The organism is Octadecabacter temperatus, from assembly GCF_001187845.1.
In the GTDB taxonomy this organism is placed as follows: domain Bacteria; phylum Pseudomonadota; class Alphaproteobacteria; order Rhodobacterales; family Rhodobacteraceae; genus Octadecabacter; species Octadecabacter temperatus.
This window is the reverse complement of record NZ_CP012160.1, coordinates 276,611-334,281: the sequence shown is the minus strand read 5'-3', so window position 1 is coordinate 334,281 and position 57,671 is coordinate 276,611. Positions and strand designations below refer to the sequence as shown.

The 57,671-nt window shown below is 54.0% G+C and carries 51 protein-coding genes, 2 tRNA genes and 3 pseudogenes (2 of these 56 running past the window's edge); 23 read left to right on the top strand and 33 right to left on the bottom strand.

Translation table 11 applies throughout. The annotated features are described in order from the left end of the window. From urtA to OSB_RS01755, 10 genes are all read right to left on the bottom strand, one after another. On the bottom strand, window positions 1-84 hold the 5' end (the start) of the coding sequence (urtA, locus tag OSB_RS01800; RefSeq protein WP_234967388.1) for an urea ABC transporter substrate-binding protein. 1,137 nt of this gene lie to the left of the window's left edge; 84 of the gene's 1,221 nt are visible here — the first part of the coding sequence; the start codon lies at window positions 82-84; the stop codon falls past the left edge of the window. 512 nt (window positions 85-596) lie between these two features. Further along, window positions 597-2,189 (bottom strand): saccharopine dehydrogenase family protein, encoded by a 1,593-nt coding sequence (locus OSB_RS01795; protein WP_049833371.1) that lies wholly within the window; start codon window positions 2,187-2,189, stop codon window positions 597-599. Further along, window positions 2,186-2,596 (bottom strand): thiol-disulfide oxidoreductase DCC family protein, encoded by a 411-nt coding sequence (locus tag OSB_RS01790; protein ID WP_049833370.1) that lies wholly within the window; start codon window positions 2,594-2,596, stop codon window positions 2,186-2,188. The genes OSB_RS01795 and OSB_RS01790 overlap by 4 nt, the downstream gene beginning before the upstream one ends. Before the next feature lie 83 nt (window positions 2,597-2,679). Further along, window positions 2,680-4,584 carry an acyl-CoA synthetase gene (locus tag OSB_RS01785; RefSeq protein WP_049833369.1) on the bottom strand — a complete coding sequence of 635 codons (1,905 nt, stop codon included), beginning with the start codon at window positions 4,582-4,584 and terminating at the stop codon, window positions 2,680-2,682. Between the two features lie 164 nt (window positions 4,585-4,748). Continuing rightward, entirely contained in the window at window positions 4,749-5,159 is a 411-nt protein-coding gene (lysM, locus tag OSB_RS01780) for a peptidoglycan-binding protein LysM (protein ID WP_049833368.1), read from the bottom strand. Between the two features lie 74 nt (window positions 5,160-5,233). Further along, window positions 5,234-7,027 (bottom strand): ABC transporter transmembrane domain-containing protein, encoded by a 1,794-nt coding sequence (locus OSB_RS01775; RefSeq protein ID WP_049833367.1) that lies wholly within the window; start codon window positions 7,025-7,027, stop codon window positions 5,234-5,236. A gap of 183 nt (window positions 7,028-7,210) precedes the next feature. Continuing rightward, a tRNA-Gly gene (locus tag OSB_RS01770) sits at window positions 7,211-7,285 on the bottom strand. A gap of 307 nt (window positions 7,286-7,592) precedes the next feature. Further along, window positions 7,593-8,867, bottom strand: a complete 1,275-nt coding sequence (locus OSB_RS01765; RefSeq protein ID WP_049833366.1) for a glycerate kinase type-2 family protein — start codon at window positions 8,865-8,867, stop codon at window positions 7,593-7,595. Continuing rightward, window positions 8,864-9,310, bottom strand: coding sequence for a GNAT family N-acetyltransferase (locus OSB_RS16420; protein WP_074202172.1), 447 nt, complete (start codon window positions 9,308-9,310; stop codon window positions 8,864-8,866). The genes OSB_RS01765 and OSB_RS16420 overlap by 4 nt, the downstream gene beginning before the upstream one ends. A gap of 3 nt (window positions 9,311-9,313) precedes the next feature. Beyond that, complete coding sequence (locus OSB_RS01755; RefSeq protein WP_049833364.1) at window positions 9,314-10,000, bottom strand: D-lyxose/D-mannose family sugar isomerase; 687 nt, start codon at window positions 9,998-10,000, stop codon at window positions 9,314-9,316. Between the two features lie 160 nt (window positions 10,001-10,160). Between OSB_RS01755 and OSB_RS01750 the strand changes: the two genes are divergently transcribed. The 6 genes from OSB_RS01750 to OSB_RS01725 all read left to right on the top strand — a co-directional run bounded on the left by OSB_RS01750 (window position 10,161) and on the right by OSB_RS01725 (window position 17,488). After that, window positions 10,161-11,231, top strand: coding sequence for a substrate-binding domain-containing protein (locus OSB_RS01750; protein ID WP_049833363.1), 1,071 nt, complete (start codon window positions 10,161-10,163; stop codon window positions 11,229-11,231). Continuing rightward, window positions 11,228-12,574 (top strand): ABC transporter substrate-binding protein, encoded by a 1,347-nt coding sequence (locus OSB_RS01745; protein ID WP_049833362.1) that lies wholly within the window; start codon window positions 11,228-11,230, stop codon window positions 12,572-12,574. The genes OSB_RS01750 and OSB_RS01745 overlap by 4 nt, the downstream gene beginning before the upstream one ends. A 69-nt stretch (window positions 12,575-12,643) precedes the next feature. Then, a complete protein-coding gene (locus tag OSB_RS01740; protein WP_049833361.1) occupies window positions 12,644-13,936 on the top strand; it encodes a carbohydrate ABC transporter permease in 1,293 nt (430 codons plus the stop codon). Beyond that, window positions 13,933-15,165: a carbohydrate ABC transporter permease gene (locus tag OSB_RS01735; protein ID WP_049833360.1), complete on the top strand. Its 1,233-nt coding sequence runs from the start codon at window positions 13,933-13,935 to the stop codon at window positions 15,163-15,165. The genes OSB_RS01740 and OSB_RS01735 overlap by 4 nt, the downstream gene beginning before the upstream one ends. A gap of 3 nt (window positions 15,166-15,168) precedes the next feature. Next, window positions 15,169-16,440, top strand: a complete 1,272-nt coding sequence (locus OSB_RS01730; RefSeq protein ID WP_074202235.1) for an MGH1-like glycoside hydrolase domain-containing protein — start codon at window positions 15,169-15,171, stop codon at window positions 16,438-16,440. Between the two features lie 22 nt (window positions 16,441-16,462). Continuing rightward, a complete protein-coding gene (locus OSB_RS01725; protein WP_049833358.1) occupies window positions 16,463-17,488 on the top strand; it encodes an ABC transporter ATP-binding protein in 1,026 nt (341 codons plus the stop codon). 494 nt (window positions 17,489-17,982) lie between these two features. Here OSB_RS01725 and OSB_RS01720 read toward each other — a convergent pair. After that, a pseudogene (locus tag OSB_RS01720) lies at window positions 17,983-19,224 on the bottom strand (esterase-like activity of phytase family protein); the annotation flags it as partial. 10 nt (window positions 19,225-19,234) lie between these two features. Here OSB_RS01720 and OSB_RS16845 point away from each other — a divergent pair. Further along, a pseudogene (locus OSB_RS16845) lies at window positions 19,235-19,453 on the top strand (helix-turn-helix domain-containing protein); the annotation flags it as partial. A 221-nt stretch (window positions 19,454-19,674) separates the two neighbouring features. On the opposite strand, the gene OSB_RS01715 reads toward OSB_RS16845, so the two are convergent. From OSB_RS01715 to OSB_RS01705, 3 genes are all read right to left on the bottom strand, one after another. Next, window positions 19,675-21,861, bottom strand: coding sequence for a transporter (locus tag OSB_RS01715; RefSeq protein WP_049833356.1), 2,187 nt, complete (start codon window positions 21,859-21,861; stop codon window positions 19,675-19,677). Window positions 21,862-22,221: 360 nt separating this feature from the next. Further along, the gene (locus OSB_RS01710; RefSeq protein ID WP_049833355.1) at window positions 22,222-23,052 is read right to left on the bottom strand and encodes a MipA/OmpV family protein; all 831 of its coding nucleotides are present in this window, start codon (window positions 23,050-23,052) and stop codon (window positions 22,222-22,224) included. 91 nt (window positions 23,053-23,143) lie between these two features. After that, window positions 23,144-23,839: a hypothetical protein gene (locus OSB_RS01705; protein WP_049833354.1), complete on the bottom strand. Its 696-nt coding sequence runs from the start codon at window positions 23,837-23,839 to the stop codon at window positions 23,144-23,146. A gap of 172 nt (window positions 23,840-24,011) precedes the next feature. Here OSB_RS01705 and OSB_RS01700 point away from each other — a divergent pair, with 172 nt between their 5' ends. From OSB_RS01700 to OSB_RS01690, 3 genes are all read left to right on the top strand, one after another. Further along, window positions 24,012-25,166 (top strand): helix-turn-helix domain-containing protein, encoded by a 1,155-nt coding sequence (locus tag OSB_RS01700; protein ID WP_049833353.1) that lies wholly within the window; start codon window positions 24,012-24,014, stop codon window positions 25,164-25,166. A gap of 43 nt (window positions 25,167-25,209) precedes the next feature. Then, a complete protein-coding gene (locus OSB_RS01695; RefSeq protein ID WP_049833352.1) occupies window positions 25,210-25,416 on the top strand; it encodes a hypothetical protein in 207 nt (68 codons plus the stop codon). A gap of 147 nt (window positions 25,417-25,563) precedes the next feature. Then, window positions 25,564-26,082, top strand: a complete 519-nt coding sequence (locus OSB_RS01690) for a hypothetical protein (protein WP_074202270.1) — start codon at window positions 25,564-25,566, stop codon at window positions 26,080-26,082. Window positions 26,083-26,938: 856 nt separating this feature from the next. Here the strand turns inward: OSB_RS01690 and OSB_RS01685 are convergent. From OSB_RS01685 to OSB_RS01640, 10 genes are all read right to left on the bottom strand, one after another. Continuing rightward, window positions 26,939-27,529, bottom strand: a complete 591-nt coding sequence (locus OSB_RS01685) for an exonuclease domain-containing protein (protein WP_234967434.1) — start codon at window positions 27,527-27,529, stop codon at window positions 26,939-26,941. An 11-nt stretch (window positions 27,530-27,540) separates the two neighbouring features. Continuing rightward, complete coding sequence (locus OSB_RS01680; RefSeq protein WP_049833349.1) at window positions 27,541-28,086, bottom strand: YaeQ family protein; 546 nt, start codon at window positions 28,084-28,086, stop codon at window positions 27,541-27,543. Between the two features lie 76 nt (window positions 28,087-28,162). Beyond that, window positions 28,163-29,281, bottom strand: coding sequence for a Gfo/Idh/MocA family protein (locus OSB_RS01675; RefSeq protein ID WP_049833348.1), 1,119 nt, complete (start codon window positions 29,279-29,281; stop codon window positions 28,163-28,165). A gap of 1 nt (window position 29,282) precedes the next feature. Continuing rightward, complete coding sequence (locus OSB_RS01670) at window positions 29,283-30,338, bottom strand: sugar phosphate isomerase/epimerase family protein (protein ID WP_049833347.1); 1,056 nt, start codon at window positions 30,336-30,338, stop codon at window positions 29,283-29,285. 21 nt (window positions 30,339-30,359) lie between these two features. Continuing rightward, window positions 30,360-31,481 (bottom strand): Gfo/Idh/MocA family protein, encoded by a 1,122-nt coding sequence (locus OSB_RS01665; RefSeq protein ID WP_049833346.1) that lies wholly within the window; start codon window positions 31,479-31,481, stop codon window positions 30,360-30,362. After that, complete coding sequence (locus OSB_RS01660) at window positions 31,474-32,238, bottom strand: sugar phosphate isomerase/epimerase family protein (RefSeq protein ID WP_049833345.1); 765 nt, start codon at window positions 32,236-32,238, stop codon at window positions 31,474-31,476. The genes OSB_RS01665 and OSB_RS01660 overlap by 8 nt, the downstream gene beginning before the upstream one ends. Before the next feature lie 16 nt (window positions 32,239-32,254). Further along, complete coding sequence (locus tag OSB_RS01655; protein WP_049833344.1) at window positions 32,255-33,334, bottom strand: ABC transporter ATP-binding protein; 1,080 nt, start codon at window positions 33,332-33,334, stop codon at window positions 32,255-32,257. Between the two features lie 7 nt (window positions 33,335-33,341). Continuing rightward, window positions 33,342-34,238: a carbohydrate ABC transporter permease gene (locus OSB_RS01650; protein ID WP_049833343.1), complete on the bottom strand. Its 897-nt coding sequence runs from the start codon at window positions 34,236-34,238 to the stop codon at window positions 33,342-33,344. A 1-nt stretch (window position 34,239) separates the two neighbouring features. Then, on the bottom strand, window positions 34,240-35,091 hold the full coding sequence (locus OSB_RS01645; protein WP_234967404.1) for a carbohydrate ABC transporter permease: 852 nt from the start codon (window positions 35,089-35,091) through the stop codon (window positions 34,240-34,242). Window positions 35,092-35,238: 147 nt separating this feature from the next. Further along, window positions 35,239-36,468 (bottom strand): ABC transporter substrate-binding protein, encoded by a 1,230-nt coding sequence (locus tag OSB_RS01640; protein WP_049833342.1) that lies wholly within the window; start codon window positions 36,466-36,468, stop codon window positions 35,239-35,241. Between the two features lie 156 nt (window positions 36,469-36,624). Between OSB_RS01640 and OSB_RS01635 the strand changes: the two genes are divergently transcribed. After that, on the top strand, window positions 36,625-37,644 hold the full coding sequence (locus OSB_RS01635; protein ID WP_049833341.1) for a LacI family DNA-binding transcriptional regulator: 1,020 nt from the start codon (window positions 36,625-36,627) through the stop codon (window positions 37,642-37,644). Window positions 37,645-37,679: 35 nt separating this feature from the next. Here OSB_RS01635 and OSB_RS01630 read toward each other — a convergent pair. From OSB_RS01630 to OSB_RS01615, 4 genes are all read right to left on the bottom strand, one after another. Next, window positions 37,680-37,756: transfer RNA gene (locus OSB_RS01630), tRNA-Arg, on the bottom strand. A gap of 46 nt (window positions 37,757-37,802) precedes the next feature. Then, on the bottom strand, window positions 37,803-39,203 hold the full coding sequence (locus tag OSB_RS01625) for an ATP-binding protein (protein ID WP_049833340.1): 1,401 nt from the start codon (window positions 39,201-39,203) through the stop codon (window positions 37,803-37,805). 30 nt (window positions 39,204-39,233) lie between these two features. Beyond that, entirely contained in the window at window positions 39,234-40,652 is a 1,419-nt protein-coding gene (locus OSB_RS01620; protein ID WP_049833339.1) for a dihydrolipoyl dehydrogenase family protein, read from the bottom strand. A gap of 2 nt (window positions 40,653-40,654) precedes the next feature. Then, a complete protein-coding gene (locus OSB_RS01615) occupies window positions 40,655-41,380 on the bottom strand; it encodes a TVP38/TMEM64 family protein (RefSeq protein ID WP_049836002.1) in 726 nt (241 codons plus the stop codon). 300 nt (window positions 41,381-41,680) lie between these two features. Between OSB_RS01615 and rpmH the strand changes: the two genes are divergently transcribed. From rpmH to yidD, 3 genes are read left to right on the top strand one after another with little or no spacing between them, the layout of a single operon-like run. After that, on the top strand, window positions 41,681-41,815 hold the full coding sequence (gene rpmH / locus OSB_RS01610) for a 50S ribosomal protein L34 (protein WP_049833338.1): 135 nt from the start codon (window positions 41,681-41,683) through the stop codon (window positions 41,813-41,815). A 15-nt stretch (window positions 41,816-41,830) separates the two neighbouring features. After that, entirely contained in the window at window positions 41,831-42,220 is a 390-nt protein-coding gene (gene rnpA, locus OSB_RS01605) for a ribonuclease P protein component (protein ID WP_049833337.1), read from the top strand. After that, window positions 42,217-42,438, top strand: a complete 222-nt coding sequence (yidD, locus tag OSB_RS01600; protein WP_049833336.1) for a membrane protein insertion efficiency factor YidD — start codon at window positions 42,217-42,219, stop codon at window positions 42,436-42,438. Before rnpA ends, yidD begins: the two co-directional genes overlap by 4 nt. A 96-nt stretch (window positions 42,439-42,534) precedes the next feature. Here the strand turns inward: yidD and OSB_RS01595 are convergent, their stop codons facing one another. Continuing rightward, window positions 42,535-42,993 carry an Lrp/AsnC family transcriptional regulator gene (locus tag OSB_RS01595; protein WP_049833335.1) on the bottom strand — a complete coding sequence of 153 codons (459 nt, stop codon included), beginning with the start codon at window positions 42,991-42,993 and terminating at the stop codon, window positions 42,535-42,537. Between the two features lie 114 nt (window positions 42,994-43,107). On the opposite strand from OSB_RS01595, the gene OSB_RS01590 reads away from it, so the two are divergent. The 9 genes from OSB_RS01590 (at window position 43,108) to OSB_RS01550 (ending at window position 53,084) form a co-directional block, all read left to right on the top strand. Then, entirely contained in the window at window positions 43,108-44,313 is a 1,206-nt protein-coding gene (locus tag OSB_RS01590; RefSeq protein ID WP_049833334.1) for a methionine gamma-lyase, read from the top strand. 12 nt (window positions 44,314-44,325) lie between these two features. Then, window positions 44,326-46,701, top strand: coding sequence for a 1-deoxy-D-xylulose-5-phosphate synthase N-terminal domain-containing protein (locus OSB_RS01585; RefSeq protein ID WP_049833333.1), 2,376 nt, complete (start codon window positions 44,326-44,328; stop codon window positions 46,699-46,701). 231 nt (window positions 46,702-46,932) lie between these two features. Beyond that, the gene (gene ttcA, locus OSB_RS01580; protein ID WP_049833332.1) at window positions 46,933-47,790 is read left to right on the top strand and encodes a tRNA 2-thiocytidine(32) synthetase TtcA; all 858 of its coding nucleotides are present in this window, start codon (window positions 46,933-46,935) and stop codon (window positions 47,788-47,790) included. A 121-nt stretch (window positions 47,791-47,911) separates the two neighbouring features. Next, window positions 47,912-49,690, top strand: a complete 1,779-nt coding sequence (gene yidC, locus OSB_RS01575) for a membrane protein insertase YidC (protein WP_049833331.1) — start codon at window positions 47,912-47,914, stop codon at window positions 49,688-49,690. After that, window positions 49,690-50,433 carry an MOSC domain-containing protein gene (locus OSB_RS01570; protein WP_049833330.1) on the top strand — a complete coding sequence of 248 codons (744 nt, stop codon included), beginning with the start codon at window positions 49,690-49,692 and terminating at the stop codon, window positions 50,431-50,433. Before yidC ends, OSB_RS01570 begins: the two co-directional genes overlap by 1 nt. Continuing rightward, window positions 50,433-51,083, top strand: coding sequence for a ribosome biogenesis GTP-binding protein YihA/YsxC (gene yihA / locus OSB_RS01565; protein WP_049833329.1), 651 nt, complete (start codon window positions 50,433-50,435; stop codon window positions 51,081-51,083). The genes OSB_RS01570 and yihA overlap by 1 nt, the downstream gene beginning before the upstream one ends. A gap of 26 nt (window positions 51,084-51,109) precedes the next feature. Continuing rightward, a complete protein-coding gene (argB, locus tag OSB_RS01560; RefSeq protein ID WP_049833328.1) occupies window positions 51,110-51,976 on the top strand; it encodes an acetylglutamate kinase in 867 nt (288 codons plus the stop codon). Then, the gene (locus OSB_RS01555) at window positions 51,973-52,587 is read left to right on the top strand and encodes a hypothetical protein (protein WP_049833327.1); all 615 of its coding nucleotides are present in this window, start codon (window positions 51,973-51,975) and stop codon (window positions 52,585-52,587) included. Before argB ends, OSB_RS01555 begins: the two co-directional genes overlap by 4 nt. Beyond that, window positions 52,584-53,084 carry a SixA phosphatase family protein gene (locus OSB_RS01550; RefSeq protein WP_049833326.1) on the top strand — a complete coding sequence of 167 codons (501 nt, stop codon included), beginning with the start codon at window positions 52,584-52,586 and terminating at the stop codon, window positions 53,082-53,084. The genes OSB_RS01555 and OSB_RS01550 overlap by 4 nt, the downstream gene beginning before the upstream one ends. On the opposite strand, the gene OSB_RS01545 is transcribed toward OSB_RS01550, so the two are convergent. From OSB_RS01545 to OSB_RS01530, 4 genes and pseudogenes are all read right to left on the bottom strand, one after another. Continuing rightward, entirely contained in the window at window positions 53,081-53,872 is a 792-nt protein-coding gene (locus OSB_RS01545; protein WP_049833325.1) for an amino acid ABC transporter ATP-binding protein, read from the bottom strand. The genes OSB_RS01550 and OSB_RS01545 overlap by 4 nt on opposite strands. Window positions 53,873-53,883: 11 nt before the next feature. Next, window positions 53,884-54,543, bottom strand: a pseudogene (locus OSB_RS16840) (amino acid ABC transporter permease); the annotation flags it as partial. 1,711 nt (window positions 54,544-56,254) lie between these two features. Next, window positions 56,255-57,487: an amino acid ABC transporter permease gene (locus tag OSB_RS01535; protein ID WP_049833323.1), complete on the bottom strand. Its 1,233-nt coding sequence runs from the start codon at window positions 57,485-57,487 to the stop codon at window positions 56,255-56,257. A gap of 144 nt (window positions 57,488-57,631) precedes the next feature. After that, a protein-coding gene (locus tag OSB_RS01530) for an amino acid ABC transporter substrate-binding protein (RefSeq protein WP_049833322.1) crosses the window boundary here: on the bottom strand, window positions 57,632-57,671 show its final stretch. The gene runs 977 nt beyond the window's last position; only the last 40 of its 1,017 coding nucleotides appear in the window; its start codon lies off the right edge, out of view; its stop codon occupies window positions 57,632-57,634.

The following is a 57,671-nucleotide window of genomic DNA, read 5'->3' as shown; positions in this document are numbered from 1 at the left end:
GTCAGCCAGTGTTGTTTCGGAAATCGCCATTGTGCCGGACAACGAGTGCAGAACACCCACTTTGATGGTGCAATCTTGCGCCATCGCGCTGCTACCCGCAGCAATCAAAGTAATTGTCGACAGAGTAGAGAGAAGTTTTTTGGACGTATTCAAAGGATCGGTCCCCCGTTTTTTGCCGCTACATACCAAATCAACGTTGCGCCTATTCATGAGGCGTTAACTGTTGTATCCGGCTAGCCGCAGCTTTTTGTTGCAGCCATGCGAGGGTTGTTTTCTTCCACGATCACGCCCTTGCATGGCACTCATGCCCCCGTTTGTGGGGACAGCAGGACCCTTTACGCCCAAGAGCCGCACGACAACGTCAAGCGGCGCAATTTGCGTCAGATCAATCTGGAATGCCTATTTTCTAACCTTAGTTAACGGAGGTCGCTTACTTTTCAGGCAGATGAGCGCTGCAATAGGGACGTTTTTTGCACACTCCGGACGCCAACAGCTCAATTCATTGGCGCAAGTCTCTGCCCCGATTCCACAAAGTTTATTTTCAAAAACCCCCAACCACAGGTTGCGAAGTTTGAGAATGGTCGCCTCATCAACGACTACTCTGGCTTTAGCCAACCTTTGTAATGGATCAGTGTCGCGCCTGTCGGGGCTTTCAACAGTACATCGAAATGGAACAGCCCGTCTTTGTCGACTTCCGAAGCGATGCTTTGCGGCAGCATAAAGCGCGGGATCGGGATGAACCCGATGCGGCCACCCGTCACAGGAAAATGCAGCGTGCCGTCTTGAATTTGCAGACCAAGGTTAAAGGTCAACGCGCCGAAGCGCTCTGTCATACCTTTATCGCTTGGGCGCAGGAAAGATTTGAAAGTCTTTGTCCCGAAACGGCGCACCCATGTTTCACCGCGACCATCAGGGGTTTTCACCACTTCGACTTCGACACTTTGCGCTGATGGCGGGAACCCGAACAACAACGCCCCGATGCGGGCAAGCAACCCGGTGCCGCGCGTCACGCTCGCCATGCCTTTGAACGCGCGGGGTGTAACTGCGTTGTGCGTCGCCGATATAACGTCAGGCAACGTATCAAACTGTGCACCAAGAACCTGTTCAAATATCGGAATGGCATCCTGTTGCGTATGTTCGGTCTCGATGTCGAGATCATCAAAGCAGGCTTCGATTTGATCTAGTGCGACCAAAGACAACGCTGGACCTGCGCCGGATTTCAGGGTGGCTAGGTCACGACATGCTGCGCGGATCGCGATCGCGGGCGTATAGGGGCCGTCCCCGTTTTCCGCCCGCATAACCCATGTCTTGCGAATGAAGCCCGCATCGTTTGGAAGTGTCACGTCGACAACCATGGCTCCGCGATCTGTCCCAAACGGTTCCAGCGCTTTTGCGCCAAGCATCATCAAAGACACGAACCAGTTCGGAACGCCAAAGCCGATTTTGCTGCGGACAAGCGACAACACCCCGAGCCCATACCGCATCATGCCAAGCTCAAGCCCCGCCCGAAAGCTAACGCTTCGGCAGTTGAAATGATCGGGGAACAATCGTTGGTCGGGAACTTCAATCCGCCAACCTTGGCGCCTGTATTCCCCAAGATCATAGGTCTTAGATCCCGACCACGAGCGCACCGGCACATCGCGCCCACCCAGACGTTCAACGTAAGTTTGCCCGGTTTGATCGAGGATGCTTTCCACGACCGCTCGCCCACGCGGCGCTTTGTTACCGGGTAAGATCGCTGTTTCGATCATCAAAGGCGTTTGCCCAGCGCAGAGTGCCTCAACCGCCGCTGAAGAAACGGCAGGAACGGATGACATGCCTGAGGCGACGGTAACGCCTGCGGTTTTTGCCGCACCTTCGAGCACATTGATCCCCTGACAAAACGCGGCATTGTCGCAGAGATCAAAGTAGTGCGATCCAGCTTCAATTGCCGCTTTCGCGATACGGTATGGATCATCGCCATAAGCGTGAAACGGACCCGCGGCATCAGCAATCACATCATAGTCGTCAAACGATGAAAGCGGCCCGTTCCTGTCAAATTCGACATGGGCAAAACTGGCAAGCTCAGGTGTTTTCATCGGATCCGGCTTTCGCCGACTGGCAATTGTGACGTCATGCCCATCCCGCGCCAAAAGCTCACATAGGCGCGAACCGAACATTCCGGTACCGCCAATAACCAGCACCTTCATGGCAACAACCTCGCCTGAAGTTCTGCGTTTGGGATTTCGCACATCTCCGCACGACCAAACATCGTATACCTATTGCGCGCAACGCGGGCGTACATCCAGTCACGAACGGGTTTTGGGAAAACTTTGAACCAAACCAAAAGCCACCCGATGCCACCGGTTCGACGGCCCAGTCGAATAACGGCATCAAGGTCGCGTGTGACTGTTCCATCTTCTTCGATGAACAACCATGAATCCGGATCAAGCGGATCAAGCCCGTGCCCCACCATCAATGCCGTCCCGGCTTCACCCTGTATTGGGGCGATCTTGATGGTTCCGGTCTTGTCCAACCGGTGCACCATCTTCGCGCCAAACGCGCAAAGCGCGCATGTGCCGTCCATCACAGCAATCGCATGGGGCTCATTATTCATCAGGGTTCCTTTTCGTTACCTGATGAATAAACGAAAAGCGCCGCCCCGAAAGGGCGGCGCTTCTTTTCATCGCTTTATCTTACTTACGAAACCCAGACCCAAGGGCGGGTAAACGCACCGATAACACCGTTCACTTGCTCATCACTGGCTTCACCTGTCTTGGCAACATGCGCAACAAGGCCAAGCTTCTTGTCCTCAACAACAGACGTCACCTGAGCGGGAACACCGGCCTTATCCAATGCGGCATTATAAATCCGTGTGATAGAAGACTTACGCAGATCAGGCTTAAAGATTTTTCCAACAGCCGTTTTCGGTAGCTCATCCATGATTTCAAGGTGCTTTGGATAAGCTGCACGTTCGTGAATGTGCTTTTTGGCAAATTCCATAAGCTCTTCGACAGTTACCGTCGCACCTTCTGTTAGTTCAACGAAAGCTGCAGGAACTTCACCCGCATGGGCGTCCGGCTGTCCAATTGCACCTGCAAACGCTACCTGTGCATGTCCTGCGAGGGCTTCTTCGATTTCTGCGGGATCGATGTTGTGACCGCCACGAATGATCAAGTCCTTCGCACGCCCTGTGATCCACAGGTAACCATCCTCATCGATACGCCCCAAATCGCCTGTGCGCAGGTACTGCACGGGATCTTCGATTGGCGAATCTTCACCCGGATAGAAGAGGTCCGCGTTTTTGGCGGCTTCGGTATAGGTGTGGTTGTCATAGACACCTGGCGACGCAACGCAAATTTCACCGATCTCACCGGTTGGGACGTCACGGTGCGTTGATGCATCAATCATACGAACATTCGTATACGGGAACGGAACCCCGATTGAGCCAACTTTCTTATCGCCTGTCGGTGGGTTGATCGACACGAGACATGTCGCTTCGGTCAGGCCGTAGCCTTCGCAAATTGTAACGCCAGCTGCAGCTTCAAACTTCTTGTACAGCTCAAGCGGCAATGGAGCAGAGCCACAGAATGCCAAACGCAGAGACGAAATATCCGCGTTCACAGGGCGCTGCATCAAGGCTGACATCGCTGTCGGCACTGTGATCATGAACGTCACCTTATGGCGCTCAACCAGCTTCCAGAAATTATCGAACACCCCGTCTCCGCGATAGCCTTGCGGCGTTGGGAATACGATATGCGCACCAGAGCCAAGCGATGCACCAAGCGACACGATGGTCGCAAACACATGGAACAACGGCAGCGGGCAAATCAGGATGTCTTCGGGTTCAAACAACAGATGATCCCCAAGCCACGAATTGTAGATGATGCCAGAATTACGGTGTTGGGCGACCTTTGGCATGCCCGTCGTCCCACCCGTGTGGAAATAGGCCGCAACTCGGTCTTCTGTCGGGTCCTCAAATGTTAGCGTGGTTGGCTGTTTGGCGATGGATTTATTGAAATCAATAATGGCCGCGCCGTGGTTCACTTTCACCTTTGGGCGGATCAGCGGAACGATCAACTTTTTGAAGCCGCCGATGTATTTCAGCAGATCAACCTCAACAACGGTCTTCACGTTCGGCGCATGGTCCACCGCTTCCGCTGCCTTTTGCGCGACATCGGTTTTCGGGAACGCCTTGAGCGTCACAAGAACCTTAGCGCCGGTTTCTTTCAGGATCGCGCCGATTTGGTCAGCATCCAACAGCGGGTTAATCGGGTTTACGATGCCTGCAACGGTTCCGCCCAAATACGTCAGCACTGTTTCCATCGCATTCGGCAGTAAGAACGCGACAACATCATCCGAACCCACACCTAGTTCGCGAAACAGATTTGCTGTTTGCGCGACTTTGCCCTGAAGTTGGGACCAATTCAGTGTTTCGAACGGATCGTTCTCACCAGAGAACATCTGAAACGTAACCGCGTCACGATCTGGAAACTTTACAGAATTGCGGCCCAACTGAGCCCAAACAGAGTGCGCAACATCGCGCTCTTCCCACGTCATCTCGTTTTCGATCGCATTGCGATCAGCCATAGATGCAAACGTCATCGCTCGCTCCTCCCGAATTAATTTCCCTACCCTTGCGGGCAGTTTTCCCTATTCAGTAAGATGTGGTGGTTTGTCGCGTCGCGCAAGACTAACGCTACGAAAAAGGGCCGCTCCAGATTTCTGGCGCGACCCTAATGCAAACAGAGAACTCGTTAAAACTAGACTTAATCGTCCTGCGGAATCCGCAAAACTTGACCTGGGTAGATTTTGTCAGGGTGGCTAAGCATTGGCTTGTTAGCTTCAAAAATTTTCATGTAGGCGTTCGCACTACCGAGTGTTTTCTTAGCAATGGCCGACAGGTTGTCGCCTTTTTCAACGGTGTGGAATACAGCGCCGTCGTTGCTGTCATCTTCAACTTCAGCAACGCCTTCAACGTTACCAACCGCTAGAATAATCTTTTCACGTGCTTCTTTTGAAACCGCTTTGCCTTTAATCTTAACTTTGTCACCTTCAACAGAGATATCGAGGCCTTCAGCGTCAAGACCGAGGTCAGCAACCTCTTTTGTCAGTGCCTCTGCAGTTGGTTCACCAGCAACGTCTTTGCCGGACTTCTTCCAAAAATTAAACAACCCCATCTCGGTTCTCCTGTTTGAATAGGCGTTCGTGATGGCGATGTTCTGATCTTACGGGTGGACTTGCTCAAGGGGAATTAATCCGCCTGCGCGCCATCCGTGAACTGCAGCCGTGCAAGTCGCGCATAAAGCCCGCCTTGCGCAACCAAGTCATCATGGGTGCCAATCGCTGCAATCTTTCCGGCTTCAAAAACGATGATACGATCAGCCTTTTTAACAGTCGCCAGACGGTGCGCCACGATCAGGGTTGTGCGATCTTTGGACAGCGTATCAACCGCGCTTTGCACGGCCCGTTCGGATTCAGCGTCCAACGCACTCGTCGCCTCATCAAGGAGCAACACAGGCGCGTCACGCAAAATGGCGCGTGCGATCGCGATACGTTGCTTTTGCCCACCAGACAGCATCACGCCGCGTTCACCGACGTAACTGTCGTACCCATCAGGAAGTGCCGTGAGGAAATCATGCGCAGCAGCAGCCTTTGCAGCCGCTTCGACTTCAGCGTCAGTTGCTTCAGGACGGCCAAAGCGGATGTTCTCGCGTGCGGATGCTGCGAATATAACAGGGTCTTGCGGCACAAGCGCCATGTGACGGCGGAAATCCGAACGATCCAGATCACGCAAATCATCACCGTCAAAGGTTACTCGGCCCACACTCGGGTCATAGAACCGCAACAACAATTGAATGATCGTTGTCTTACCTGCACCCGACGGGCCAACCAATGCGACGGTCTCACCTGGTTCAACTGCAAACGAAACGCCGTCCAGTGCTTGCACACCTGGGCGCGCTGGATATGCGAATTCGACGCCTTCAAACGCGATCTCACCACGGCGCGTTGCCGGAGCAGGAAGCGCTTTTGCAGGATCGCTCACGGCGTCTTGGGTTTTGAGCAACTCGACCAGTCGCTCCGTTGCGCCGGCTGCACGCTGCAGTTCAGACCAAATCTCGGTCAATGCACCAACCGCGCCTGCGACCATGATCGTGTAGATCATGAACTGAACCAATTCACCGACTGTGATGTTGCCCGCACGTACGTCAGCCGCGCCCATCCAAAGGAAACCAACAATCGCGCTGAACGCGAGGAAAATAACGATCGCGGTCAGGATAGCCCGCGTCGCGATACGCTTTTGCGCCGCTTGAAAACTGTGTTCCGTGACGCGATGGAAATTCCCGCGGCTTTGGCTTTCATGTGTAAAGGCTTGCACCGTCTGCGCACTCAACAGCTGCTCTGACGCATCGCCAGAACTCTGCGCGATCCAGTCTTGGTTCTCTTTACTCAAACGACGAACCTTGCGTCCCAAAATGATGATCGGAAACACGATCAGCGGGATCGGCCAAAGCACCATCAATGACATCTTAACAGAGGTGAACAGCATCAACCCGATGCCCCCCACCAAGATTAAAACATTGCGCAAAGCGACGGAAACAGAACTGCCGATAACCGAAAGAATAACCGTGGTGTCCGTGGTAATCCGGCTTAGGACTTCACCCGTCATGATCCGTTCAAAAAACGCAGGGCTCATTGAAATCATGCGGTCAAAAACGGACACACGTATGTCCGCCACAACGCGTTCACCCAAACGGGTCACGAAGTAATAGCGCAGCGCAGTGCCAACCGCCAAAAGTGCCGCGAGGCCCAATGCTGCCGCGAAATACCCGTCCAGCAAACCAGGTTCTGCGATATCAAAATTGTCGACAACCCGACGTACCGCGAGCGGCAATATCAGGGACATCATCGCCGTTGTCACCAACGCCAAGCCCGCAAGCGCGATCAACACCCCATAAGGTTTCATGAACGGCCACAACGCAGCTAGCGCGCCGATCTCCTTTGAGCGTTCGCGTTCCATTTCAGCTTTTCTTGGAGCGTCGGTCATAGCTTATCCTTTGTTAGGGACACGACTTAATGGTGACTACGAGAGCACACAACCGCCCAACACCAAGCAACCGTTCGGATGCGTCGTAATATCACAATCTATGAAGAACTTTTCTCAACGCGTGCTGTCGAGTTCCCTAAAGAAGTCGGGGTACGCAATTGGAATGTTCGATTTTTGGAAGGTTGGAGCGGGTGGGGGGAATCGAACCCCCATCTCCAGTTTGGAAAACTGGGGTCTTAACCATTACACAACACCCGCGACCAGAAATACGCATATTTCAAGGGTGTAGGAGCGTCAAGACCGAGAATGAGCAAGCCAGACACGATTGCTCCGAAAATGCCAGTTCACGGCCCAAACCGGACATTGATTGATCCCGACGATGCCGCGGCGCAGCCCTTAATTGCGGACCTTTACCGCTGTCGGAAAAAGTTAAAGGTTGGCGAATTCAAAGAGTGCGGACAAAACCGACCTTAGTTTTCCAATTTCGCTGTAACAGCATCCGTCCGCTGTTGCGGCACACTCCTTACTGCAACACAACTCATGCAACTTAGAATGCAACTACCAATTAGCTTAGTGGCAAGATCAGAATCGCTCTGAAATCGTTGACGTTCGTTAAGGTCGGTCCGGTTACGATCTGCCCCCTCACAGATGCGAAAAAGCTATGGGCGTCGTTTTCGCTAAGCGCAGCCACGGGGTCGCGATCAACTTGCAAGGCGAGCGACAACGTTTCCGGACCCGCATAAGCGCCAGCGATCTCAGCGGCGCCGTCGACACCGTCGGTATCGCAGGCAAGAACGTGGATGCTTTGTTGTCGATTCAGAACGATTGCGGCTGACAGCACGAATTCCGCGTTCGGGCCACCAATGCCGTCACCGCGGCGGGTTACAGTGCATTCACCACCAGACAGCAACAAAATGGGCTTATCGCTCGGCTTGAGTTCGGCCTGAAGCGACAACGCGAGTGCAGCTTGCTGTGCGCCAAGGTCACGGGCCTCACCCTCGATTGCGTCGCCAAGATTACGTACGTCGTATCCGGCAGTCTTCGCCAGCTTTGCGGCGGCAGCGATAGAATGGGAAGGGGCTGCAATGATCCTTGTATCGGCATGCGATAGGCGCGGATCGTTTGGTGGCACAACTGAAGAAGCTTCAGCGATTGAGTTACGGATATGAGAGGGCAGGGAAATGCCTCGTTGATCGAGAATAGCAAGAGCATCTTGCGCGGTGCTTTCTTCACCAACCGTGGGGCCCGACGCGATCTGGCATGGATCATCGCCAGGTACGTCTGAAATCAACAGCGTCAATTGTTGGGCAGGGTGGCATGCCGCAGCCAGTTGGCCGCCTTTGATCAAGCTAAGATGTTTGCGCACGATGTTCATCTCGTCGATCGGCGCGCCGGACGCCAGTAATGCGCGGTTCACCTCCATTTTGTCGTCGAGCGTAAGCCCATCGGAGGGCGCGCACAGCAGGGCGGAGCCGCCACCAGATATGAGAGCGATGACAAAATCGTCGGGTGTGAGCCCTGTCACAAGATCGATCATTTTTCGTGTCGCGGTGACGCCCGCGGTGTCGGGAACCGGATGAGATGCCTGCGCAATCTCGATACCCTGTGTTGGCCGCTCATACCCGTATCGTGTGATAACGAGCCCATCACAGGGGCCATAATGAGCCTCGACCGCTTCGGCCATGCGCGCACTTGCTTTGCCAGCGCCGATGATCACAAGTCGCCCCTCCGGACGTGCGGGCAAATGCGCAGCAACGACGCGCATCGGGTCGGCGACGGCGACAGCCTCGGCGAACAGGCCTTCAAGGAAGGTTCGCGCGGCGGTGATAAGGTCCGTCATGATGTTTCTCCGAACAGCGAGGGTCCCAGTTTGCGGCGCAAGAACCAACGCGTGTGTCCCTGTGGCACGTCGTTTGCTTCATTTGTCAGCGCTGCAAAGACTTCAAATTCCAAACTTTTGTAAAAGTCCCGCGCCTGCGGGTTTGAGGTTTCTAGCCATGTCGCATGGCATCCTTTTTGAAGACTTTGTTCGAATGCGCGTTGCATCAACTGCCGCCCCAAGCCTGTACGCCGATGACCCGAGCAAACCCATAACATATTTACTCGTAGCCAGCCGTAAGACGTGGTTGCAGCCAGTCCTGCCAGAAGTGCTCCGTCATCATCTCGCACCGCTAGGTCAACTCGACCGTTGTGAGTTTGAGCGGACGAGGCCCTTAAATCCTCCAGTAGAGCTGCTTCCAAATCGCTCGAAAACCCGCTTTCAGGAGATGCATCAGTAATCATCGTTTAGACCAGCCAAGTTCGGTAATCGCTAACCAACAAGTGCTTGGGCGCTTCGTCTTCTTCGATTTCGGCAAATCGACCGATCGGATCCCGGAAGATGTTGTCGGTTTCGTCGTCGTTGACCGTGGAAACCTCACCAATCAGAACATCGCCGCCATCGCCCCAAAATGCATGCCAATCGCCTGGCATAAGGGTGACGCTTTCACCAGGCTTAAGGCGCAGTTTCTCGCCGGGACCGTAGTCACGACGCAGCCCATCACAGAACACCGTACCGCCGGCTGTTTCGTCGAATCCCCCATCCGAGTCTGAGCCGAAAAGTTCGACCACCAACGTAGCTCCACCACGGTTGATGATGTCTTCGGCCTTTATGACGTGGGTGTGCATCGGGCTAAGTTGGTCCTGCTTCGAAATAAGTAGTTTCTCCGCGTAGCACATTCCACCTCCCCGTTTCAGATCGGCCAAACGTCCGTTTCGCAAGGTGAAAAGGAACAACCCCATTTTGTCGAAATCACCGTCTCCATAGTCGGTGATGTCCCAGCCATTTCGGGCCGCGATTACAGCCGCAGCCTCCCCAGAACGCGCTTTAAATTCTTCCGGCGTCCAGTAGGCCCAGGGCGGCAGAACAAACCCGAAAGAGCGCATCATGTCGTTAGATTCAGTGATGATTTCGTTTATGCGTGAGCGTTTCATCTGTCCCGTTCCTGTATTTTTGCGCGTGATTTTTATGATGAAAAGCGCGAATTTCTGATTCCAACATCTCTTCATACAATTAAAATTCGCCCACCGAAACCGGTTTCGCTTGATTTCCGAAACCGGTTTCGGTTAGCGTTGATGAAATGGGAGGGAATCGATGTCTGGGAAGCCGGTCAGCTTAAAAGTACTTGCAGCACACCTTGATCTAACGGTCGGGACGGTGAGCCGCGCATTGAACGGTTATGCCGACATCAGTCCAGTAACCCGCGAGCGAGTGAAGCGCGCAGCGGATGAATTGGGCTATCGTGCAAACAAGACTGCGCGCAGCCTTTCCATCGGCACCCCTGAAACCATCGGCTATGTTTTGCCACGTCATAGTAATTCGATTGCGCAGACGTTCGTGGCGCAGCTTTTGCAGGGGCTGGGCGAGGCAATGAGCATGCGGAATTGGGATGTGCTCGTGGTTCACGCAGACTCACCCAAGGATGAACTAGCGCAGATCGACCGTTTGGTTCGCTCTGGTCGAGTGGGGGGACTTGTGATGTCACGCCCGCTGAAAAATGACCCGCGCATCCGCCTATTGCAGGGACTGAAGTGCCCTTTCGTAGTGCACGGTAGAACGGGGTCGAGTGACGATTACGCGTGGTTTGATGTGGACGGTGAAGATGCCTTTGTCACTTCCGTTGACCACTTGGTCGGACTGGGTCACAGCCGCATTGCCTTTGTCGGTGCGCCTTTGCAATACCAGTTCACGCAGGACCGGTTGAACGGCTATAACAAAGCGGTCAAATCCAACGGATTGCCCGTCGATCCCGACCTGATTCAGATCGCGGATCTCAGTGATGATGGCGGCGAGATTGCCACTTCGATGTTGCTTGATCTGCCAGAGCCGCCGACAGCTATTGTGTGCGTGACGGACTCGATGGCGATCGGTGCTTTGGCCGCAATTCGAGCACGCGGAATGCGGCCAGGTAAGGATATTTCTGTGATTGGGTATGATGGGCTCAAGTTTGGCGTTCACACCAATCCACCACTTACGACGATGGCGCAGCCGCTTGCACATGCGGGGCGCAGATTGGGGGACATGTTGCTTGCGATCATCGACGGCGATGATCCGATCAAACACCAAGAATTGCAGCGTGCACAACTACTGCGCCGCGAGACCGACGGACCGTTAGAGAGAGTAGCGGGCCCAATAAACGTTTCAAAACGGGAGGAAATTCAATGAAACGCACTACACATCTAATGGCAGGTTTACTTGCCACAACCGTTCTTACGGGTGCCGCAAATGCGGACACGATCCGGTTCTGGACAATGGAAGTCCAGCCAGAGCGTATCGCCGTTCAGGAAGAAATGGTTGCAGGCTTTGAGGCTGCAACAGGCCACACAGTTGAGATCATCCCAGTCGAAGAATCCGACATCCAGACACGCGCAACTGCTGCGTTTGCTGCTGGCGATCTGCCTGACGTCATCAACCTGACCGTTAGCCACATCCTGCCATACTCCGAAGCCGGTTTGCTGGATGCGGGTGCTGCAAGCGAAGTCATGGACAACTTAGGCGTCGATACCTTCGCTGAAGGCCCAGTCGGTATGGCTATGTCTGACGGTGAAATCGTAGCTGTTCCATCCGACGGCTGGACCCAGCTTGTTGTTTACCGCGCTGACTTGTTCGAAGCGGCCGGTCTTGCAGCACCGTCTTCTTTTGACGACATGCAAGCCGCGATGACAGCCCTGCACAACCCACCTGAAATGTACGGCTTCGTCGCCGCGACTAAGATTGACGAAGGCTATATGATGCAGTTGATCGAGCACCTTTCGCTCGCTACTGGCTACTCACCGGTCAACGCTGACGGTTCCATCAACGAAGACACGACGCATCTGGTTGAGCTTCTTGAGCTTTATCAAGACCTCGTTGCGAACTCGCCCGAAGGTGATTTGTACTGGTCCCAGTCCCGTGAGCTGTACCTTGATGGTAAAGCCGCAATGGTGATCTGGTCCCCATCTATTTTGGACGAACTTGGCGGCCTGCGTGACAGTGCGCCAGTCACCATCGACGATGACCCTATGACGACTGCTTTGGCAGAAATGACCGGTTTCTCGACCGTGATTTCCGGCCCTGGCAATGCAGATGGCGCTGCCTATGCTGACGTGCGCTATCTCGGCATTTCTGCTGACGCCAACACGAGCGTTGCACAGGAATTCGTTGAATACGTTATGTCCGAAGGTTACAGCCAGTGGCTGTCACAGGCTCCGGAAGGCAAGTTCCCGGTACGTCGCGGCGCAGAAGCTGGCGACACATCCTTTGAGATGGCCTGGGCTGGCCTGGACGTTGGCGTAGATCGCAAAGCGCCGCTGGGTGACATCTACCCACAGTCCGTCATCGACGACATCGTTGAAGGCCTCTCTGTAGGTGACCGCTGGGGTGTGGCTGACGGCCAACTCGCCACAGCGTCCAAAATCGTGAACTCCCAAGTTATGTCGCGCGTTATTCGTGAGATGACAGATGGCGATCTTACGGTTCAGGAAGCTGCGGACAAGATCGTCGCAGAGCATATGGCTCTTGATCTGTAAGCAATACTAACAGGCGGCGCGGAAACCTCCGCGTCGCCGACCTTCCCCCCTAATGATCTGGATTAGATGATGTCGGATGATCGCCCGCCACAGCCCCCCAAGGGTTTAGGACCGCTTGCCAAACGTGAAATGCGTTTTGCCTATATGATGCTGTTGCCGACGTTCGCAATCGTGTTGTCCGTTGTCCTGTTCCCCCTATTTGCCAATGTCTGGATCAGCTTCAAGCCGGTCACGCTGGGTGATCTGCGCGCGCCGTCGATCCTCGTGAACGAACGCCTAATGGGCGACGTTGAGGCCGTGGGAGACGAGGCCGATATCCGATACCGGATCCGAAATTCCTCCCGTCAAAGCGACATAGCAGCAGTCTTCATGACCGATGAATTGCCAGCGACACTGGACATTCTGAACGTCGATGACCGCTGTACTTTGGACGGTAGTGTTTTGGCCTGTGATCTCGGCGATTACGAAGCGGGCAAACGCGAAGACGTCATCGTGCGCGTCGCTGCAACGCAGGCCTTCTTGGACGCCCCCATCAACGTCAAAGACACCGAAGCCGCGTTTGAGTTTGACCCCGAAAACGTTCTAATAAACGATGATTTCACGCTCGATAATTTCCGAAAGGTTTTCAACGGGTCTGACTTTTGGCCGGTACTTTGGGCGTCACTCTATTACACTATCGCAGGCACCATTGGTGCCTTGGTAATGGGCCTGTTTGCGGCACAGTTGATGAACATGACATTCCGTGGGCGCAGCTTCTTGCGGGGACTATATCTGTCCCCATACGTCGCCCCTGTGATCGCTGTCGCCCTCGCTTGGGTGCTGCTGCTGGATCCGGGGCCTGGTGGGACGCTGAACGCGCTGCTGATCCAACTTGGTGTCATTGACGGCCCAATCAACTTCCTTGGTCAGCGCGTTGCAGAGATCCGGTTCCTTGGGTTGTCGTTTGATTTTCCCGTCGCCCTTACGGTCGTGATTATCTTTGAAATCTGGCGCTATTTTCCGCTGGCAATGCTGTTCATCCTTGCGCGGATGCAGTCGGTGTCCACGGATATTTACGAGGCCGCAGAAATCGACGGCGCGACACCGCTCCAGCAATTCCGATTCATTTCGCTGCCGCAGCTGGCGGGCATTATGGCGGTCTTGTTCCTGCTGCGCTTCATCTGGACGTTTAACAAGTTCGACGACATCTTCCTACTGACGGGTGGTGCCGCTGGCACGCGGACCCTGACGGTAAACGTCTATGAACAGGCCTTTGCTGTGTCCAACCTTGGTGCTGGTGCCGCCGTGGCGGTGGTCGTGTTCCTGATCTTGCTGGTCTTTTCAGTGATCTTCTTCAAATTCTCACCGGAGGACGACGCATGAGCCGTTTCGGGAATATCTTCTACCTCTGTTTGCTGTTCGGTGCACTGTGGGGGGCAATTGCCACGATACTGGTTACCCTTCTGGCGCTGTTCATCTCTGGTGAATTGTTTCAGCCACAAGTTACCGCTGGGGCCATTGCGGGGCTTGTCACCGCCGGTGTGCTGACAGGGTTCACCCCCGAAAGACGCACATTGGGAATATGTGTGCTCAGCGCATTTATTTTCGTCTTGGTTCTAACCGTGACCTCTGGTGCCGAACCTTTGGGCCTAGCGATGTCGACCTATTCGTTTGGTCAGCTAATTGCCGTTGTTGTGACGGCTTGGCTGGTGACATTCGCGATCAACACGACAGCAAAAGGTTTCGGTCCCAGCCGTGAACGACGCTATAACGTCGAGGTCATCTGCCTGCGGTTTGTAAAGGGGTTCGGCATCGTCGCATTCACCATTGCCGTCGCCCTTCCGTTCTTTGTCATGGTGATGATGAGCCTGAAGAACCAACAAATGTTGCTGTCCAACCCGCTCGATTTTTCGATCAATTTCGAACAAGGATTCACGGCGCTATTCCGCAGCTACATTGAACTGTTCACCCAGTATCATTTCGGCAGCTATCTTATGAACTCAGCACTTGTGTCAGTGGTCACCGTCCTCATCACGCTATTCTTTGCGGTTCCGGGGGCCTACGCTGTGGCGCGTCTGAAATTTCCGGGCCAACATTTTCTGAGCCGCTCTATTTTGTTGATTTATATGGTGCCGATGATCGTTTTAGTGATCCCGCTTTATGCGATTTTTAGCCAACTTGGGATGCGCAACACGCTTTGGGGGCTGATGCTGGTCTATCCGGCCACGACGATCCCTGTCGCGCTTTACATGCTTCAGGGCTACTTTCGCGGTATTCCTGCCGAGCTTGAAGAAGCTGGTTTGATGGATGGGCTTAGCCGCTTAAATGTGATCCGAAAGATCACCCTACCGCTTGCTTTGCCTGCTATGGCATCCGTCGCGCTCTATGTCTTTATGATCGCTTGGAACGAATTCCTCTTCGCTTTCATGTTCCTCGACAATGTCGATCTTTACACTCTGTCACGCGGGATTGCTGAGCTGAACTCCTCGGAGGTTCCACGTCAGCACCTTATGGCGGGTGCCGTAATCGCAACAGTTCCTGTCTTGGCGCTTTTCTTATGGTTTGAACGCTTCCTTGTCGCGGGTCTTACCGCTGGCAGCGTGAAAGGTTAAATGATGTCTCTCAAACAACTCGCTATCGATACACTTGCCAAGAATGACCGTGGCGGTTTCACGATCCCGACGGCAGGGCTCTATCCCTACCAATGGAACTGGGACTCTGCGTTCTGTGCCCTTGGCATCGCGACCTACGATATGGATCGCGCATGGGCTGAAATCACGTCCTTGATCGAAGGCCAATGGCCGAACGGTATGATCCCCAGCATCATCTTTCGCAGCGATGACCCTGACTATTTTCCTGGCCCTTCTCGCTGGGGAAAAACGCACGGCACGATCCCATCAACAGGGGTGTCACAGCCGCCTGTTTTGGCGACTGTTGTGCGCCAGATTACCGAAGGTCCAAGTGGCGCAGTTCGCCGGGCAGAAGTGTTCGATGCGATTTTCGCATGGCACAAGTGGTTCCACGATGCACGGACCGCGAACGGCATCGTCGCTACGGTCCACCCGTGGGAAACGGGACGTGACAATTGCCCCGAATGGAACATCGGTCTTGATCAGATGGAGATCGCTGCCGATTTGCCGCCCTACCAGCGGATGGACAACAAACACATCAATCCAGAATACCGCCCGACGCAGGAACAATACGACAAGTACCTAACGATCGTACATTTTGGCGTTAGCATCGATTGGGATCAGCGTCGCTTGACGGACGAGGGGCCGTTCTTGATGGCCGACCCAAACATTCACTTCGTTTTACTGCGGGCTGACAAAGACTTACTGGCGATGGCCAAAGAGATGGGCAAACCTGCACAGGTCTGTGACCAGATCGTTGCATGGATCGCCAAAGGCGAGGCCGCAACCGACTATCTGTGGAACGAAGATCTCGGTGCGTTCACCGCCCGCGACATTCGTACCGGTACGTTCTCAACCGGGTTCAGCAATTGCAGCGCATTGTGTTTTTATGCGGACAGCGGAACATCCCACCAGCGGGCACGCACCGCGGACAACCTGCGTCGGATTGCGAGCAAGGTAGATTACATGCTGCCCAGCTGGGACCCGGACTCGCCTGATTTTGAGGCGCAGCGTTATTGGTGTGGCCCTGTCTGGCCGCAAATGAATTACATGACGGCCCAAGGGCTGGCTGAGCAAGGTGAAGCAGAGCTGGCGAGAGAGGTCCGAGACGATCTGTGCCGCGCGATTGAAAAGTCGGGGTTTTGGGAATGCTTCAACCCATTGACCGGCGAAGGTTGCGTTGGGTCGAATTTTTCATGGACAGCGGCCGTTTGGCTATCATGGCAACACGAAACAAAGCTTGAAGGCGTGGCCTGAGGCCAATCAAAGGATATAAATTATGGGTTCTATCAGCCTCAAATCTGTCGAAAAATGGTTCGGCGACGTCCAAGTAATCAAAGGCATTGACCTTGATATTCTCGACGGAGAATTGATCATTTTTGTTGGTCCATCGGGATGCGGCAAATCTACACTATTGCGCATGATCTCGGGATTGGAAGAAACCAGTCGCGGCCAGATCATGCTGGATGGAAATGACGTCACTCACAAAGTCCCGTCCGAGCGCGAGCTGTCGATGGTGTTCCAGTCCTACGCGCTTTATCCGCACATGAGCGTCGAAGACAACGTGGGTTTCGCCCTTAAGACCGCAGGCGCGCCAAAGGCCGAAATCGAGGAGAAAGTTAACAACGCTGCAGAAATCTTGAAGCTTGATGCGTACATGGATCGCCGCCCTAAGGACCTGTCCGGCGGTCAGCGCCAGCGCGTCGCCATTGGCCGTGCAATCGTACGCAAGCCAAAGGGTTTCCTGTTCGACGAACCGCTTTCCAACCTTGATGCGTCCTTGCGAGTGGATATGCGGTTTGAAATTGCCCGTCTGCACAAAGCGCTTGAAACGACGATGGTCTATGTGACTCATGATCAGGTCGAAGCGATGACACTGGCGGACCGGATTGTCGTTCTGAAAGACGGTTTGATCATGCAGGTTGGTAGTCCACGTGAACTCTATGAGAAGCCGGATAACGTGTTTGTGGCGCAATTTATCGGTAGTCCGAAAATGAACCTGATCGCCTGCAGCACTACGGACGGATTTACGGGGCGTCCAGACCTCAAACCCGGCGCAGTGCAGCTTGGCATCCGGCCTGAACATATTGGTGTGGTCGATCAGGGCGCGGGTCACTGTGATGGCGTCGTACAGGTCAGCGAATACCTTGGTGCAGACTTTTTCCACTACATTGATTGTGGGCCGCTTGGGCTTTTGACTGTGCGAACCTCGGGAGCGTTTCCAAACATCGAGGGACAGACTGTTGGTCTGAAATTCGAGACTGGGAATCTGCACTTCTTTGGAACAGATGAACAAGCGCTTTGAATTGGAGCGCCAGTCGCGAGAATTCCTGTAAGTTCACCCACTGCTGCGCATTTCAATCCGCGTGAATGACCGGTTTTCAAGTTGTTTGGTATTACCGGTACTTACGCTCATGCGGCGTTTACGGTGCTGTCAGCGCGCTTCGAATGAAAGCCGAATTCGCAGTACAGGCACTTAGAGCTGTTCACGGCCATGAAGACGTAAAGGGCTCTGTTCGGTTTGAAATTAACTCCGAAAACGACGGGACGGGCCAGAGATTGCCTCAGCCGCCATCAAAACCCTTCTGAGTAGTGGAAAAGACGATACCGCGCCAAAACGCCCACAAACAGAGAAAGCGCGCGACGACACCACGATCAACCTCAGGACGAGGCGGACTTATGCAATCGCGTGTAACCAAGACTGCCCTTTCCCTGCTGGGGGGCGGAACTTGCAGGGTGCGGAATTAGCGTGTGTCAAATCCTTCCTTTCAAAGCCTGTGATGGATAGATTAAAATCGTTTCGCGCTGCACGGCGACATAGAGCATGTCATCCACACGCGTGATACCTTCAAACCCAAAGCGGCGTTCAACGGCGAGCAATTCATTTGGCAGCGCGATATAATCCTCAATCGCGCCATCTGCACTGACGTGATAAATCGCGTGGGGCACCAAGCGGTCAGAGCGACCCTCAGAGGCGATCCAGAAGCCGCCGTCGCCGTCCAGCGCAATGCCTTCCATGTCGATCAACTGCGCAGGCTGACCTTCGCGGGTCACGCGGATTGCGCCTACGATCTGAGCCGGAGTTTGCGACACGTCGATATGAAAGATCGTGGGCTGCATGCCATAAAAGCTGTCAGACACAGCGAAGATCGTTCCGTCGTCGGCCATGACCTGACCAGAGATTGCACCCCAGCCTGTCAACTCATCCATACCTACCGAGGTCAGATGCGGATAAGTCGCCGCGGCCTCTTGGTATTCAAACAGCATGACATGAGCGCGCGCGCCCGCATCATCGACCTCGTTGGCTGAGATCAGCAAATTGCGTTCTGGGATTGTCACGTAGCCCTCTGGCCCGATGCCCGATGGCAAGAGCTGGGTCAATTCAGGGGCGGCGGGATCGGTGATGTCATAGACACCCACGATGGAGGATCGCTCCGCGCCGACAAAGACGTAAGGCGTGCCGCCAAAGACATCAAACGTAACGCTTTCGGGTTCTACGCCTTTGTTGCCAGAGCGTTCTTCTGGGTAGTGGCCTAGCGAAATGATCGCATGTTCGAAGGATACGCCGCTGTCATACACAACGTCGCCGTCTTGGCTGAAAATGGTCCAGCCGCGTGATCCGCCGTCCATGTCGCCCTCATTGGCCATGGCGAAATGGGTGTTGTCGATCCATGTGATGCTGTCGGGTTCGCGCGGGACAGTGATCGTCTGGTCGAACACCAACGCGCCCTCTTCTTCTGTATCAACGCCTTCCAGCGTCACTTCACCGGCGGAAAAGTGGCTCAGCACTTCGCCCGCGGAAGACAGCACAACGATGTAGTTGTTTTCCTGCATCGTGACGACGACTTCGTTTTCCGCGTTGATTGATACGAATTCCGGCTCAGGATCTTCTGGCGCGATATCGGCAAGGCCGGTCACATCAGCGATGCGGGCGGTGTCACACGCGATCAGGCCTCCGGCTGTCAGATCAACCATAACGACGGAACCCGCAGGCAGCTGGCCGACGCGGCCATCGCCAAGGTCTTCGTCACGCTCATTTTCTCGATCCCCCAAGCCCAAACACGTGTGGAACCGCATTCCAGATGAGGTCTGACGCAAGGTCGTCAAACTGGCGTTGAAGGAGACCGATCTGTCTCCGGGAGAACTGGCGGGGACGTTCGTGGATACGGAAAGCTACTTTGTATCAGAAGCTTCAACGTATCGGATCTTGAAGGCGCACGATCTGATCAGCAGTCCTGCCTTCATTGTGATCAAGGCGGCCAGCGAGTTCTGTCCGTCGTCAGGCCATTTGGTAAGATCTGGAAGCAAGCCGGACGCACGAACCTACCAATTAGAAACCAGTCAAACCCATGTGGTTATCAGCTTCTTGAATTACGGGCTTGGGTTCCCTGCACAATTTCGATCGGACACGTATCCCGTTTCCAAATCGGAAAATGTGTTTCACCTTCTTTGGCCAATTCCTCTTATTCAAGGGCGAAAACCCTTGCTAAATCAGCGGTTCAGCACTTCCAAAACGTTTGCAAAGTCATCGGTCCAGACACGGCCGCCATCAGATGCTAAAGGCGTCCATCGTGGATCGGCGTTCAAATCACCCAAACCTTCACTGTGGCGTGAAAGGACAACAACGCGCGACCCTACATCGCCGGGATCCGCGGCAGTGTTACCCGTATAATCCTGAATGCGCGCCTCTAGTCCCAAGGTTTCGGCCAGACGCCCCAGTGGGCGGCTGATGTCATAGTAGCGGTTGGAGATATGGAAAACCAACACACCGTCGTCGTTGAGATGTTCGAGGTAAATTTCGAATGCTTCGACTGTCGTCAAATGCACGGGCACGGAATCCGATGAATAGGCATCGATCACAAGGATATCAAAGCTCAATCCATCCTGTTCAGCTAGGACCATACGCGCATCGCCAAGGTGGGTCGGTGCATCCGGAGCGCAACGGCTCATGAAGGTAAAATGACTTGGATCATGGGCAATGTCGGAAACCAATGCGTCGATTTCATAAAAATGCCAATCTTGATGGGGTTGGCCATAGCAAGCCAATGCGCCAATTCCTAACCCAACGATGCCGACAGTCCCTGAAGCATCCGCTTTGGCAGACGTAAGAACCTGCGCCATAGGACCGTTGCGATGATAATAGAGCTGTGGTTCGGGACGGTCAGCCGTCAGATCAACGATTCGCTGCGCACCGTGGGTTGTGGTGCCGTTGCCATAGATGCGCAAACCATCTTGCTCCACGATCTTATGTGTCCCGAAGAAACTACGGTCCCTAAGAAGCGGGGTGCCGTGATTAACAAACACCTGCCCTGCGACAAGAAACCCTACGATCACCCAAGCAAGAGCATGTTCGGTGTGTCGGATTGTGGTCGCGACCGCGAGGAAAAGGACAATCGCGATAGCGCCAAAAACGAAAATCCCGAAAGTGCTGATCAGCGTTGTTTTCGCCAGTATCACAACGACCAAAGCCAGCGCGCCAAACAATGCCGTCCGCGATGGGCGAACTGCCCGGATCAGCAGAAGTATCGCAGCAACGGCCACAGTGATTGCACCCTCATGCAGTTCGTTAAACAGGCTGGGTGCAATGATCGAATTGAAGAAACCGCCAAAGGCGCCGCCAACAGACATGGTCACGTAAAACGTCGTCAGGTGCTCGGCTGATGGGCGTTCCGAATAAAGTAGCGCATGCGCGTAAAGCGCCGTCAAAAAGAAAGCCACGACGGTTAAAACCGCGGACCAGACAGATACATGAATGCCCAGCAAGTTTGAGAACACCACCGCCAGAACGCCAAGTCCAATGAGGTAACCCAATCGGAGCGTCGCCATAGACGCGACAGGCCGGTTTGTGAAAACCATCACAAAGGTTAGCAAGAAAAGCGCAAGCGGGATCACCCAGATCAATGGTACGGACCCGATGTCGGTCGTAAGTTTAGTGGTAACCGCCAACATCATAGAGGAGGGAACAAACGCAATAAGCGCCCAGAGTAAGCGTGTTTTCAGGCTCGGCGCAGACTGGGTTTGCGTTTGGGCAACTGTGCGAACATGTCGCCCGCGCGCCATTAAACCCGAGGCGAGCAACAGTGCACCTAAAGCCCAGAACCCAACCGTCCAGCCCCAACCGATTTGGGTCGCCCCAAACAAGGGTTCGGCAACCAAAGGAAAACCCAGCAATGCAATCAACGAGCCAAGGTTAGATGCACCATAAAGGAAATACGGATCGTCTGCTGAATAACCACCCGTGCGTGCATACCAAGTCTGAATAAGCGGCGCGTTCGCCGACAAGACAGCGAACGGAAGGCCAACGCCCGCAGCGAACAATAGAAGCGTTTGTCCCGCTGTCGACTGCTCAGCATCATAGCTCCAGCCAGCACTTACGGCCAGAGGCAGGAAAAACAATGCAAGCGCCCAAAGCGTCAAATGCAATGCGATCTGTGCGCGAACTGACAAGTACCGCGTTATCAAATGCGCATACAGATAACCGCCGATTAAGACCGTTTGGAAAAACAACATCGCCGTTGTCCACACAGCGGGCGCCCCACCAACATGCGGAAGCACAATTTTCGTGAACAAGGGCTGAACAAAAAACAACAACGATGCAGACAAGAAGATTGTCGTGCTGAAAAGCACGGGCGTCAGCCAGCGCGGTTTTGTAGCAAGATGCGTTTTTGCTTCGACCATAGGTACTCTCCGAACGGTGTTTCGGAAGGTGTAATAAGGAAACGGGGCGAAACTTTGTCCCCAAACTGGAAACAATGCGTTTCACTTTTCGTGCGACCACCCTTATTAATCGGCTGAGCCAAACTGGCTTGCACCCGACACGCCGCACCGGTGCTTCGCTTTATCAATGCGGGTAACTGACACTGAAGCCCGAGGACACTTAACGATTTCCGCCCCGTGTGTTTCGGAACGAACTTTGTTTGAAGTCAACTTCGCCTTGCCTCCTCGTCGATTGGCGCGTCGGGCCCTCTACCGTCGTAGGGTCGTGAGGGCACCGACGACCAGATGCTGATCTTCTTTTCGTTAACGGTTGTCGCGGCGTTAAAAGGTGTAATTGAGCACAAGCCCAGCGGTCGTTTGTTGCTCGGACCCGCGCTCTTGCACGATCGATGAATCGCGCACGTCTCCGGCGAGATGGTCATACTTGGCAAAGCCAACAAGGGCGATGTGCTCGTTCAAAGGCACATAGGCAGATGCGTGCAAGCCGTATGAAATGATACCGCCGTTGGCGTCGTACTCACTAATTCCGGATGCTGCCGATTGTGCAGCAGAGACATCAAAGAACGTGCTCGCATAGCTATCATCCGAGAAACTGGCCGTCGAGCCGAATGAGATGACGGACTGCCTGCCAAGGATTTCGACGGGGGCGTTGTAGGTGACGTCAACATCGCCAACGAGACCGGAGTGACCACCATCAACACCTTTGCGCACCTCAACCGAGGTTTGCAGGTTTCCATAGGTGTATTCGATATAGCCCCCGAATTCGGCCGTTTCTTCAATACCTCCCAACCCAGTGATCTCTGAACTTGCGACATCGGATAGCAACAGCGAATGGTCTGACGGGGTATCTTCGCGGCCAAAATCATATGTCAAAATCGCGCCCGCGGTCAGGTTGCCTTCTTTATAGACATCATATTCGATCCCTTCGAGCAATGAGATATTCAGGCGATCCCCGATGGCGACCGAGATGTTCGGGATCGCGTAGACCGACGTTTCGCTGCTACCAAGGAAGGACGGCGCAGAGATAACGCCACCCGACACGGTAAAGAAAATATCGTGCCCGGCAAAGGTGTCTTCGGACCGGTCTTGCGCGAAAACGCTGGCGGGGAGAGTTAGCACCAGAGTTGCGGTAAATGTCGTGATCGTTTTCATAGTATTCTCTTTCTTCAGGCGCGTGCTTGCGCGGTGTTGGAAAACTGTTGGAGTGTCCGCTCTGGTTGGAGCGACGTGATGTTATTTGGCATCAGACCTGCGGCACGTGTTTTTGGGGCCCCTTCCCACGCAAGACGCGGAAGAGCCAAAACAGCATAAGCAGCATGATTGTCAGTTCGGGCAGTGAAAGAACGCCACTGTTACGCACCAACTCTGGGAATGCCTTTGCACCTGGTCCCGTGAAAGCAGACCCTGCAGCAATGAAAAACCCGAGACACATGCGCCAAACGTGCTGAGCGATCCGGTGCTTGTTGGACAGGGACTTCTTCAGGAGGGCGACAATGTCGTTGATAAGCGCGACGCCTGCCATGCCTGCTAGAAAGAAGTAGTCAGCAGCAGCAAATCCACGCAAGGTTTGCTCTGGTAAGGTCAGCGCACAAGATCCGGCTGCGATCAGACCTGCCGTGTTCAAAAGGTTCACACCTGCAATTGAAACGAACATCGTACCGCGATGCTTGGTAGGCCGCCGTGCGAGCAACCACCCGCTCAGCACAAGGGTTACCCCAAGGACACCTGCATGAAATGTGATGAAGAAGGTCTCGAATTTGACCAGCCCGAGTATTGCCCCGAGAAATGACGAAAGGCCCATCATAATGGTAAACACGCGGCCTGCGTTGACGTGGTTCGTTGCGCCTTTTCGGACGGCAAGTGCGATGGCCCCCATTAATACGGCGATTGCGCCGGATGCGACGTGGGCGATTGTGGTAAGCGTGACAAAAGTAAACATTGGAGCTCTCTTCCGTTGTGGCCAAACGTTTGTTGGCAGTGAAATCTGAACTCTGTTTGGAACGAAAAAATCGCTGTGTCGTCCGCGCGGGACGGCGCGTACAAATCATTCGTCATTTTGTGACGCGCTTTTGAGCGTTGAAGCGGGGCGCGGATTAAGCCTATCAATCGGAATGCATACTGATGGAACCATTGCCCTCTCTGCCGCCTGCTTGGGGCTCGCACTTGCAGGCGTAATGTCTGCGTTACGCGGTACGCAAGACGGGCTTGTTCGGTATTATCTTACATTGGTTTTTGGAGTGTTTGGCGGCATGGTTTCGACACCACTCGTCTTTACGTTCGCCTTCTCGATGTACGGTTTTTACCTTCCAATCGTTTTGGTTTTGCTTCTTATTCTGCCACCAGCGGTCTTCTATTACGTGGTTGCAAAGACGACTGAACTCGAACCTTCGACCATGCGATGGCGAGACTTGATCTTACCGATCGCGGGCAGTTTCGTGATGTTTGGCTATTGGTTGCAGCCAGCCAGCGCCAAAACTGCTATGTTCATTGAGGGTAAATTGCCTGCGGGCTATGTGCTTTCCACGCTGGTTCTAGCAACGTTCGTCTTGATCTTTTGTTGGTTGGTTTCGTCTTGTGTTTATCTCGTCGCGACGTTGCGAAGATTGCGCGCGTACCGAACTAAACTACGCACACTCTATTCGAATCTGGATGACCGTGAATTGAGGTGGCTAGACTGGTTTGTGATTTCCCTCGTCACGCTTTGGGCAGTCACTGCATTCACCTCTGTCGCCGAGAACACGGGGTTAGATCAGGCCGTTTTCGAAGAACTCGTTTACGGCCTAACGGCGTGCCTGTTGTTGTTCGTGATGGCCTTCGCATCAATTGCCCCTCCCGAAACGGAAGCCGAGGCACCTGAGGAACCAGATGAAACCTCCGAGGAGAAATATGCGAGATCGGCCTTGACCGAAGCCCATGCGCAGCAACTGGCGTCGCGCATCACATCTGCAATGGAGAAGGATGCTCTGTATCTTGACCCGAACCTGTCTTTGCAAAAACTTTCACGCCATGCAGGTGCCCTGCCCAATCAGGTTTCCCAGACGCTCAACGAACAAATCGGGTCAACGTTCTTCGACTATATCGCGCGCCACCGGATTGAGGCTGCCAAGCCAATGATACGAGAGGGCCGCGCATCGACGTTAACAGTGTCACTCGATGTCGGCTTCAACTCGCGCTCAACATTTTACAAAGCGTTCAAGCGGGAAACGGGTATGACACCAAAGGCGTTTAGAGACGCGGCGAAAGACACGCTCAGACTAGAATATTGACGATTTCAACACGCAAGTCTAAGCTGGCTAAGGGTTGGGGAAGATGCGTAATGACGAAAATTCCGACATGAAGCCACAAGTTGAACATGTCCTGCTCTCTTTCTACGAATGCCTAACAAACCCAAATCATCTTGAAACCATGATCGAAATGTTAATGTCGTGGCTAGATGACGGCGACAATCAAGTTGTTGCCCCAAAAATCGACCGTCATGCTGACCAAGTTTGGCGTTTGCTCGGCGAAATCAAGTAAACTGATTATCAGGAAACAGACGCGTTTGTACATCGGCGCTTTGAACGAAAGGTCGAAGTAGAGGCCGCACTCCTAGACCAAATCAGCATTGACGACATTTAGAAACTTAGGTCATGGCTAGCGTCGGACACGCATGACAAAGCCCTTTTGCTTCGTGTCATCAAAGAGGACTCCACGGAACTCGTGATCTTGTCCCACAAAGATGTTTCTGGGTTCGTCGGGAAAATGAAGACCTATGGACTGGCCTGCCTTTATGCGCCCAAAACCATCAAACTGATCTTGGGCATTGCAATGCGCAGCTTAGTGCGAAATGCCGATCCCTATTCAGGTATCCATCCGCTCTTGGGGGTAGATTTGTCTGAAATCGAGGATGCAGATGGCATCCAAGCACATGACCGCAATTTTCGAGATCTGATCGACTTCAACGCCGAAGGCATGTGGCGCGATTCAAGCTTTTCGAATTTCGATTGGGCCTATGCGCCGGACAACACCAACATCCGCCCGCGCGTCGCCTTAATACATTGCAAAGACTCACTGGTGAAATCGCCCGGTTTTCTGGATGTCTTCGCCGAACGCATCGGCGCACCGATTTATCAGATCGATTCATACCTGCCCTATATTTCAAAGCCGTTGCCACTGGTGCTGGGCAAATTGGAAGCGCCTTAACGCTGTCACCGGACAGCCGACAAGGGGCGCAGCGAACATCGGTTTTGTGGGCTTCAGATCGCCTTCGCAATTTCGCGCAACCAAACACTTTTTATTCAAAGTTCGTCCGATTTCACCCGTTCGGGTGATTGTCGAAACGCGTCTGTGCCTCTTACAATTAGGCCAACAATAATCGAGCATTCCAGCAGGCCAATAGCACAGTTCGAACGCACACAATGGCAAGCCCCGCAACGGGCCCGCGCCTAAAGATGTGGGCATTTTCAGGCATCGGGTTGGCTGGCAGTGAAAAGCACGAGAGACACGGGAATGAGAATACGTAGAACCCTCCTCGCAGCAGCAACGGCTGCAAGCGCGACGCAAGGGGCACAGGCATTGCCGACGAGTAGAGAAAGCTTTGAATGATGAACACGGCGCGTTGTCTATGACCGATGGTGTTGCAGGTGTTCGGTCTCATACTGAGGGAAGCGGCATCGCCGCAAACTTAGTACCCGAATACGAAGGGCAGCACGGTCTGGCGGATCTTGGACGGACTTACCTCTCTGAAAACGGCCCCCCAATACTGCGGGCACAGATTACGCGGGCTTGGGTGATGATGATTTTGAAAGCTGGAGTCTGCAGATAGGGATATCGATGCCGTTCTAAGGCACGATACTGTTGTAACGAGTGCAAAGGGCGGTGAGATTTGGACCTATTCAAATCGCCGCCCTTTTTTCGTAATTCATTCCGAAAGCCATTTGCAAGCCGAACTCATGTGATCGATGTGGTTTCGCCAGTTCGGATCAACGAATGTTGTTTTCGTATTACCTGATCGCACCGCAAGCAAAGAAGGGCCGCCATCCCTCACTTCACGCCATCTTCAAAACTTAAACTTCAATTGGCGATTGATTTTGAGATGAGAGAACCCTGCCCCCAAGATTTCCTCTGCCTTCAAAACAACCGTGGCCGCCGCACGCGCATCCTCGCCCGCGTCGTGGTGATGGAATTCAAGCCCAAGGTGTTTCTTTAAGTTCGCAAGCCCATGCCCACCCGCGCCTTTCAATTCAGGCCAAGCCTGACGCGCAACAGTGACGCTGTTGGTCCAATGTGACGTGATCATCGGCACGCCGTAACGGGTACACGCCGCGGTAAGCGCCTTTTCGTCAAACGTACTGTGCTGCACGAGGGAATGCGCGTTCAACAACTCAAACAGTGCACCAAAGACCGTCGGAAATGTCCCGGCCCCCTCCACGGACTGTGCCGAAATCCCATGCAGCTCGGTGTTGAATGGCTCAAACGGTTCTTCAGGGTCGATCAATACGGAATAGGTCTGAACGTCACCTGTGTTGCTGACAAAACCAAGCCCGATCTGGCATATCCCACCGATCGTTTTTCCTGCCGTTTCGACGTCGAGCGCAATGAAACGAAAGGGGCCAGCCGGCAACGTTGTGAGATGTCCAAATTTGTTCAACACATCCCTATCTACCCAGCACTTTTCCATTCAATCGGCGTCACGTAGACCATGCTGTCATCAACACTTACCATGACTTCGCCGTCTTGAATGTTCACCTGCAACTTCATTGAACGACCTGCCATTGCACCAAGATCACGGGTCTCGTTTTCCGGCAAATTCATGACCTGTAGGTTGTCGAAACGGGTGGTGCTGTTTTTGATCTTTTCCCACCACATATCTGCGGTCCGCCCACCGTAACTGTAGATGACCACTTTGTCGGCTTTGCCGCAGGACTGGCGCACGATTTTCTCGCTCGGCAAACCTAGCGCGACCCAAAGGTCCAACTCACCGCTCAGGCTTTTTTGCCAAATGTCGGGCTCATCATCCGTTGAAAGACCCTTTGTCATCTCCAAATGCTCGTGCGCATTCAGGGCAAAGGCAAGGACACGCACCATCAACCGCTCATCCGTTTCTGATGGATGTTTTGCAACTGTCAGCTTGTGCGTCTCATAATAATGGCGATCCATATCAGAAACAGAGAGTTCAACTTTGTAGATCGTAGCTTTTTGCGCCATGTCATGCCCCAGACTATCGAAGATACCGATGCCTAATGCGTCTGGTCACGTTCCGAAAGCACTTTGACCGTTTGGCCTAGCCAAGTTCGATCCACGCAGACGCGCCACGCGATGATCGTTGGCATGCGTCCACGAAGCGAACCCCATCAAGACCGTCTTGAATGCTAATGGTCGCGTGAGAACCATCTTGCGAACTCATGACCTGAGCAGCTTCTTTATACAGCGTCGCAAAAGCCTCTAAGTAGCCCTCCGGATGGCCCGCCGGAATCCGCGTAACACCCACCGCAGCCACGCTCACCCCTGCCCCGCCTCGGGTCATCATTTGCGGTGCTTTTCCCAATTCACTGAAACAAAGAACGTTTGGGTTCTCTTGCGCCCAGCGCAGTGACCCTTTGCTGCCATACACGGCCAAGGTCAGATTATTCTCATTGCCTATCGCGACTTGGCTGGCCCAAATGTGACCCTTTGCGCGACCCTCAAACTCCAACGTAATCCGCGCATCATCATCAACCATGCGCCCTGCGAAATGGGATGTGAGCGTGGCGCTGAGCGATGTCACGCGTTGACCCAACACAAAACATGCGAGGTTATGGGCATGCGTGCCAATGTCGCCAATTGCACCGCCGCCAGATTGGGCTGCATCCAACCTCCATTTGGCCTGTTTGTTGTCCTCATCCGGGGCAACGCTCAGCCAGTCTTGCAAGTAGTTTGCTTCGACAGTTCGGATTTCACCTAATGCGCCTTCGGCGACCATCTGGCGCGCCTGACGGATCATCGGGTAGCCGGTATAGTTGTGCGTCAGAAAGAAATGCCCTTTGGACGCTTCGGCCGCCGCCACGAGGCTTTCAGCCTGCGCTAACGTCGCCGTCATTGGTTTGTCGCAGATGACTGAGATGTCTTGCGCCAGAAAGGCTTCGGCGATTGGCCCGTGCAGGTGGTTCGGTGTCACGATCGACACCGCATCTATTCCGTCATCTCGGGCGGCTTCAGCTTTCGCCATTTCAACAAAGTCCGCGTATGAGCGATCCGATGCGATCCCAAGCTCAGCGGCAGACGCGTGGGCGCGCGTTGGGTCCGACGAAAAGGCCCCCGCGACCAAATCGAAGCACCCATCAAGACGTGACGCCATGCGATGTACGCCCCCAATGAACGCGCCTTGACCACCGCCAACCATGCCGAGCTTCAGAGGAGCCATCCTAGAACCCCATCATTTTACGAAGGGCAACTGGGTCGGACTTACCACCCGCGAAATCATCAAACGCCCGCTCAGTCTGTCGGATCAAGTGATCGGCAATAAACGGCGCACCCTCTGCGGCACCCTGTTCTGGATGCTTTAGGCAGCATTCCCATTCGAGCACCGCCCAACCGTCGAACCCATATTGAGTGAGCTTCGAAAAGATGCCTTTGAAATCAACCTGACCATCCCCGAGCGAGCGGAAACGACCCGCGCGATCTGTCCAATCCGCATAGCCAGAATAGACACCCTGCTTACCCGTTGGGTTGAACTCGGCGTCCTTTACGTGAAAGGCGCTGATGCGGTCATGGTAGATGTCGATAAACGCGAGATAGTCCATTTGCTGCAGCAAGAAGTGCGATGGATCATAGGTGATCTTACAACGGGGATGGTTATCGAGGGCCGCAAGGAAACGCTCAAACGTGGTGCCGTCAAACACGTCTTCACCGGGGTGAATTTCAAAGCCTAAATCAACGCCAGCTTCGTCATAGATATCCAAGATCGGCTTCCAACGGCGCGCTAGTTCGCCGAACGCCTCCTCGATCAAACCTGCTGGCCGCTGCGGCCATGGGTAAACATAGGGAAACGCCAGCGATCCAGTGAAGCCCACGGCCCCCTTGAGGCCAAGGTTCTTTGACGCCTGCGCAACCTTGATTACCTGATCCACGGCCCATGCCTGACGCGCGTCAGGATTGCCATGCAAGTGTTCTGGTGCGAACGCATCAAATGCCGTGTCATAGGCCGGATTAACCGCGATCAACTGGCCTTGCAGATGACACGAAAGCTCTGTGATGGTCACGTCGTGTTTGGCGCAAATCTCTTTGATTTCATCACAATAGGCCTTGCTAGACGCCGCCTTTTCCAGATCAAAGACCCGCGCATCCCAAGACGGAATTTGCACGCCTTTATACCCCAAGCCCGCAGCCCATTCGACAATCGCGGGTAAGGAATTGAACGGCGCTTCATCCCCCAGAAACTGGGCGAGAAACAGCGCGGGGCCTTTAATAGAACTCGTCATCTTACTCTCCGTAATTAGAGACTATGCCAATAGTGCGCGGGCCGCATCGGGGCCTAGCACGTCGGGCTTGCTACAGGTTGTTTTCATTGTCATGACGACGTTGTCGTCCCCTGCTTCAAGGATCGCAGTCATGACTTCGACCACATGGGTTGCGAATTCATCGTTGCAGCGATGTGGACGGCCTTCAGAAATTGCCAAAGCCATGTCCGCCAAACCCGCGCCGCGATAGTTGGCTTGGGTCTCTTCGAAATTCGGAACACTAAACGGGTGGTCCCATGATTTCTCAATCGGATCGCCGCCGCGCTCGGTCACTGTCAACTCACCACCAAAGAAGTTCGGGTCAGGCAGGTTCATCGTCCCTTCCGTGCCGTAAAGCTCCATGATCGGGTGATTGCTCGCCCAGACATCCCAGCTGGCAAGCAGTGTGATGATCGCGCCAGATTCAAAAGACAGTACAGAATGGATCGTCGTTGGCGTTTCGACCGGAACGGTTTCACCATTGCGTGGACCATTGGCGATTGTACGCGTTTCGCTGGCCATGCCCGTAAAGCTCGTGACCTTTTTGACGGGACCGAGGAGTTGCACGAGATTGCAAATGTAGTATGGGCCAAGATCGAGGATCGGACCGCCACCCTTCTGAAAGAAGAAATCAGGGTTCGGGTGCCAATCTTCCATACCGCTGGACATGACAACAGCCGCACCAGACATGACATTTCCGACCGCGCCATTATCAATCAAATTGCGGGCCAACTGGTGGCTGCCGCCCATGAATGTGTCAGGTGCCGATCCAATCCGCAGATTGTTGGCCTTCGCCAAATCGCCAAGTTCTTGTGCCTCAGCAAGGCTTAGAACAAACGGCTTTTCAGAATAGACGTGTTTGCCCGCTTCTAGAATGGCACGGGACACGTCAACATGGGCCGCTGGGATCGTAAGGTTGATAACCAGATCAACATCAGTCGCGGCAAGCAGACCTTCGACCGTTTCAGCACGTACGCCAAATTCGGCCGCACGGTCTTTCGCGTTCTCCATATTAATATCAGCCACGGCGACGATGTCATAGCCTTTGAACATCGGAGCGAGCTGTAAATACGCCGCCGAAATGTTCCCGCATCCAATGATGCCAACACCAAGCGTATCAGTCATGCGTGTTCTCCCACAGGATTTTGAAGGCCGCCGCTGAACGCGTTGCGTAGCCAACCGGATCGCTCGGCTTGTCGTGTTCTAAGGCGAAGATCAGATCACTCGACGCGTTGCGGCAGGCCTGCAATAGGGCGGCCCAATCCATCGTGCCTGCCCCAAGGTCGGCCCAGCCATCTTCATCCAGATTGGTGCCAGCTGTAGCGATATCTTTGACATGAATGGCAGACAGACGGTCCGCGTATCGCTGGATGTATTCGATCGGGTCACGCCCGCCACGTACGACCCATGCAAGATCGGCTTCCCATGCGATATCTGGCGCGGACTCTAGCAATACGTCCATTGGCACGCTGCCATCCGCAAGCGCGACGAATTCGAAGTCGTGGTTGTGCCACCCAAACGAGATACCGTGTTCCGCATATTTCTTGCCCGCAGCATTCAACCGCGCGCCCAGGTCGGCCCAGCCTTGCTTGGTGTCGGGGCGATCTTTTTCATCAAGGAACGGCGCGAAAACCCGCGTTATCCCGAGCGCTGTCACGATGTTCATCGTGGCATCAAAGTCGGCTTCAATATCGTCCAGTCCCATGTGGCCGGATGGCATGGAAATCCCGTTGGCATCCATTGCCGCGCGGTAGGCAGCAGGGTCGCCGTAAACGCCGCCATAGCCTTCTACTTTGGTGATCCCAAGGGCGGGTAGTTGCGCCAATAGCGCGATTTGATCTGCGCAGTCGCGCATTGAATAAAGTTGGAGTGCTGGTGTCATGAGTCTCGTTCCAGAATTAGAGTCGAATTTCAGTTTTTGCGTCGAACAAATGCAGCCGTGCTGCATCAAATCCGATCGTCAATTTTTCACCGGACTTCAGACCTGATTGGCCCTCAGTGCGGACGCGTATGGATTGCCCTGCAAAATTCACCCAAACCAAGGTGTCAGACCCCATCGGTTCGACGATGTCGATCTCGCCCGTTCCAGTGAAAGCCGCGTTTTTGGCTGCGTCCCCTGTGAGGATATGCTCAGGGCGAATGCCCAACCACGCGGCCGCTTCGCCACGTGTTTGTGTCGCAAATTCATAACCGTCGACGTCAAGGTTGAAGCCATCGCCAGAGAACGCAGTGCCATTCAGTTGGCCCTCAAACAGGTTCATGGCGGGTGAGCCGATGAACTCCGCAACGTATTTATTGCAGGGCTTGGCGTAGATCACTTCGGGTGTGTCGAGCTGTTCAATCAGGCCGTTTTTCATGATCGAAATGCGGTCAGCCAAGGTCATCGCCTCGACCTGATCGTGGGTCACGTAGATCATGGTGTTCTTGAGCTTCTGATGCAGACGCTTCAACTCGACGCGCAGGTCTGTACGTAGTTTGGCATCAAGGTTGGACAGCGGTTCATCAAACAGGAAAACATCCACGTCACGCACCAATGCACGCCCGATCGCAACGCGCTGGCGCTGGCCGCCGGACAATGCACCGGGCTTGCGATCTAGCAGCGCTTCGATTTGCAGAACTTCAGCAACCCGATCTACCCGTTTGGCAATTTCGGCTTTTGGCACCTTGGCGTTCTTCAGACCGAACGACAGGTTTCCGCGCACGGTCATCTGTGGGTAAAGCGCGTAGGACTGGAACACCATTCCGATGCCGCGATCCGATGGTTCTGCCCATGTGACGTTTTCACCTTTGATGAAGATTTGCCCGCCAGAAACATCAAGCAGACCTGCGATGCAGTTCAACAGAGTTGACTTACCGCACCCAGACGATCCGAGCAGCACGAGGAATTCACCCTCCGCGATGTCGAGGTTGAGTTGTTTAAGAACTTTGACGGCCCCGAAATTCAGGTCCAAGTCTTTAATTTCTACAGAGTTTGCCATGAGTGTATCAGCCTTTAACTGCGCCAGCGGCGATGCCGCGAACAAAGAGTTTGCCGGAGGCAAAATAGATGATGAGAGGAACCAGACCCGTCAGTAGGGTCGCGGCCATGTTAACGTTGTATTCTTTGATGCCCTGCACCGAGTTCACGATGTTATTGAGCTGCACCGTCATCGGATACGTCGCGGGCTTGGTGTAGATCACGCCAAACAGGAAGTCGTTCCAGATGCCCGTAACCTGCAAAATGATCGCGACGACAAAGATCGGCAGGGCCATCGGCAGCATGATCTGGAAATAGATCTGCCAAAAGCCGGCACCATCAACACGCGCTGCTTTGAACAACTCTTCTGGGATGGACGTGAAGTAGTTGCGAAACAACAGTGTCAGAATTGGCATCCCGAAGACTGTGTGTACAAGCACAAGCCCCCAGATCGACCCCATCAGCCCGATTTCACGCAGCATGATTACGATGGGATAAAGCATCGTCTGATACGGAATGAAGGCACCGATAATCAAGATCGTGAAGAAGGTCTCAGACCCTTTGAACTTCCAGTTGCTCAGCGCGTAGCCATTGACCGATGCAATCGCGATGGACAGCACAATCGACGGGATCAAAATTCGGACTGAGTTACCAAAACCGCGTGATAGCCCGTCACAGTTGATGCCGGTACAGGCTTCTGCCCATGCCTTCACCCACGGCTCAAATGTGATCTCCATCGGCGGGCCAAACACGTTGCCCATACGGATTTCCGGCATGCCCTTTAGGGACGTGACGATCATCACATAAAGAGGCAGCAGGTAGTACATCGAAACCACGATGAGCGTGCCATAAAGGAAAATGTTGCCACGTGTGAAAGCCTTCTTGGGCTTTGGTCCGCGTGGTTCTACGGATGTGTTTGTTGTCATATCAGCCACGTTTCTTGCCTCCGAATTCGAGGTAAGCCCAAGGGATCAGGATGATCACAACAGAGCACAACATCATTGTTGAGGCCGCGAAGCCTTGGCCCAAGTTTTGGGCGCGGAACATATATTCGATCACGTATTTGGCAGGCACTTCGGAGCTCAGGCCTGGCCCGCCTCCGGTTTGTGCAACGACCAGATCGTATAGTTTGATGATGCCGGATGCGATCAACACAAGTGCGGTGATAAAGACTGGGCGCATCATTGGAATTATCACCATGACGTAGGTCTTGATCGTGCCAATCCCGTCGACCCGTGCAGCTTTCCAGATGTCTTCATCAATGCCGCGCAGGCCGGCAAGCATGATGCACATGATCAGCCCCGTCCCTTGCCATAAACCTGCGATCAGTAGGCCGTAAATTACGGTGTTCGGATCGTTGAGCGGGTTAAACGTGAAGCTTTCCCAGCCCCAACCGCGCACAACGCTTTGTAAGCCAAAGTCAGGGTTCAAAATCCACTGCCACGCAAGGCCGGTCACCACAAAAGACAAAGCAAAGGGATATAGGAAAATCGAACGGAAAGCACTTTCGAAGCGGATTTTCCGGTCGAGACATGCCGCGAGGCTGAACCCCAGAACCAACGTCAGGACCATCGAACAACCGCCGTAGATTCCTAGGTTCTTGATCGAAATGATCCAGCGGTCGGTATTCCACAGACGTTCGTATTGATCAAAGCCAACCCAGTTCGTCTTGGGCAGCATACGCGAACCCGTGAAAGAATATGTGACGGTCCAGGCGGTGCCGCCCACAAAAACGACGAGCGCCGTAAGGATCATCGGCAAGGACGCCAGCTTCGCCATCCAATTCTTGAACAGTTTTCTAGGGCGCTTTGCAGTATGAGAGGGGGGGTCCGAGGCCACGGTCATCGTGTCGGCTCCAAATCAATGAAATGTGAGAAGTTAAGGTGGTCCGGCAGCATAGGCCGCCGGACCGGATCAGTTCAACGCTTAGTCAGCGTTTTCGATGATGTCAGCATAGGCCGCCTGAGCATCCGCAGCAGACATATCGCTAGACCAGAACTGAGCCATCAGATCTTCGATCTGAAGCGTTGTATCCTGAGAGAAGGAAATGTCGCCAGATGGCAGAACGCCACCATTTGCAAGGATTTCGAGGCCCTTCTGCATGCAACCGTTTGCGGAAGACAAGTCGATGTCACCGCGGACTGGCAAAGATCCTTTTGCAAGGTTGAAAGAAACCTGCGCCTCTGGGGAGATCAACAATGCGGCAAGTTCTTTTTGTGCTGCTGTGATTTCTGGATCGTCATTCACTGGGAAGTAGAAAGCATCACCACCCGTGTCGATGACAGGGTTCAGGCCAAGACCTGGAAGGCAGGAGTAATCTTCGCCTTCAACCTGTTCGGCAACAGCGAATTCACCCTGCGCCCAGTCACCCATGATCTGCGCACCAGCTTCGCCAGTGATGACCATGTTAGTCGCAAGGTTCCAATCTTGAACATTGGAGTCAGCTGCGAAAGCGCGCGCTGCTGCGACCGCTTCGAATGCTGCTGTGTATTCTGGACCGCGTGCCGCATCAGCGTTTTTGTTGATGTTCACTTCGTCCCAAGCATCCTGACCCGCAACCGCAAGTGTGATCGCACCGAAGGCGATGTTCTGCTGCCAACCCTGCTGACCCATTGCGAGTGGCAAAGTACCGGCTTCTTCTAGTGCAGGAGCGGACGCTACGAATTCGTGCCAATCTGCTGGCACATCAAGGCCAGCGTTTTCATAGGCCGCATGGGACAACCAAATCCACTGCGCGGAATGGATGTTTACTGGTACACAGTAGATTTTGCCGTCCAGCGTACAAGCGTCCAAAAGGGAAGATGGATTCACGATATCAGCCCAGCCACCTGCTTCGGCAACGTCAGTGAGATCAAGAAGCAGGCCTGCTTCGATCAGTTCCTCTGCCTGGCGACCGTGGTTCATTTGTGTTGCGCCCATCGGATCGCCACCAATGATGCGGGAAATAATAATGGGGCGCGCTGTGCCGCCAGAGCCGGCGATCGCGCCGTCGACCCATGTGTTACCTGTGGCATTCCATGCCTCGGCGAATTTGGCAACCGCAGCTGCTTCACCACCGGAGGTCCACCAGTGTGTGATTTCCAGTTCGATTGCGTGTGACGCGGTGGCAGCCGTAAGCGCCGTACCGATCATCAGTGACTTCAAAGTTGTAGACATTTTTTCCTCCCAGAAAATGCGGGTTCCCCGCCAAGAATTGCGATCGCGGCGCGTTATCCCTGCCTGCAATCGATTACATTCTGGTGCGGTATTGATGTTTGTGTCAACTAAATATGTAATCGATTGCACAGAATTTGATCTGCATAGGACAAAACATTGGCGAAAACCTCGACACTTCAGGATGTTGCACGGGTTGCAAAAGTTTCGACGGCGACGGTTTCTCGTACGCTTTCGAACCCTGATGTCGTGTCCGAATCGACTCGGCGACGTGTATCTGAGGCCGTCAAAGTTACGGGATATCGAATTAATCGTGCTGCGCGAAACCTGCGCACGCAGCGTTCGCATTCGGTTCTGGTTTTGCTTCCGGATCTGGCCAACCCCTTCTTCTCTACCATTCTTGAAGGCATCTCTCGTCACCTGTCTAAGCAAGGATATTCGATGCTTATCGCCAGCACGAAACAGGTGCATGACAGCGGTGAACGTCTGATCGATTACCTGGACGACGCCCGTGCAGATGGGATGATCATTCTTGATGGTGGCTTGGATGCGGACGTTGTGCAAATGCTAGAAAACGCGCCACAAGCCGATCGTATCCTTTTTGCTTGTGAATGGGTCGACGGTGCCAATTTTACGTCGGTTCGATGCGAAAATAGGCACGGGACACGCGCTGCCGTGAACCATTTGTTTGACCTTGGGCATCGAAAAATTGCCCACGTCACAGGCCCTGAAGGGAACGTCCTATCAAGCACGCGTAAGGATGAGTTTATTGCAGAGATCGCAAAGCTCGAACTCGCGTCTAACCCCGAATGGATCATTTCCGGTGACTTCTCACTCGCGGCCGGTTGCGAAGCTGCGCAAGCATGGATCGCAATGAAGGACCGCCCAACCGCAGTCTTTTGTGCGTCCGATCAATTGGCGATGGGGTTTATTGCCGAACTGTCGCGGCATGACTTCAAAGTCCCGCACGACGTATCAGTGATGGGCTTTGATGACATCGACTTGGCCGAGCAATTCATTCCACCGGTAACAACCATCAAGCAAGACCGTCTCGTGATTGGTGAAACCGCAGCGGAACTGTTGATGACGCGGATCATGGCCCCAGATCAAACGCATGCGAAACAAGCTGCCGTTCTTCCGGTCTCGCTTGTCGTTCGCGAAAGCACCGCCGCACCCTAACTTCGGCGCGTCTTTTATCGTTAAAAATATGGTAGTGGTGCACCCGAGAGGATTCGAACCTCTGACCCCCTGATTCGTAGTCAGGTACTCTATCCAGCTGAGCTACGGGTGCATTACGGGCGATTTAGCGGCCTTGTCGTGGCAATGCAAGAGGCAAACTAACCGATCTGCGGGGAAAGTGTCAGGTTGGATTTTGGCAGGGTAATAACGAAGCGCGTTCCGGTCTCGTCTGTTCGCTCAAGATCGAGGCGCCCGCCATGTCCGCGCACCAACTCAGCGGCAATCGCAAGACCCAGCCCGGACCCACCGCGAGTCGTGCCGCCCTGAAAGGCTTCGAACAAATGTTCTCGGGCTTTGAGGGGCAGTCCGGGGCCGGTATCGGCTAAAGCAATCGTCCAGACGTCGTCATCCTCGTCGGCGGAAATCGCAATTTCTCCGGCTTTGCCTGTGGCGACGATGGCTTGGCGTGCGTTACGCACAAGATTTCCGATCACGCGGTAAAGTTGCTCACCGTCAGCGCGTACGCTCAATCCGGCGGGAATGTCTTCCGCGAAGGACAGATCAAACTCGCCCACAGCCAGCCGTTCGCCGGAAACAACATCATCAACGATTTCGGCCAGCGACACCCGCTCTAGACGCGGGGTTGGTTCATCGACACGCCCAAACGCCAGCGTACTTTCACACAGGTTTACCGCGCGGGTAATGGAATTGACGAGCTTGGGCGCGAGGCGGCGCACAGTCGGATCTTCTGAGGATTCGATGCGGTCCGTGAACAGTACGGCCGATGTCAGGATATTTCGCAGATCATGACTGATCTTGCTGACGGCCCCGCCAAGCTGGGCAAGTCGTTCTTTTTGTTTCAACGCGCCAGTGAGTTGCGTTTGCATAGACGCCAGCGCGTCTTCCGCTTCGCGCAGCTCTGTAATCCCAGCGGTGGGCATAATGATGCGTCGTGCGTCTTCGGGGGCCTTTGCATAGGCCTGCATATGATCGACAACACCGCGCATGGGTTTCACGATGAAGCGGCGCACTGCGAGGAACAGCAAACTGGCCGTAATAATTGAAATCACGGCAGACAGGATCAGGATGTTAATCCCGTACTCGATTAAGGCCGCACGCAATGGCTTCGTTGGCAATGTGATCTCGATAAGTAACCCGCCATCCTGAACAGGGTTACCGATCACGCGGATCACCCGTTCTTCGGAATCACCGATGCGCATCATCGCGTCCTTGATCAGCATCCATGCTGACGGGTCGCGCATATCAAAGGTTTTGTGGATCGGTGTTGGGATCGGTGACGATAGGATCAGCTGGCGCACTTCATCGCGGCGTAGCACCACGTTATAGACACCCGCGTTCTCCAGAAGCTCTGCCTCAAGTTCCGGCGAAATCATGTCTTCCGCAAGCAACGACAGGGATGCAATCTGCGCGCGTTCGAGATGATTAAGGAAATAGTCTTCGCGGAAACGCGCCACGGACGGCACAAAGATCAACAGCTCTGCAATCAGCACGAAAACCGTCGTGAGGATCAAGAAGCGCCCTGAAAGGGAGTTGAGCATTATACCGTCCGTTCTACTAGTTAAGCCGCTTTATGGCAGCCAGCGTTGCACAAAGCCAACGATCGCTTTGACCTTGCTGCTTTCAAATAGCTTCGGGCTAAAATAGGCACCCGCAGCACGTTTGTTAATCTCAGATACGGTTGGATAAGGTAAAACAGTTGCAGCGATCTGCGACATTTTCATTTTATTCGCGATAGCCATCGCCCACATGCTGATCAACTCGCCCGCCATAGCACCCGCGATTGAGGCCCCGACTGGTTTGCCCTTAACGATCATCACCTTGATAAGACCCGTTGTTTTGCCTTCTGCGATGGCGCGGTCATTCTCGTGGTATGGGAACCGCACGACTTCCAACCGCTCACCGAATTTTTCTTTGGCTTGTGCCTCTGTCAGGCCGACTTGCGCCAATTCTGGGTCAGTGTATGTCGCCCAAGGAATGTGATCCGTGCGCTGTTTGGATGGCAGCCCAAACAGCATGGACTTGATCACAACACCCGCGTGATAGCCGGCAACATGTGTAAACTGCAGACCACCCGCGGCATCACCAACCGCGTAGACCTTTTTGTTGGAGACAGAGCGCAGGTTTGCACCCACCTCAACACCACCACGGCCCCACTTAACGTTCGCCTTATCAAGGTCGAGCTTTTCGACATTCACCTTCCGGCCAACAGCCATCAACAGATGCGAGCCCGTGAAATCACCCTTTGGTGTATGGACAGTCACGTTACCTTTGGATCCGCTTATCTTAGTAGCCTGTGCTTCCTCAATAATCTCAACGCCTTCAGCGCGAAGCTTATCGAGCACGACAGCCGCCATTTCAGGGTCATCCTTGCCCATCGCTTTGGCGCCCTCAATGACGGTCACTTTAGACCCAAGACGCAAATGCGCCTGCGCCATTTCCATACCGATTGGCCCGCCGCCAACGACGATCAGGTGATCAGGGCGTTCGCGGAGATCAAAGATGTTCTCGTTTGTGTAAACGTCGACGTCTTCCAAACCTGGGATCGGCGGCACAAAGGGGCCAGATCCTGTTGCGACGATAAAACGGCGTGCTTCGATGATTGTGTCGCCAGCTTGCACTTCGGTCGGGCTGATGAAGACGCCAAACTCACGAATAACGTTGATGCCGAAACCTTCAAACCGCTCTTGGCTATCTACAGGTTCAATCGTCTCGATTACTTTGCGCACGTGGTCTTTGGCAGCGGCGTAATCGATCTTTGGTTTCACCGCGGTGACACCAAGATCACCAGTATTGGCCATCGCATAGGCCTGCTTACCTGCGGCGATCAGCGCCTTGGACGGAACACAACCGTAGTTCAGGCAATCGCCGCCCATCTTGTGACCTTCGAGCAGGACAACAGATGCCCCCATCTGGGACGCACCTGCAGCGATAGACAACCCGCCGGACCCTGCGCCAATAATACAAACGTCTGTTTTAATACGGTCCATGATTACAGGCCTTTCTTGCCGCGTAGGGCTTTAATGAGAATTGGAAGAACAGCCAGCACACACAAGCCGATGATTGGCAAAAGAATGTGCGGCTCAAAAATGATGCCGAGGTTCGGTGTCTCGCCGTTTGCAAAAACTTCACCCAGCCCAGCGCCCACAGATGTGTAAACGATGGACCCCGGAATGATGCCGAAGAACGTTGAGATCACAAAGCGGCGCAAAGGAACCTCAAGGAAAGATGGGATCAGGTTGGCAAGGAAGAATGGAACGGCTGGCACAAGGCGGATCAGGAACAACATTGACCATTGGTTTTCGTCGATTCCGTCTTTGATCTTTTTGACGATACCGTCAGATCCTTCCAGCTTAGCGCCCAGTTGCTTGCCAAAACCCCAACGTGCCGCGAGGAAGATTGCCGTCGCGCCGATGGTGGCGCCCGTTACGTTAAATAGGAAACCCGGGAAAGTTGAGAACAGGAAGCCACCAGACAACGTCAGAATCAGCGCCCCCGGAAGGCTAAACGCCACTGCCACCGTATAAATCGCGATAAACACCAACACAGTCAGCAGGTAGTTCGCATCACGAAACGCAATCAACGCCTCCCGATTCTCTGCCAGTGCGTCAAACGTCAGGTAATCACGTAGGAAATAAGCGCCAAGAACGGCGACAACGCCGATCACAATGATCGGCAGGCGCTTTATCAGCGCATTAGGTTGGGTTGCTTCGGTCATATCGGTCACGTCTCTGATCCTTAGTGTGTCTTGTTGCACTCTAGATGGACGAGAGGCATTAATTTCGGTACCCCAAGTACAACTGCATCACGGCTCATTGATGGCAAACTCCGTTTTCGTGTGGTTTTGTTGCAAAAGTCGTGAAGACTGTAACATTTCGCAGGTGGGATTTCGTCATTGTTGCAGAAATTCACGCCAGATCGCGTTGACAGACGCCCAACCCCCTCCTATTAGCTGGGCTTCGAGATTAAACAGGGTTCGAATCCTTTCACGGGTTTGCCCATAGACCGGAGAGACGCAATGAAGCGTACATTTCAGCCTTCCAACCGTGTTCGCAAGAACCGCCACGGTTTCCGCGCACGTATGGCCACCAAAGCTGGCCGTAAGATCCTGAACGCACGTCGTGCGAAGGGTCGCGCAGAACTCAGCGCATAATCGCGTACGAAGTCTATGACTTCGGGTGATGAAAAGTTTGAAACCGCCACAGCACAGCCTGCGGCGGTTTTTGCACGTCTAACTGTTATGAAAAAACGGGCCGATTTTGTGGCGGCGTCCAAGGCGCACTACCAAACCTCCCCAAGCCTGACCGTTCAGATGCGCAATCGCGACGACGATGATCCCGCGGTACGCATTGGCTTCACCTGCTCCAAGAAAGTCGGCAACGCAGTCGCCCGTAACCGCGCCAAGCGTCGCCTGCGTGAAATTGCACGGCTCGACCTGCCAGCCTTGGCTAAAGCCGGCCACGACTACGTTCTCATCGGCAAAAAAGAAGTCACCGCCACGCGCGAGTTTGAAGCGATGCGCGCAGACTTCGCCAAAGCGATCGGGAAACTGTCATGACCCCCCTCGCCTTTGTGCTGTCCCTGCCAATCCGGTTCTACCGCCTCGTGTTCAGCCCTTGGGTCGGCCACGGCTGTCGATACCACCCAACCTGCAGCGCCTACATCATGGAAGCCCTGCGCAAACACGGCGGCATCAAAGGAACGATCCTATCCGTCCGCCGCGTGATGCGCTGCCACCCGTGGGGCGGCTCGGGCATCGACAACGTACCGGATTAGGTGAAGGTCCGCTTCGCGGACAAAGCAGCAGTTGCCTTCTGTTTCGCCAACTTCCGCTTTCGATACTGCCCGTCTCACGACAGGCCAAAATTAGCATCAATCAAGCAGTGGAAATACGCCTGTTTTCTTGACCACTCCGTAAACGAAGCTGCTGTCGATTGAACCGATGCCGCCAATCGGATGCAGGCGTTTGCGCACGAAGTTTTCGTAGTCAGCAAGGTCCGCGACGACTACACGCAAAAGATAATCCGACATGCCAGTCATCACAAAGCACTCAAGAACTTGATCCAGCCGACTGATCTGCTGCTCAAACTGTTGCACGATCGTCTCGGTATGCCCTGTCAGGCTGACCCGAACGAAGACTATCACGGGTAGCCCATAAGCCTCCGCGTCGATGTCAGCCGTATAGCCTTTGAGTGCACCGCTTTGTTCAAGCAGCTTCACGCGACGCAGGCAGGGCGACGGAGACAAGTTTACCTCCGCGGCGAGATCTTGATTCGTGATCCGACTATTGCGTTGCAATGCCCGAATGATCTGGCGATCTTTGGCGTCCATTATTGAACCTCGTAGCATAATCTGCTAATTTCTTACCTAAATGACGCATCATTAGCAATCCGTAAGCCATGAGCCTGTTCTAAATTACTCTGGAAACACTCACGGAGGCTCTACATGCGTAATCACCCAAACAGCTTTTCAACCATGGCAATCCATCATGGATATAACCCGATGGACAATGAGGGGGCATTGACGCCGCCTTTGCACCTGACATCGACCTTCGTTTTTGAAACGGCTGAGGCAGGTGGAAATATGTTTGCAGGAGAGCAAACAGGACATATCTATTCCCGCATCTCGAACCCGACGAATGATCTTTTGGAACGTCGCATCGCCGTGTTGGAAGGTGCCGAGGCAGGGCTTGCATTGGCGTCGGGCATGGGGGCGATCACTGCAACTTTATGGACGCTCATCGCGCCGGGTGATGAAATAATCTTGGACAAAACGCTGTATGGCTGCACGTTTTCATTCATGCACCATGGCTTGGCAAAGTTTGGCGTTACAGTCACTCATGTTGATCTGACACAGCCCGAAAACCTAAAAGCGGCGATGTCTAACAGGACCAAAGTTGTCTATTTTGAAACGCCCGCCAACCCGAACATGCGCTTGGTTGATATTGCTGCTGTTGCCGACATTGCCCACGCGGGCGGCGCACATGTTGTTGTCGACAACACCTATGCCACGCCGTATCTGACGCAGCCGATCAAACATGGCGCCGATATCGTTTTGCATTCAGCAACGAAATATCTTGGCGGGCACGGCGATGTTGTGGCGGGCCTTTTGGTGGGGTCGGCGGAAATGGTCGCGGACATTCGACTTCAGGGGATGAAGGATATGACCGGTGCGGTGATTGCGCCCTTCAACGCGATGTTGATCTTGCGCGGCCTCAAAACGCTTGAGCTGCGCATGGATCGTCACTGCAGCAGTGCAGCAACGGTCGCGCAAATGCTTGAAGCTTCCCCCACCGTTCAAAAGGTCTGGTATCCGGGACTGGAGAGCTTTGAGCAACACGAACTGGCCCAACAACAGATGTCCCAGTTTGGCGGTATGATTGCCTTTGAACTGACGGGTGGCAAACAGGCTGGCATTGAAATGATGAACAGGCTGGAACTAATCTCGCGCGCGGTTTCGTTAGGCGATGCCGAGACCTTGGTGCAGCACCCTGCCAGCATGACGCATTCAACCTATACCACAGAAGAACTGGCCGAACACGGCATCAGCGAAGGCCTCGTGCGGCTGTCGATTGGCCTTGAGGGTGTGGACGACATTCTTATGGATCTCGCGCAGGCCATGCCGAAGTCTTCGATTAAAAACGCCGCCTAAAGGAACGTCGATATGTCCGCACATCTCAAGACAATTGAACAACGTCTTTTGTGGCTGTCCCACTGGATGATCCACAATGCCAATCACATTCGCCCCAAAGCGGATGGGATCAAAGTCGGTGGGCATCAGGCATCATCTGCGTCGATGGTGTCGATCATGACGGCGCTGTATTTCCAGTCGTTGCGGCCCGAAGATCGCGTCGCGGTCAAACCGCATGCCTCACCGATTTTCCACGCGATACAGTATCTGATGGGCAATCAAACACGCGAGAGGATGGAGAACTTTCGCGGTTACGGCGGCGTGCAAAGTTATCCGTCGCGCACTAAAGATATTGACGATGTCGATTTTTCCACAGGGTCGGTTGGTCTGGGCGTCGCGGTCACGTCGTTTGCGTCAATTGTGCAAGATTACATCCAAGCCAAATCTTGGGGTGGCGATCAAAAAATGGGTCGGATGATCGCGCTGGTGGGCGATGCGGAACTGGACGAGGGCAACATCTACGAGGCCTTGCAAGAGGGCTGGAAGAACGATCTGCGCAACTGCTGGTGGATCATTGATTATAACCGCCAATCGCTTGATGGCGTTGTGCGTGAGGGCCTGTTCAAGCGAATTGAGCAGATTTTTGACGCCTTCGGCTGGGATGTTGTCCGTGTCAAGTACGGCCACCTACAACGCGCCGCCTTTGAGGAAATTGGCGGCGATAAATTGCGTCAATGGATCGATGATTGCCCGAACCAACTGTACTCTGCGCTGACGTTCATGGGCGGTGCCATTTGGCGCGAGCGTCTCATGGATGCGCTCGGCGATCAGGGCGATGTCACCGCATTGATAGAACGGCGCACCGATGTAGAACTTGCCGAGTTGATGGAAAACCTAGGCGGCAACTGTGTGCAAACGATGGCCGATACATTTGCCGCCATCGACCATGATCGCCCCGTTTGTTTTCTTGCATATACCATCAAAGGATGGGGCACACCGATTGCAGGCCACAAAGACAACCACGGCGGCTTGATGAACAAGACGCAGATGGGTGATTGGCAAGATCATATGGGCGTGCCGCAAGGCCAAGAGTGGGACAAGTTCGCAACCATTGCTGACCCCACCGCCTTTGAAATCGAGTTAAAAAAGACACCGTTCTTCACCAAAGGCCCGCGTCGCTTCATTGACGATGTTATTGACGTCCCCAAGATCGAGCTGACGTCAGATCGTGAAATCTCGACGCAGATGGCGTTTGGCAAGATACTCGATAGCCTGTCCAAATGTGACAACAAATTCGCCGAACGCATCGTAACAACATCGCCTGATGTAACCGGCACGACGAACCTTGGTCCGTGGGTGAATCGTCGCAAATTGTTCGCGCGAGACCACCAAGAAGACACCTTCAAAAACGAAAACATCCCCTCGACCGCAAAATGGGAGTTCACGCCAGAAGGCCAACATATCGAACTGGGTATTGCAGAGATGAACCTGTTCTTGCTTTTGGCGGCGGCTGGCCTATCGCATTCGGTGTTTGGCAAACGGCTTATTCCCATCGGCACCGTTTATGACCCGTTCGTGTCTCGCGGCTTGGACGCCCTGAACTACGCCTGCTATCAAGACGCGCGATTTATGATCGTCGGCACGCCGTCGGGCGTCACGCTGTCTTATGAGGGTGGCGCACACCAATCCATAGCGTCTCCGTTGATTGGAATGTCCCAAGACGGCCTTGCCGCGTTCGAACCAGCATTTGCCGACGAGTTGGCCGTGATCATGGAATGGTCGTTCAACCACTTGCAAAAAGATGGCGAAAGCGACCCTGACGAACGCACATGGCTGAGGGACGAAACAGGAGGATCGGTGTATCTGCGCCTGACCACCAACCCGATCGAACAACCTGGCAAGCGTGTCGATGATGCCTTTAAACAGGGTGCAATCGATGGGGCTTACTGGCTACGCGAACCTGGTCCAAACTGCGAAGTGGTCATCGCGTACCAAGGCGCAGTTGCCCCAGAAGCTATAAAAGCAGCGGGCACGATCGGCGAAGGCCGCAGGGACGTCGGTGTATTGGCCGTGACGTCGGCTGACCGCTTGAACGCTGGCTGGACGGCCGCACAGAGGGCGCGAACAAACGGCAACAAAGCTGCCGCCTCGCACATTGAAACTATACTGCAAGGCTTGCCACGAAACTGCGTCCTGATCACCGTTATCGACGGCCATCCAGCTACGCTGTCATGGATGGGTGGCGTCTGGGGGCATAAAACGATCTCGCACGGGGTCGAACATTTTGGGCAAACGGGCTCTATCGCTGACTTATACAGGCACTTTCGGCTCGACGCCGACGCGTTGGTCAGTTCCGCCAGCGAGTTGTCACTTGGTAGGCAGATCCCACACATCAGAAGCGTCGGGTAGGCAAAGCCAAGGAGATTGCTCCAGAGCGGCCGTTCGTGAGTGTTGCAGCATTGGTCACAATGGGCTCAAAGCCGACCTTCATAAACGCAACAACGGTGGCTCATTTTGACGGTTTGAGGGCGCGTCAAAATCATACACATGTATATACGGAATATATACAGTTTATATACGCTTTATATACGGGCATTTCGCCCACTTGTGGGGCGAACCGCGCACCTGTAATTCAATCCCATGCTTGATGAACCAGATGACATTCACCCGCTGTTTTACGGCGCACCAAAAACAACCGAGTTCAAGAAACTCCGCAAGCGGCTTATCCAGAACACGCGTGAGGCGATTGATGCTTACGGCATGGTCGATTCGGCTGGAAAGCGTGCGAAATGGCTTGTTTGTATGTCGGGTGGCAAGGACAGTTACACGCTGCTTGCGGTCCTGCATGAATTGCAGTGGCGTGGCCTTTTACCTGTTGATTTACTGGCCTGTAATCTCGACCAAGGACAACCCAACTTTCCCGCGACCGTGCTGCCTAAGTTCTTGAATGATATGCAAGTTCCGCACCGTATCGAGTACCAAGACACCTATTCGATTGTCGTCGATAAGGTGCCTGCTGGTCGCACGATGTGTGCGCTTTGTTCGCGTTTGCGGCGCGGAAACCTCTATCGTATTGCCCGTGAAGAAGGCTGTAGCGCTGTGGTCTTGGGCCATCACCGCGACGACATCCTTGAAACATTCATGATGAACATGTTCCACGGCTCGCGCCTCGCGACGATGCCACCAAAATTGTTGAACGAAGAAGGCGATTTGTTCGTCTACCGCCCGCTCGCCCATGTCGCAGAGGCGGATTGCGAGAAATTCGCCAGTGCGATGGGCTACCCGATCATTCCATGCGACCTTTGCGGATCTCAAGACGGGCTGCAGCGCCAACAGATCAAAGCCATGCTGGATCAGTGGGAAACAAACACACCGGGGCGTCGCCAGCAGATGTTTGGCGCGCTCACAAACACACGCCCATCCCACCTTTTGGATCCGTCAATCTTCGACTTTAAGGGATTGCAGCGCCGGATAGGCCCGAACGAGAACAACGACTAAGCACCCTACCGCGTGACAAAGCGGCCTATAGTCCACAAAAACAGGGCAAAAGCGCTTGACCTTTGCCTCTGTGACCTGTTGAACCTGCTGGATATTTCAACAGCAGTTTCAGGCGACTTACATGGACGACCAGAACAAGAACCTAATCCTCGCAACAGCACTCAGCTTCCTCGTGATTCTGGTATGGTTCGTGTTGTTTCCACCACCAGAGCCAGAAGAGCCCGCACCAACAGCTGAAATCACAGCGACGGATGGTGGAACGCTCAGCGTTGATGCAGACGTTCCAGCGCAAGTGGGTGAAACGGCCATCTTGGCGCCTGCTGCACCAGAAGAAGTCATCGCGAACGCCCCGCGTGTCACCATCGACAGCGCGAGCCTGATTGGTTCCCTGTCCCTGACTGGTGGCCGCATTGATGACCTCTCCTTGAAGTCCTATCACGAAACTCTCGCGGACGAAGAACTTGTACGCCTCCTCGCGCCGATCGGCACTGACCACCCATATTATGCGTCCCATGGTTGGGTCGCAGCGGTTGGGGCAACGGCTGATCAGGTTCCATCTGCGTCCACGGAATGGCAGATCGAAAGCGGTGATACGCTTTCCGAAGGCAACGACGTAACCCTCGTTTGGGACAACGGCGCTGGATTGATCTTCCGCAAGACATTCTCTGTCGATGAACACTTTTTGTTCACTGTCGAGCAATCCGTTGAAAACACGACAGGCAACGAAGTCGCGCTGCGCCCTTACGGGTTGGTTGCGCGCCACGGCGAGCCAGAGCAAATCGGCTTCTTCATTCAGCACGAAGGTGTTGTGCGGATGTCTGATGGGTCGATGGAAGAAATCAACTATGATGACATGCCCGACCTCACGACTGACGAAGGCCGGATCGAAGTTGAAGAAAACGGTTGGATCGGTTTTTCAGACCAGTACTGGATGACGGCACTGATCCCGACACCAGGTCGGGATTTCCGATCAACGGCGAAATTCGGCAATGACATCTACCAAGTCGAAACTGTCTATCCGATGGTTACGGTTGCGGCTGGTGCATCTGCCAGTGCGAACACGCAGTTCTTTGCGGGTGCGCAGGAATGGGAAGTCATTCGCGGATACCAAAATGACCTTGGCATTGATCGTTTCCTCGACAGCATCGACTGGGGTTGGTTCTTCTTCCTCACGAAACCAATTTTCGCAGTTCTTCACTGGCTCAACGGGCTGATAGGCAACATGGGTTGGGCCATCATCGGCCTTACGCTGATCATCAAGGCACTGCTGCTTCCTCTTGCATATAAATCCTACGTCTCAATGGCGAAGATGCGTGAGTTGCAGCCGCAAATGGCTAAGATGAAGGAGGACGCGGGCGATGACCGTGAAAAACTCCAGAAGGGCATGATGGCACTTTATAAGGAGAACAAGGTGAACCCTGCATCCGGCTGTTTGCCGATCTTGATGCAGATCCCGATCTTCTTCTCGCTCTACAAGGTTATCTTTGTAACAATCGAATTGCGCCACGCACCTTGGCTCGGTTGGGTCAACGACCTGAGCGCGCCTGACTCCTCATCTTTGTTCAACCTGTTTGGCCTGTTCCCATGGGATGCACCGGGTCCAGAGTCCTTCTTGTCGTTGGTTTTCATCGGGATCATGCCAATCGTTCTTGGTATTTCCATGTGGCTGCAGCAGAAGCTGAACCCGGCCCCCACAGACGCGACGCAGAAGATGATCTTTGCGTGGATGCCTTGGGTCTTCATGTTCATGCTCGGTAGCTTTGCCAGTGGCCTTGTTCTGTACTGGATCGCGAACAACACGATCACGTTCATCCAGCAGTACGCGATCATGCGCAGTCAGGGTTTCAAACCTGATGTTTTCGGCAACATTCTCGGGCGTAACAAAGCGGACACTGAGTAATGGGTACGGTCGCTGAGCTTTGGCGGCACCCGATTAAAAGCCACGGTCGCGAAACACTCGCGGCTGTGGACCTGCAAACGGGCAAATGCCTGCCGTGGGATCGCCATTGGGCCGTCACCCATGATGTTTCCAAATATGACGGATCTGGTTGGGCGCGTTGCCAAAACTTTATGATTGGCACGCGGACGCCCAAACTGGCCGGTATCTGGGCTGAACTTGATAATGCGAGTGGGCAAATCACATTGCGCCATCAGGACATCGGTTCAATCACATTCGACCCGAATGAGGATGCGGACACGTTTCTTAAATGGGTCGCCCCGCTTTGCCCCGCCGATCGCGCTGTGCCGACAGGTATCGTCGCTGCAGATGGGCGCGGCATGACTGACTCAGACTACCCTTCGGTCTCGATCATGACCCGTTCCAGCCATGCCGCAGTAGAAACTGCGATTGGAACGCCGCTTGAACTTGAACGGTGGCGCGGAAACATCTGGCTGGACGGGCCACAACCGTTTGAGGAACTCGAATGGATCGGCAAAACGATCCGCATCGGCTCAGCCGAGCTGGAAATTCGCGAACCGATCAAACGCTGTATGCACACCGCGTCTAACCCTGTGACAGGGGAACGCGACGCGGATACACTCGGCACATTGAAATCAACATTCGGCCATCAGTACTTCGGCATCTATGCTGTCGTAACCAAAGATGGTCATGTCGCACTCGGCGACCAAGCAGAGGTGCTCTAATGCAGCTACCATTTCCTGAAGCAGAAGAGCCTGATGATGCGACGCGCGAAGCAGGGCGCATCATGTTTGCGGGTGAAACCGAATTCGTCAAAGGCGTCGTTGCGATGGACGGCATGCCAGAGGCGGACCGCCCCGAGGTGTGTTTTGCCGGCCGTTCCAACGTTGGTAAATCGACACTCATCAACGCGCTGACTGGCCGTAAGGGCCTCGCGCGTGCATCAAACACACCGGGCCGCACGCAGGAAATTAACTACTTTACGGTTGGTGAAAGCCACTACCTCGTCGATCTTCCAGGCTATGGCTATGCCAACGCGCCAGTTGCTGTCGTGGAAAAGTGGCAGCGGTTGCTGAAGAACTACCTGCGCGGCCGCGTGACGTTGCGCCGTGCCTTTGTGCTGGTCGATGCGCGTCATGGTATCAAACCTGTCGACGAAGAGATCATGGCCCTGCTGTCCAGTGCAGCCGTGATCTTTCAATGCGTGATGACCAAGACCGACAAGTTGAAAAAAGGTGACTTGGACAAGGTGATGATCCAAGTGCGCGAGAAGCTGCAAAAGTTTCCGTCAGCTTACCCTGAATTGGTCATTACCTCGTCTGAAAAGGGTGAAGGCATTGAAAAGTTGCGTGCGATCATCGCTGGGTTAGACTGATCCAAAACGACACCCATAGGACAGCCATGAGAAAGCAAGATATGAACCGCGATTGGATCGCCACAGCCGCCACACTCAGCGCGGCGCTGCCCTATCTGCAACGCTACAATGATGCAGTTGTTGTCATCAAACTTGGTGGCCATGCGATGTCCTCCGATGCGGAAATGGAGAACTTTGCCCGCGATGTGGTGCTGATGCAGCAAGTTGGCGTGAACCCCGTGATCGTCCACGGCGGCGGGCCGATGATCAATGAGATGCTCGAGAAGCTCGACATCAAGTCAGACTTTGTGAACGGCAAACGCGTGACGGATAAGGCGACTGTTGAAGTCGTTGAGATGGTTCTGTCGGGTCGTGTGAACAAATGGATCGTGAACGCGATCAACCGGCAGGGTGGTCGTGCCGTCGGGTTGTCTGGCAAGGATGCGAACCTGATGACGTGTGATCAGGACGCGCCGGAACTTGGCTTGGTTGGCACGCCGGCCGAGATCGATACCAAAGTCCTAAAGACATTGTTTGACGACAACACAATTCCGGTGATCGCCCCGCTTGGCGCAGGTCGCGACGGTGAAACGTTGAATGTGAATGGCGACACAGCAGCTGGCGCCTATGCGTCTGCGTTGAATGCTGACCGCCTTTTGTTACTGACGGACGTGTCGGGTGTGAAAGACGGCGACGGCAACGTGCTGACCGAACTTACGCCAGAACAGATTTCTGAGCTGACAGCTTCTGGCGTGATTGCGGGGGGTATGATCCCCAAGACGCAGACTTGCCTTGATGCGATCTCAAATGGTGTTCGGGCCGCTGTCATTCTGGATGGACGTGCGCCAAATGCGTGTCTGCTTGAGCTGTTCACAGAACACGGCGCGGGGTCGATCATTCGGGCCGCAAAGTGACGCTGGACGAGGTTAACGCAGCGGCCAAGGCGCTGCACCTCACCGCGCTTAGCGGTTTTCACGAAGACGGCAAGACAACGATCCTGCTTGGCCCGCTTGAACCTGGATTCTGGTCGTTTGTGACCGATCGCCCAGATTTCAAAGGCGACGATCCCCTCGACAATTGGTCTTGCGCGACGATTTCTTCGCTGGCGGATGATTTAAACGCAAAGGCTGTTTTTCCATTTGGCGGGCCGCCCTACCACCCGTTCATTGCATGGGCGCTGCGCAGCGGTGAGGTTTGGACCAGTCCCGTCGGGTTGCTTGTGCACAAGGACGCGGGGCTTTTGGTGTCCTACCGTGGGGCGTTAGTCTTTGACGAGGTGATTGACCTGCCAAACCCTGCGACAAGCCCCTGTAACAGCTGCACAGACAAGCCCTGCCTAACCGCCTGCCCTGTATCGGCCCTCGGCCCTGATGGATACGACGTAGAGCGCTGCAAGGCGCATATGGACGTCGATGAAACCTGTCGCGCAGCGTGCCGCGTGCGCATGTCTTGCCCTGTCAGCCAAACCTACCGCCGCGACCCCGCGCAAACCACATTTCATATGGAGGCCTTCCACCCGTCATGACCAAACGATTGATCCTGATCCGCCACGCCAAGTCGAGCTGGGAAGCCCCATTCGATGACCATGCACGCACATTGAACGCTCGAGGACAGGAGGCGGTCACTGCCATCGGCGGCTGGCTAAAGTCGAAAGGCTATCTGCCAGACACGATCTACAGCAGTGACGCTGCGCGCACGATGGAAACAACTGAACGGCTCGTCGCGGCACTCGGGACTGCCCCATCGATCACCTTCAAAGACAACATGTATCACGCGCCGCCAGCTACGCTGATGCGTATGCTGAAAAAGGCCAACGGGGACACAGTTGCGCTTGTCGCACATAATCCCGGAATCGCGTTTTTCGCCGAAGAGATTGTCGCGCAAAAGCCCGATCACCGTCGGTTCTTAGACTACCCAACCTGCGCGACGCTAGTTTGCGACTTCCCTATAAACAACTGGGCCGAAGCAGTTTCCCGCTCCGGCCAAGTTGTCGACTTTGTGGTTCCGAAAGACCTAGCTTAGTGGCCTAGGATCTGGCTGAGGAACAGTTGTGTGCGCTCAGATTGTGGGTTGTTGAAGAACTCTTCTGGTTCGTTCTGCTCAACAATCTGACCAGCATCCATAAAGATAACGCGGTTCGCAACCTGACGGGCAAAGCCCATTTCGTGCGTTACGCAGATCATTGTCATGCCTTCTTCAGCAAGCTCGATCATGGTGTCGAGAACTTCCTTGATCATCTCAGGGTCAAGCGCAGACGTCGGTTCGTCAAACAACATGATGCGTGGCTTCATGCAAAGCGAACGGGCGATCGCCACACGCTGCTGTTGACCACCAGACAATTGACCAGGGTACTTATCTGCCTGTTCAGGGATTTTCACTTTTTCAAGGAAATGCATCGCCGTTTCTTCGGCTTCTTTCTTAGGTGTCTTACGAACCCAAATCGGCGCCAACGTACAGTTTTCAAGAATGGTCAGATGCGGGAACAGGTTGAAGTGCTGAAAACACATGCCAACCTCTGAGCGGATCTTGTCGATATTCTTGAGGTCAGAGGACAGCTCAGTGCCGTCCACCATGATCGTGCCTGCTTGGTGTTCTTCCAAACGGTTGATGCAACGGATCAGCGTGGATTTACCAGAACCAGATGGTCCGCAAACCACGATACGTTCGCCACGGTTCACCGTGAGGTTGATGTCGCGCAGAACGTGGAACGTTCCGTACCACTTGTTCATGTCGCTGATCTGGATGGCAACCTCGTCAGAGACTTTCATCGCTTCGCGATTGATCGCGCGTTCTGTTGTTGTGTCAGACATTGATGGTCTCCTTAACGGTGCTCACGTTGAAGCTTTTTCTCGAGATATAGGGAATAGCGGCCCATGCTGAAGCAGAAGATGAAGAAGATCACGCCGATGAAGACGAAAAGTTCCCAATAGATACCGTTCCAGTCTGTGTCGGCGCGGATCGCACCGGCAAGGCCAATAGGGTCAAACAGGCCGATGAAAACCACCAAAACAGTGTCTTTGAACAGGCCGATAAACGTGTTCACGATGCCCGGAATAGAGATTTTCATCGCTTGGGGCAGCACGATCAGTTGCATGGACTGCCAGTAAGACAGACCCAGCGAGTCTGCGCCTTCATACTGACCAGTTGGCAACGCTGCGAGGCCACCGCGAATAACTTCCGCGATATAGGCCGACGCAAACAGTGTAACCATGATAATAACCCGCAACATCAGATCGAAGTTCGATCCTGGCGGCAGGAAGTAGTTCAAAAGCAAGGACGCAGTAATCAACCAAACGATCAACGGCACGCCGCGAATGACTTCAATGAAGGTCACGCAAACCTTGTTCACGAAGAACAGGTGCGACTGACGTCCTAGCGCAAGTAAGATACCAAGCGGCAATGAAAGAACGATACCAGCGACACCAATGATGATCGCGAGGGTGAAGCCCCCGATCTCACGGCTAGCAACAGGCTTCAATCCAACGCGCCCAAGTTCAGCGTATGTTTCGCGGACAGAACCTGCGACGCTCAATTCTTGGCTATTGGCCTCAATGTAATCCGCCAACGCTGCACGGTCTTCGCGAGACGCATCTTCGGGGAGTTGGTTCACGTTAATCATATTGCGATATGCGCGTGGCAGCGCTTCACGGGCCGTATCAACGGATGCACGCAACTCTGGCAACGACGCTTCACGTTCCTCAAGTGAGGTAAGCGCACTCATGAAGCTCCCAGATTCCGACGATTCTGTAGACGCGCGGAACGCTGCCTGTGAGATGTTGGATTCATCGTTACGCAGCGCCGTCAGGCCTTGCATTTGGCTCAACAGTCTTGCTTGAGGCTCTTCAAGACCAGCCACATTCGTCGCCACGATTTTCTCTCGAATGGTATCGAGCGAAGCGATGTTTGCAGAAAGCCCAGCCATCGCGGTTTCAACGTCTGCACGCAAAGCGCCCAAATCTGAAACTGATGTGGCAGTTGATACACCTTCAGCACGTTCAATAAGACCTGCGAGCGGTTCGATAAGCTCTGCTTTGTCGACCATTGAAGCTACATCATCCAAAATGGACGCATCTTTTTCGGCAGCGCTCGCGACCATAATCTCGGACACTTCGTTGAGGTCGGCTGTGTCTTCTTCAAGATCAGACAAAGCGCCAGTCAGCAAAGACCCGATATTGCCAACCAGAGTGTCGGCAGAAGATGCCGCACGTTCCGCTTCGGCAACTGCCGCTTCGCTATCAGATGCCGCAGTCGGTGCGCCACCCCACTCGGCCAAGATGTCTGAAAGGTCAGAAATGCTTTCTTGAGCAGCATTCAGTTGATCGAACGCTGCAGTTTTGGGTTCAATCTGCTGTTCGATCGCAAATTCACCAACGCGGATACCAGCCATTTCAATGACGGTCGCGTTCTTCTCTTCGAGTGCAACTGCGATCTCTGCGGTTTTCTCTTCGCCCTCAGCTTCGAGTGCGGCGATTTCGGCCGGCAGTTCCGCAGTGCGTGTTTCAAGCGTTGATAAGGTCGCATCCAAACGCCCAGCACCGATTGCTTTATGCAAACCATCGCTAAGCGGGCTCATAATTGCGCCCCACCATATCAATGCTGCCGCCAGCGCAAGAAGGTTCGCGACGATAGGGCCGGTGATCTTGCTAAGAAACTTGAGCGCGATGAAACCAACAACGAAACCAAACGCAACGAACAATGGTGTCCAGAAGGAACCGCCCCAGATCAGCCAAACCGCAAGGAATGGGTAAGCGAGCGAGAACCACATCATCTGTCCCGGTACTTTTTCCGCAAACAGGACTGGTGCGAGGGCAACGAACAAAAGAACGAAGGCCAAGACAGGACGCCAGTATTCTTCAGGTGGGTAGAAACCGAACAAAAGTTGCAACCAGCGATCTTCGATCACGGCCCAACACGCGCCGTCATGACTGTCCTTGTAGAACGAGAACAAGACTTCGCGGCACTCCGTAAGGGAGCCAGCGTTCCAGACGCCACCAAATGCCCAAGGAAGGACCAGCGCCAGTGCGAGGTAGACAACGTACAATGAAATTACCGTCAAAGCGATGTTCAGCCAGCTGGAGAACAGGTTTTCACGCATCCACTTGATTGCGCCCTTTTGGCCGACAGGTGGTGACTTTTCAGGCAACATTTCGCCGCGAACGTAACCGACGCCGTGTGTGTTTGTATCGGTCATATCAACGCTCCTGCAGCTGAGTGCGGTTGTTGTAGACGTTCATCACGCCCGAAATCGTTAGGCTTAGCAGCAAGTAGAACGCAGCCATCAAAAGGATACCTTCCAGCTCTCGACCTGTTTGGTTGATCGTGATGCCACCCAATGTCGCGCGAACATCCATGTAACCAACAGCAATCGCCAGTGACGAGTTCTTGGTCAGGTTGAGGTACTGGGAAATCAGCGGCGGAATGATGACCCGCATCGCCTGAGGCAGAATAACGAGGTTCATCGTGCGGCTTGGACGCAGGCCCAGCGCGGCTGCGGCTTCTGACTGTCCTTTGGAAATCGCAAGGATACCAGAGCGCACGATCTCAGCGATGAAGGCACCAGTATAAAGCGACAGAGCAATCCAAAGCGCGATAAGCGAGTTACGAAGGTGCACACCGTCTGTGAAGTTGAAACCCTTGATGTATGGGATCTGCAGATGTGCGCCCATCAGGAACAACAAGGCTCCAGTGGGTACGATAAGAAGCGCGAGCTGCTGGTACCAAGTGGTTGGGCGAATACCCGTGCTTTCTTGGGTTGCATCAGCGCGTCTGCGAACAATTCGGATCACGAACAGGCTGGCAATCAGAACGGCTGCAACAAGTAGCCAGTTCAACAATGGAGCCCCAAGGAGCCCGTTTTCGAACACGACGCCAGGCACATAAACACCACGGTTTGTCACCGCGACACTGTCGCCCAAGATCATGGCGGCATCACCACCGACCTTGAAATCACGAGGCTGTGGCATGCTCTCGGTCATGATCGCGAAGATTGCGATAATCCAAAGCAACAGCGGTACGTTGCGGAAGCCTTCGACGTAAACGGACATCAGTCGGCTAACGACCCAGTTCTTTGAAAGGCGTAGTACACCAACGAAGACGCCGATGATCGTCGCCAAGATACACCCGAGGAATGCGACGAGAAGAGTGTTCAGGATGCCGACAATGGCAGCGCGAAAGTGCGTGGACTGAGAGGTGTACTCGATCAGTCGCTGGTTAATGTCGTAACCTGCTGGCTGCGTCAGAAACCCGAAATTGAAATCTTTGCCCAATGCGGACAAGTTTTGGATGGTATTATTGACGAGCCAGTATAGCCCCAGCACCACCAAGATCATCGCAATCACCTGAATGGTGATCGAGCGGTAGCGCGTATCATAGATAAGTTGGCTAAGCCGAAAGCTGGCCTTCGGTGGATCCGTAAGCGTCGTCATCCCTGAACTCCCTGGCCCTATTCATCTCCGCGCCGGTTGATCCGACTGCGCGTTAAACAGGATTTTAATTGATATCGTCTATGTATGCGAAAGGCATAGGTGAAAGGGCGCGATCCGAAGATCGCGCCCTTTGCTAAGTAGTGTTTAGCGGAATGGTGGGGAGTAGATCAGACCACCTTCAGTC

Bases quoted from the DNA above. Each gene is read 5' to 3' on its own strand.
- OSB_RS01740 (WP_049833361.1), top strand. From the start codon at position 12,644: ATGTCGGATGATCGCCCGCCACAGCCCCCCAAGGGTTTAGGACCGCTT.
- yihA (WP_049833329.1), top strand. From the start codon at position 50,433: ATGCAGCTACCATTTCCTGAAGCAGAAGAGCCTGATGATGCGACGCGC.
- rpmH (WP_049833338.1), top strand. From the start codon at position 41,681: ATGAAGCGTACATTTCAGCCTTCCAACCGTGTTCGCAAGAACCGCCAC.
- yidC (WP_049833331.1), top strand. From the start codon at position 47,912: ATGGACGACCAGAACAAGAACCTAATCCTCGCAACAGCACTCAGCTTC.
- yidD (WP_049833336.1), top strand. From the start codon at position 42,217: ATGACCCCCCTCGCCTTTGTGCTGTCCCTGCCAATCCGGTTCTACCGC.
- OSB_RS01700 (WP_049833353.1), top strand. From the start codon at position 24,012: ATGCATACTGATGGAACCATTGCCCTCTCTGCCGCCTGCTTGGGGCTC.
- OSB_RS01665 (WP_049833346.1), bottom strand. From the start codon at position 31,481: ATGACTGATACGCTTGGTGTTGGCATCATTGGATGCGGGAACATTTCG.
- OSB_RS01570 (WP_049833330.1), top strand. From the start codon at position 49,690: ATGGGTACGGTCGCTGAGCTTTGGCGGCACCCGATTAAAAGCCACGGT.
- OSB_RS01660 (WP_049833345.1), bottom strand. From the start codon at position 32,238: ATGACACCAGCACTCCAACTTTATTCAATGCGCGACTGCGCAGATCAA.
- OSB_RS01710 (WP_049833355.1), bottom strand. From the start codon at position 23,052: ATGAAAACGATCACGACATTTACCGCAACTCTGGTGCTAACTCTCCCC.
- OSB_RS01595 (WP_049833335.1), bottom strand. From the start codon at position 42,993: ATGGACGCCAAAGATCGCCAGATCATTCGGGCATTGCAACGCAATAGT.
- OSB_RS01785 (WP_049833369.1), bottom strand. From the start codon at position 4,584: ATGACGTTTGCATCTATGGCTGATCGCAATGCGATCGAAAACGAGATG.
- lysM (WP_049833368.1), bottom strand. From the start codon at position 5,159: ATGGGGTTGTTTAATTTTTGGAAGAAGTCCGGCAAAGACGTTGCTGGT.
- OSB_RS01590 (WP_049833334.1), top strand. From the start codon at position 43,108: ATGCGTAATCACCCAAACAGCTTTTCAACCATGGCAATCCATCATGGA.
- OSB_RS01765 (WP_049833366.1), bottom strand. From the start codon at position 8,867: ATGACGGACCTTATCACCGCCGCGCGAACCTTCCTTGAAGGCCTGTTC.
- OSB_RS01550 (WP_049833326.1), top strand. From the start codon at position 52,584: ATGACCAAACGATTGATCCTGATCCGCCACGCCAAGTCGAGCTGGGAA.
- OSB_RS01645 (WP_234967404.1), bottom strand. From the start codon at position 35,091: ATGGCGAAGCTGGCGTCCTTGCCGATGATCCTTACGGCGCTCGTCGTT.
- OSB_RS01675 (WP_049833348.1), bottom strand. From the start codon at position 29,281: ATGGCTCCTCTGAAGCTCGGCATGGTTGGCGGTGGTCAAGGCGCGTTC.
- OSB_RS01655 (WP_049833344.1), bottom strand. From the start codon at position 33,334: ATGGCAAACTCTGTAGAAATTAAAGACTTGGACCTGAATTTCGGGGCC.
- OSB_RS01790 (WP_049833370.1), bottom strand. From the start codon at position 2,596: ATGAATAATGAGCCCCATGCGATTGCTGTGATGGACGGCACATGCGCG.
- OSB_RS01535 (WP_049833323.1), bottom strand. From the start codon at position 57,487: ATGACGACGCTTACGGATCCACCGAAGGCCAGCTTTCGGCTTAGCCAA.
- ttcA (WP_049833332.1), top strand. From the start codon at position 46,933: ATGCTTGATGAACCAGATGACATTCACCCGCTGTTTTACGGCGCACCA.
- OSB_RS01585 (WP_049833333.1), top strand. From the start codon at position 44,326: ATGTCCGCACATCTCAAGACAATTGAACAACGTCTTTTGTGGCTGTCC.
- OSB_RS01545 (WP_049833325.1), bottom strand. From the start codon at position 53,872: ATGTCTGACACAACAACAGAACGCGCGATCAATCGCGAAGCGATGAAA.
- OSB_RS01745 (WP_049833362.1), top strand. From the start codon at position 11,228: ATGAAACGCACTACACATCTAATGGCAGGTTTACTTGCCACAACCGTT.
- OSB_RS01725 (WP_049833358.1), top strand. From the start codon at position 16,463: ATGGGTTCTATCAGCCTCAAATCTGTCGAAAAATGGTTCGGCGACGTC.
- OSB_RS01620 (WP_049833339.1), bottom strand. From the start codon at position 40,652: ATGGACCGTATTAAAACAGACGTTTGTATTATTGGCGCAGGGTCCGGC.
- rnpA (WP_049833337.1), top strand. From the start codon at position 41,831: ATGACTTCGGGTGATGAAAAGTTTGAAACCGCCACAGCACAGCCTGCG.
- argB (WP_049833328.1), top strand. From the start codon at position 51,110: ATGAGAAAGCAAGATATGAACCGCGATTGGATCGCCACAGCCGCCACA.
- OSB_RS16420 (WP_074202172.1), bottom strand. From the start codon at position 9,310: ATGATTACTGATGCATCTCCTGAAAGCGGGTTTTCGAGCGATTTGGAA.
- OSB_RS01625 (WP_049833340.1), bottom strand. From the start codon at position 39,203: ATGCTCAACTCCCTTTCAGGGCGCTTCTTGATCCTCACGACGGTTTTC.
- OSB_RS01755 (WP_049833364.1), bottom strand. From the start codon at position 10,000: ATGAAACGCTCACGCATAAACGAAATCATCACTGAATCTAACGACATG.
- OSB_RS01730 (WP_074202235.1), top strand. From the start codon at position 15,169: ATGTCTCTCAAACAACTCGCTATCGATACACTTGCCAAGAATGACCGT.
- OSB_RS01795 (WP_049833371.1), bottom strand. From the start codon at position 2,189: ATGAAGGTGCTGGTTATTGGCGGTACCGGAATGTTCGGTTCGCGCCTA.
- OSB_RS01715 (WP_049833356.1), bottom strand. From the start codon at position 21,861: ATGGTCGAAGCAAAAACGCATCTTGCTACAAAACCGCGCTGGCTGACG.
- OSB_RS01735 (WP_049833360.1), top strand. From the start codon at position 13,933: ATGAGCCGTTTCGGGAATATCTTCTACCTCTGTTTGCTGTTCGGTGCA.
- OSB_RS01750 (WP_049833363.1), top strand. From the start codon at position 10,161: ATGTCTGGGAAGCCGGTCAGCTTAAAAGTACTTGCAGCACACCTTGAT.
- OSB_RS01650 (WP_049833343.1), bottom strand. From the start codon at position 34,238: ATGACAACAAACACATCCGTAGAACCACGCGGACCAAAGCCCAAGAAG.
- OSB_RS01670 (WP_049833347.1), bottom strand. From the start codon at position 30,338: ATGACGAGTTCTATTAAAGGCCCCGCGCTGTTTCTCGCCCAGTTTCTG.
- OSB_RS01615 (WP_049836002.1), bottom strand. From the start codon at position 41,380: ATGACCGAAGCAACCCAACCTAATGCGCTGATAAAGCGCCTGCCGATC.
- OSB_RS01695 (WP_049833352.1), top strand. From the start codon at position 25,210: ATGCGTAATGACGAAAATTCCGACATGAAGCCACAAGTTGAACATGTC.
- OSB_RS01680 (WP_049833349.1), bottom strand. From the start codon at position 28,086: ATGGCGCAAAAAGCTACGATCTACAAAGTTGAACTCTCTGTTTCTGAT.
- OSB_RS01775 (WP_049833367.1), bottom strand. From the start codon at position 7,027: ATGACCGACGCTCCAAGAAAAGCTGAAATGGAACGCGAACGCTCAAAG.
- OSB_RS01640 (WP_049833342.1), bottom strand. From the start codon at position 36,468: ATGTCTACAACTTTGAAGTCACTGATGATCGGTACGGCGCTTACGGCT.
- OSB_RS01705 (WP_049833354.1), bottom strand. From the start codon at position 23,839: ATGTTTACTTTTGTCACGCTTACCACAATCGCCCACGTCGCATCCGGC.